A 55,043-nucleotide genomic window follows, 5' to 3' on the forward strand; every position below is an offset into this window, starting at 1 on the left:
ACGGTCGAACGGACGGCGCTCACCCCGGTCGTCACGGCGCTCGAAACCACGGCCACCACGGTCGTCCCGACGGTCGTCACGACGCTCGAAGCCACCACGGTCCTCGCGGCGCTCGAAGGAACGGCCACCCCGGTCGTTGCGGTCACGGTCGAACGGACGGCGCTCACCCCGGTCGTCACGGCGCTCGAAACCACGGCCACCACGGTCGTCCCGACGGTCGTCACGACGCTCGAAGCCACCCCGGTCCTCGCGGCGCTCGAACGGACGGCGGTCACCACGGTCGTCACGGCGCTCGAAGCCACGGCCGCCCCGGTCGTCACGGCGGTCGTCACGGCGCTCGGAACCACGCTCGCGGTCACGGTCGAAGCCGCGCCGCTCCCGGCGCTCGTACGGCGCGGAGGCGGCCGGACGCTCCTCGCGCTCGGTCTCGCGCTGCGCCGGCTCCTCGGCCACGGCGAGCTGCTCCGCCGCCGTCGCCTGGGCCTCGGCCACCGCGGCCTCCGGGTCCTCGCCGCGCTCGCGGGCGACCCGGGCGACCAGCCGGTCGGCCTCCTCGCGCAGCTCGGTCGCGCGGCGCTGGGCGCGCTCCAGCTGCTTGGTCAGCTGGGCGACCTCGCGCTCGGCCTGCTGGGCGGCGTTGGCGGCGGACTCGGCCTGGACCTCGGTCATGGAGCGGGCGCCGGTGATCTCGGCGACCTCCGGGTCGAAGGCGGCGCCGCCCTGGATGATGTGGCGGGCCGCGTCGACGCCGGCGTCCTCCATGAGGCGGAAGATCTGGCGCCGCTGGTGCGGCAGGGACAGCGAGACGACCGTGCCGGTACGGCCCGCACGGGCGGTGCGGCCGGCGCGGTGCAGGTAGTCCTTGTGGTCACCGGCCGGGTCCACGTTCAGGACCAGGTCGATGCCGTCGACGTGGATGCCGCGGGCGGCGACGTCGGTGGCGACCAGGACGTTGACGTAACCGTCCTTGAAGTCGGCCAGGGTGCGGGTGCGGGCGCCCTGGGTCATGCCGCCGTGCAGCGCGTCGGCCTTCACGCCGGCCTCGCGCAGCTGCTCGGCGACGCGGTCGGCGCCCAGCTGGGTGCGGACGAAGATGATCGTGCGGCCCTTGCGGGAGGCGATCGCGGCGGTGACCGGCGCCTTGTCCTTGGGCTTCACGATGAGGATGTGGTGCGACATGGTCGTCACCGCGCCCTGGGCCGCGTCCACCTCGTGCAGGACGGGCTCGTTCAGGTAGCGGTCGACCAGGGTCTTGATCTCGTTCTCCATCGTGGCGGAGAAGAGCATGCGCTGGCCGCCGGCCGGCACCTGGTCGAGCAGCTCGGTGACCTCGGGCAGGAAGCCCAGGTCGGACATCTGGTCGGCCTCGTCCAGGACGGCGATCTGCACGTCCTCCAGGGAGCAGGCGCCGCGGTTGATGATGTCGCGCAGACGGCCCGGGGTGGCGACGAGGATGTCGACGCCGCGCTCCAGGGCGTAGATCTGGTTGCCCATCGAGGTGCCGCCGCAGACGACCTTCATCTTCAGGCCGAGGACGTCGCCGTACGGCTGGAGGGCGTCGGCGACCTGCATGGCCAGCTCGCGGGTCGGGGTGAGGATGACCGCGCGGGGCTTGTGCTTCTGCGTCCGGCCGCCGGCCAGCTGGGCCAGGGTCGGCAGGCCGAAGGAGAGGGTCTTGCCGGAGCCGGTGCGGCCACGGCCGAGGATGTCCTTGCCGGCCAGGGCGTCCGGGATGGTCGCGGCCTGGATCGGGAAGGGGGTCGTCACGCCGTTCTGCGCGAGCTTGCGCACGATGCCCTCGGGGAGGCCGAGGTCGGCGAAGGTGGTCTGGGGGGTGGTGTCAGCGGCCTCGGGGGCCTCGGTGACCTCGGTCGTCACGTCGACGAGAGCGTTGTCGAGCTCGTTGTCGAACTCGTTCTCGGACACGACGATCTGGTCAGTACTGGACACGGACATGCGAATGCGAAACCTTCCGGAGTCTCTTCGGCACGCGCCCGTCAACTCCGTGATTCGCTCACGACCGCCTCAATGCGGTCCGCCACGGCAAAGGAGAGTACGCGCCACACGGCGCGCTCTGTGGTGGCGCCGGGCAAATGGGATCAAACGATCTACCACCATACGCACCCCTCACCCCTGAAGGCAAACCGGCCCATGGAGACGCTGGTCACGCCCTAGGCCGGGACCCCCGCCCGGGGCGCGGGCTCCCGCTGGACGAGCTGCGGCTGCGTCTCCTCGTGGGCCGAGGAGGACGGTTCCGCCGACGGCGGCTCCGAGGTCGCCGGGGGCGGGGTGGGCTCGGGGGGCTCGGGCGGGGCGGAGGTCACCGGCGGCGTCGGCGGGGCGTTGGTCGGCGCGGGGTCGTCGGGGCCCGGTGTCCTGCCGGGCTTGCCGGGCTTTCCGGGTTTCGCCGGCGGCGCCGACGTGCTGCCCTCGCCGGAGGGCGTGGCCGAGGCCGAGGCGGACTCGCCGGGCTTCGCCTTGCCGCCGTGCCCGTGCTTGCCGTCACCCGCCCGGCCGCCGGGCACGAGACCGCCCCCGCCGCCTCCCGGGCCGCCGTCGGGTTCCGCACCGCCGTGCCGCCCGTCCGTCGAGTGGGAGGGCCGGGCCGGGCCCGCGTCGTCGCCCACGTTCACGCAGCCGGCGGCGGTGGTGACGGCCAGGACCGTGACGGCGAGACGGACGGGTACGTACAAGGGGCGCACGGCGGCCACCTCCGGGGGCAAGGAAAGGGGTCCACCTCCCCAACTCCCGCCGCCCGCAAGAGGACACGCGCCCGGCGCGCATCGGCGCCCCGCCACCCGGTCACGCGCTCCCGCCCGTGGTCAGGCGCTCCACCCCGGGACCGCGCGCAGCCGTGGCCTCACACTCGCGTGCTCACCCGTACCCGAGGGCGTGCAGCCGGGCGTCGTCGATCCCGAAGTGGTGGGCGACCTCGTGCACCACGGTCACCTCGGTCTCCGCGACGACGTCCTCGCGGCTCTCGCACATCCTGAGCGTGGGCCCGCGGTAGATGGTGATCCGGTCCGGCAGGACACCGGCGTACCACTCGCCCCGGTCGGTGAGCGGCGTCCCCTCGTAGAGCCCGAGCAGCTCGGGATCGTCGGCGGGCGGCTCGTCCTCCACGAACACGGCCACGTTGTCCATGAGCCGCGTCAGCTCCGGCGGGATCCGGTCCAGCGCCTCGGCGACCAGTTCCTCGAACTCCTCGCGCGTCATCTCCAGCACACCGCCATTGTCGGGTAACGATGCCGCATATCCACCACGGCACTTGGGCATACGGGCCCAATGGCCCGCGTCCCCGTCGCAGCCCTGAACCACATGCCGAACAGGACCCCGAACCGCACCCGCCCGCTCCCCGCCCTCGAACTGGCCGCCCGTCCCCGCCCGTGGCTGCGCGCCCTCGGCCTCACCGCGGTCGTCCTGGTGGGCGCCTGGCTGGGCCTGCTGATCGTCGGCAACGTCCGGGCCCCGGTCGGCCCGATGGACACGACGATGGCGCTGCGCCCCTCCGTCACCGGTGGCACGAAGATCAACATCTCCCCGCTGGGCGCGCTCAGCCTGGACAGCCATGTGGCCCCGGTCCGCCTGGACGTGAACGTCGACCAACTGGACCCCGAGCGCTCCCAGGCCCTGGTCGACCACCCGGAGCGGCTCTCGGGGCTGCAGGACGAGGTCGCCCGGGACGTCGAGCACGGCACGCTGGACCTGGCCGTGCGCTCCTGTGTCGCCGTGGTCTCCGGCGCCACCGCCCTCGGCCTCGCCGTCTACCGCCGCCCGCGCCGGGCCCTGGCCGCCGGCGGACTGGCCCTGGTGCTGCTGGCCGCCTCGGGCGCGTCGGCGTACGCCACCTGGAACCCGAAGTCGGTCCTGGAGCCGAGGTTCTCCGGGCTGCTCAGCTCGGCGCCGTCGGTGGTGGGCAACGCACGCAGCATCGTCACGGAATTCGACGTCTATCAGAAGGAGTTGGCGCGCCTGGTGACGAATGTGACGAAGCTCTACGACGTCACCTCCACCCTGCCCGCCTACCGGCCGGACCCCTCCACCATCCGGGTCCTGCACGTGTCGGACATCCATCTCAACCCCGCGAGCTGGAAGATCATCGGCTCGCTGGTGGAGCAGTACAAGGCGGATGTGGTCGTCGACTCCGGCGACACGATGGACCACGGCACGGCGGCGGAGAACGGCTTCCTGGACCCGATCCGGGACCTGGGCGTGCCGTACGTCTGGGTGCGCGGCAACCACGACTCCCGGACCACCCAGCGCTACCTGGAGCGCATGAAGAACGTGCACGTCCTGGACGACGGCCGGGCGGAGACGGTGGCGGGCCTGCGGTTCGCGGGCATGGGTGATCCGCAGTTCACCCCCGACCGCTCGGTGGCGACCGGCGGCGACGCGGCCGAGCGGCTGGCGGGCGACCGGCTGGCCAGCGCCCTGCGCGACCAGCGGACGGCCCGCACGCCGGTGGACGTGGCGGTCGTGCACGAGCCGTCCGCCGCCCGGGAGACCGACGGGACCGTGCCGCTGGTGCTCTGCGGGCACCTGCACCACGAGGGCACGGAGCTGCTGCCGTACGGCACCCGGCTGCACATGGAGGGGTCGACCGGCGGCAGCGGGCTGCGTGCCGTGGAGCGCAAGTACCCGGCGCCGATCGAGGCCTCGATCCTCTACTTCGACCGGGACAGCCGCCGGCTGCAGGCCTGGGACGCGATCCGGCTGGGGGGCCTGGGGCTGACGACGGCCGAGGTCAGCCGCCATCTGGCGGACGAGAACCAGCCGGGCGGCACCGGGGCCTCGCACACCCCTTCGCCGACCCCTCCCGCCACCTCGCCGTAAACCGTTTTGGCGATACCCCTCGCCATCCCATATGCTTCTCACGTCCCCGACGCGCTGAGAAGCGCCCAGGCGGGCCGATAGCCCTCATCGTCTAGCGGCCTAGGACGCCGCCCTTTCAAGGCGGTAGCACGGGTTCGAATCCCGTTGGGGGCACGCAATACCGTGTGCGACACTGTTGCACACACGCTTGGTCCTGTGGAGCAGTTTGGAGTGCTCGCCACCCTGTCAAGGTGGAGGCCGCGGGTTCAAATCCCGTCAGGACCGCTGGTGTTTCACGTGAAACACCGTGGCTGGGTAGCTCAGTTGGTACGAGCGTCCGCCTGAAAAGCGGAAGGTCGCCGGTTCGACCCCGGCCCCAGCCACAGCCGCCCTGACCAGGGCAGAGGCCCTCTCCACGATCGTGGAGAGGGCCTCTTTCATACCCGCCCCGCCCCCGACACGTCCCCGGTACGCCGACGGAGCAGCCCCAGGTGAAGGCCTTACCGAGCATCGACCCGACACTGCCGCTCGACGGGCACCCCGAGCGCGTCTGGTACACCTCCTACGGCTCCAACATCCACCTGGACCGGCTCGCCGCCTACCTCCGGGGCGGACGCCCGCCCGGCGCGGCCATGGAGTACCCGGGCTGCCGCAACCCCGCCATGCCGGCCCGGTCGATCCCCGTGGAGCTGACCGGCGCGATGTACTTCGCCACCGAATCCCGCGTGTGGGGAGGAGGACGCGCCTTCTACGACCCCGAGGTGGACGGGCGCGTGCTGGCCAGGGCACACCTGGTGACCACCGACCAGTTCGCCGACATCGCCGCCCAGGAGATGTACCGGACGCCGGGCAGGGACCTGGACCTGGCGGACGTCCTCAGCCGGGGGCGTGCCGTCCTGGGCGAGGGCCGCTACGAGACCCTCGTCTGCGCGGGCCAGATCGACGGCCTGCCGGTGCTGACCTTCACGGCGCCGTGGGGCATCAACGACGTGCTGTGGGTCGCCCCCTCCGCCGCCTACGTCCGCTTCCTGGCCACGGGCTTACTCTCCGCCGGGGCGTGGGACAGGGAAGCGATCTCCTCCTACGTCGCGGCCTGCCCCGGTGCGACCGACCACTGGTCCCCGGAGGAGATCGCCGCTCTCCTCAACTAGGGACACCCAGCTCTGGTCCGGACCACTCGCGGCCAGTACGATCAGGCCACTTTGGCGAGAACCCCCACCCCCGCTCAAGCGGAGGAGGGGGTTCTCGTCGTCCTGCAAGACCCTGAGGGGGGTACTTGAGACAGATTTCCCGAGGGTTGGTGACGGCCGGCGCCGTCCTGGTCGCCTCGCTCGCCCTCCCCGGCACCGCCCATGCCGAGGGACCCACCGTCAAGAGCGCCTACAGCGACCAGGCCGACTGGTCGGTCCTCGACGTGCGCCTCAACTTCAGCGGCGAGGTCAGCAAGCTCGCCGCGACGCTCCGCCCGGTCGGCAGCAGCCAGACCGACACGCCGGTGGCCACGGTCACCGACTTCACGAAGCGGTACGAGTCCAGCTCGTGGGACGCCGTCTGGGCGTCCCGGCCGATCCACCTGGACACCCTCGGCGACTACACCGTCGACATCGAGGCCACGGACGGCTCCGGCGAGACCACCGTCCAGAAGGACGCGGGCACGCTGCACTACCAGAAGCAGCCCGTCTTCAGCGGCTTCGCCGTCACTCCGGCCGAGCCGGACATCGAGCACCAGACGGTCACGGCCGCCGGTGACATGGTCGTCCGCGACCCCAGCACCCGGGAGACCGAACCGCTGCCCGGTGCCTCCGTGGACCTCACGTTCGACGGGGGCAGCGGGGAGGCGACCGCCGTCACCGACGAGGCCGGCCACTTCGCCGTCCCCCACCAGCTGGCCCAGGCCGGCTGGGTCTTCGCCGACTACAACGGCGGCCTCGGCTTCGCCGCCAGCTCCTGGATCGACGTCCGGCCGAAGGCCGCGCCGACCCGGATGGTCCTGGACCAGAGCAGCTTCCACGTCACCACCGGCCAGAAGATCACCGTCACCGGCACGCTCCAGTACCAGTTCGGCGAGGAGTGGAAGCCGCTCGCCGGTATCCCGCTGGAGATGGACTACAAGGAGTGCAGCACCTGCAGCCCGGTCGGCACGACGACCGACGCGAACGGCCGCTTCTCCTTCGTGCGGACCCCGTACGGCAGCAAGAGCGTCTACGAGATCGCCTTCACGTCGTACACCCCCTTCGCCCGGCACAGCACGGCGGAGGTCACCGCGGCGGTCACGGCGACGACGAAGTTCTCCGGCTTCACCGCCTCGCTGGACAAGTACGCCCAAGTGAAGGTCACCGGCACGCTCGACCTGATCGGCCGTGACGTCAACGACCAGGCGAACGTCGACATCCAGTACTCGCCGGACGGCAAGACCGGCTGGACCACGAAGAAGACCGTGAAGGTCGGCTTCGGCTCCCAGTTCACCGCCGACAAGGTGCCCGGCTACACGGACGGCTACTGGCGGCTGCGGTACGCCGGTTCCAGCACCAAGGACATCAAGGGCACCACCAGCACCAGCCTGCGCCGCAACCGCGCCCTCACCCGGATCAAGGACGCCAACGCGTCCCCCGAGCCGGTGACCAAGGGCCGGACGATCACGGTCAGGGGTGTGCTCCAGGAGCGCCCGGTCGGCTCCGGCACCTGGAGGGCGTACGGCGGCAGGAAGGTCCAGATCCTCTTCCGTCCCAAGGGCGCCACGACCTGGTACCTGATGTCCACGGTCACCACGACGAGCAGCGGGTCCTTCAGCAAGGGCTTCACGGCCCGGCAGGACGGCACCTGGGTGCCCGTCTTCCTGTACCCCGACAGCAAGCACTTCGTGGGCAGTGGCAGGGAGGACTACGTCGACGTCCGGTGACGCCTTGGCACCACGCCCGGCCGGCGCTACGTTCAGGCTGGCCGCGCGTGGTGCGCGGGGGCGGGGGAGACATGAGCCGGGACGAGGCCAGAGCCATCCGGGACACCGAGCTGGAGAAGGACCGGGCGCGGTACGGGCTGCTCGCGGTCGTCATCAGCAATCTCGCGATCGCCTCGGTCGCGATCTTCGGGGTGTGGCAGCTCCACGGGGACAAGGCGGTGATCGTCGGCATCCTCACCGCCGCGTTCACCGCCGTCAGCAGCATGACCACGGCCTACCTGGGCATCAAGGCCGTCTCCAACACCGCGAGGTCGATCGCGCTCGGGGACGGCCCGGCCCGCAGACACACCGAACCCGCCACCCCGCCGGCCCCGCCCGCCCCGCGCACCCCCTAGCCGCGTGCGCCGCCGGCACTAGGCCGCGTGCGCCGCACCGGTCGGTCGGCCGCCCGGATGACGGTGGCGCCAGACCAGGAAGACCGCGCAGGAGACGACCGCCCAGCCGGCCAGCACCAGGAACGGGAACGCGTGCTGGTGGCCGCGGAAGTAGACAGCGGTGTGCTGGGCGTTCACCGAGGCGCCTGGCGGCAGCCAGCGGCCGATCGTGCCGAGCGGCGACGGCAGCAGGGCCCAGGAGACGGCACCGCCGGACGACGGGTTGCCCAGCAGCACCATCAGGCCCCAGGTCGGCAGCATGGCCCAGCGCCCGACCAGGGTGTTGAACATCGTGAACACCATGCCCGTGGTGAACATGGTGAAGGCGAGGATCGCCCACGACTCCAGGAACGGCAGCTTCAGCGCGCCCAGCAGCCAGTCCACCACCGCGGCGATCGTGAACCCGCCGAGCACGGCGTAGGCCGCGGTGAAGGCCATCCGCTCCAGGGGGTTCAGCTCCCGCGCGTGCACGCTGAGCTGGATGGCGCCGACGAAGCCGACGATCACGGCGGCGAGGGAGACGTAGAAGATCGCCAGGCCTCTGGGGTCACCCTTCTGCAGCGGCTTGAGGTCGCGGACCGCCACGGGGGTGCCGGTCGCCTCGCCCACCTTCACCGCCGCCTCACCGAGCAGCTGGGCGACCGACGCCCCGGACGCCCCGGACACCTCCAGGACGACCGTCCGGCCGCCGGCGGGCACGTCGACCACCGCGAACACCCGCTGCTCGTCCACCGCCCGCACCGCGTCCCGGTGGCTGCCGTACGGGTGCGGCTTCATGGAGGCGTGCAGTGCCTGTTCCATGCCGTCGACGAACCGCCGGGCCGCCGGCCGGTCGTGGGCGCCGGTCACCGCCACCGGGATGCTGTGCGGGGTGGGGTCGGCCATGGCGTAGGTGTAGGAACCGGCGAAGAGGCCGGCCGCGGCGGCGAGGATGACGAGGAGGACCGTGGCGGGCAGGAAGGGGGATTCCCGGAACGTCGTCCAGCGTTCCGCGCGGGTCGGGGGGCGGCCGTGCTCTCCGCGCGGGGAATCGGGCATAGCGACCACGCTAGGTCATCACATGACATCTCGCCCCAACTCAAATGGCTCGCGTGATTTTCCGCCGAGGTGAGATCCTGGATCGCGTATGTCTACGCACCCCGCCCCCGCCCTCGGCACCCTCGCCCCCCGTCTGACCGAGCTGTCGCTGCGCGACGCGCACCGGCTCGGACGGCGGCTGGAGGGCGCGCGCAAGATCCGTAAGCCGGAGGCCCGTGCCGCCGTCCTCGCCGAGATCGACGGCGAGATCGGCAAGGCCGAGGCCCGCATGGCCGAGCGGCGCTCCCGTGTGCCGGCCGTCACCTACCCCGAGCAGCTGCCGGTCAGCCAGAAGAAGGACGAGATCGCGGCCGCCATCCGCGATCACCAGGTCGTCATCGTGGCCGGTGAGACCGGGTCCGGCAAGACCACCCAGATCCCGAAGATCTGTCTGGAGCTGGGCCGGGGCGTGCGCGGCATGATCGGGCACACGCAGCCGCGCCGGATCGCCGCCCGGACCGTCGCCGAGCGGGTCGCGGAGGAGCTGCGGACGCCCCTCGGCGAGTCCGTCGGCTGGAAGGTCCGCTTCACCGACCAGGTGAACCCGGACGCCACCTTCATCAAGCTGATGACGGACGGCATCCTGCTCGCCGAGATCCAGACCGACCGCGAGCTGCGCGCCTACGACACGATCATCATCGACGAGGCCCACGAGCGGTCCCTCAACATCGACTTCCTGCTGGGCTACCTCGCCCAGCTGCTGCCCAAGCGCCCGGACCTGAAGGTCGTCATCACCTCGGCGACCATCGACCCGGAGCGCTTCTCCCGGCACTTCGGCGACGCCCCGATCGTCGAGGTCAGCGGGCGGACGTATCCGGTGGAGGTCCGTTACCGCCCCCTCCTGGAGGAGGACTCCGAGGACGCCGACCGGGACCAGATCACCGCGATCTGCGAGGCCGTCGAGGAGCTCCAGGCCGAGGGCCCGGGCGACATCCTCGTGTTTCTCTCCGGCGAGCGGGAGATCCGGGACACGGCGGACGCGCTGGAGAAGAGGAAGTACCGGTTCACCGAGGTCCTCCCCCTCTACGCCCGGCTGTCGCACGCCGAGCAGCACCGGGTGTTCCAGCCGCACGCCGGGCGCAGGATCGTTCTGGCGACCAACGTCGCCGAGACCTCGCTGACCGTCCCGGGCATCAAGTACGTCATCGACCCCGGCTTCGCCCGGATCAGCCGCTACAGCCACCGCACCAAGGTCCAGCGGCTGCCCATCGAGCCGGTCTCCCAGGCCAGCGCCAACCAGCGCAAGGGCCGCTGCGGCCGTACCTCCGACGGCATCTGCATCCGCTTGTACTCCGAAGAGGACTTCCTCGCCCGCCCGGAGTTCACGGACGCGGAGATCCTCCGCACGAACCTGGCCTCCGTCATCCTGCAGATGACCGCGGCCGGCCTCGGCGACATCGAGAAGTTCCCCTTCATCGACCCGCCGGACCACCGCAACATCCGCGACGGCGTGCAGCTGCTCCAGGAGCTGGGCGCGCTGGACCCCGCCCAGAAGGACCCGCGCAAGCGCCTCACGGACACCGGCCGCAAGCTCGCCCAGCTGCCCGTCGACCCCCGCCTGGCCCGGATGGTCCTGGAGGCCGACAGGAACGGCTGTGTCCGCGAGGTCATGGTCATCGCCGCCGCGCTGTCCATCCAGGACCCGCGCGAGCGCCCGGCCGAGAAGCAGGCCCAGGCCGACCAGCAGCACGCCCGGTTCAAGGACGAGAGCAGCGACTTCCTCGCCTACCTCAACCTGTGGCGTTACATCCGCGAACAGCAGAAGGAGCGGGGCTCGTCGTCCTTCCGCCGGATGTGCAAGCAGGAGTACCTGAACTTCCTGCGCATCCGCGAGTGGCAGGACATCTACACCCAGCTGCGCACGGTCGCCAAGCAGATGGGCATCCACCTCAACGAGGACGACGCCCCCGCCGACCGCGTCCATGTCTCCCTCCTCGCCGGCCTGCTCTCCCACATCGGGATGAAGGACGTCAAGGACGGCAACAAGAACGAGTACCTGGGCGCCCGCAACGCCAAGTTCGCGATCTTCCCGGGTTCGGCGCTGTTCAAGAAGCAGCCGAAGTTCGTGATGTCGGCGGAGCTGGTGGAGACGAGCCGCCTCTGGGCACGGGTCAACGCCAGGATCGAGCCCGAGTGGGTCGAACCGCTCGCCGGCCACCTCCTCAAGCGGACGTACAGCGAACCGCACTGGGAGAAGGACCAGGCGGCCGTGATGGCGTACGAGAAGGTCACGCTGTACGGCGTCCCGATCGTCGCCCAGCGGAAGGTGAACTACGGCCGGATCGACCCGGAGACGAGTCGGGAGCTGTTCATCCGCAACGCGCTGGTGGAGGGCGACTGGCGCACGCACCACAAGTTCTTCGCCGACAACCGGAAGCTGCTCAGCGAGGTCGAGGAGCTGGAGCACCGCGCCCGGCGCCGGGACATCGTCGTGGACGACGAGACCCTCTTCGACTTCTACGACCAGAGGGTGCCCGAACACGTCGTCTCCGGCGCCCACTTCGACTCCTGGTGGAAGCACAAGCGGCACGAGCAGCCCGACTTCCTGGACTTCGAGCGGGAGATGCTCATCCGGGAGTCGGCGGAGGCGGTCACCAAGGCCGACTATCCCGACACCTGGCGGCAGGGGCAGCTCACGTTCCGGGTGACGTACCAGTTCGAGCCCGGCGCGGACGCCGACGGCGTGACGGTCCACATCCCGCTCCAGGTCCTCAACCAGGTCACGGACGAGGGCTTCGACTGGCAGATCCCGGGCCTGCGCGAGGAGGTGGTGACGGAACTGATCCGCTCGCTGCCCAAGCCGATCCGCCGCCACTACGTACCGGCGCCGAACTACGCGAAGGCGTTCCTGGAGAAGGCGGTGCCCCTCCAGGAGCCGCTGACCGTGACGATGGCCCGCGAGCTGAAGCGGATGGTCGGCGTGCCGTTCGAGGCGGAGGACTTCGACTGGGCGAAGGTCCCCGACCACCTGAAGATCACGTTCCGGATCGTTGACGAGCGGCGCCGGAAGCTGGCCGAGGACAAGGACCTTCAGGCGCTGAAGCTGCGGCTGAAGCCGAAGGCGCGCAAGGCGCTGTCCCAGGCCGCGGCGGCGACCGCGTCCCGGGAGGGCGGGGAGTCCCTGGAGCGCAAGGGGCTGACGGACTGGACGATCGGCTCGCTCACCCGGGTCTTCGAGACCCGGCGGGCCGGGCAGCCGGTCAAGGCGTACCCGGCGCTGGTGGACGACGGCGACACGGTCTCGGTCCGCCTCTTCGACACCGAGGCGGAGCAGGCGGAGGCCATGTGGAAGGGCACCCGCCGCCTGATCCTCCGGAACATCCCGGTGAACCCGGCGAAGTTCGCGTCCGAAAAGCTGACGAACGCCCAGAAGCTCGCTCTCTCCGCCAACCCGCACGGCTCGATCCAGGCCCTGTTCGACGACTGCGCGATGGCCGCGGCGGACAAGCTGATCGCGGACTTCGGCGGGCCGGCGTGGGACGAGGAGTCGTACCGGAAGCTGTACGACAAGGTGCGCGCGGAGATCGTGGACACCACGGTCCGTACGGTCGCCCAGGTGCAGCAGGTCCTCGCGGCCTGGCAGGCCTGTGAACGCCGCCTGAAGGCCGTCGGCAGCCCCGCGCTGCTCGCGAACCTCACGGACGTCCGCAAGCAGCTGGACGCCCTCGTGAAGCCCGGTTTCGTGACGTGGGCGGGCATACGACGCCTGCCCGACCTCATGCGCTACCTGGTGGCCGCGGACCGCCGTCTGCAGCAGATGCCGACGAACGTCCAGCGGGACACGACCCGCATGGAGAAGGTCCACGAGATGCAGGACGAGTACGCCTGGCTCCTGGAACAGCTCCCGCAGGGCCGCCCGGTGCCGCAGCAGGTCCTGGACATCCGCTGGATGATCGAGGAACTGCGGGTGAGCTACTTCGCCCACGCGCTGGGCACGGCGTACCCCGTCTCGGACAAGCGCATCGTGAAGGCGATCGACGCGGCGGTCCCGTAACGGCCCCCGTACAGAGGGTGAGTTCGACCAGGACCCTCACCCTCCTGTACAGTCTCTTCTCGCAGCGCAACGCACGAACAAGCGCCGCGAAACCTGGTCCTGTGGAGCAGTTTGGAGTGCTCGCCACCCTGTCAAGGTGGAGGCCGCGGGTTCAAATCCCGTCAGGACCGCATCGAGAGGGCCCCCGAGAGGGGGCCCTCTTTGCTGTCCCTGTGAGGCGCTCACGCCCTTGACGGCGTCACATTCCCTCGGTACCCAGGGAACAGGGCTCGTTCCCCCTGCGGGGACCCTGGAGGTGGCGTATGACGGCGTCGGTCAGGCATGAGACGCGGGCGCTCCTGAGGGCGCATCTGTCGGCCGCCTCGTCCTACCGGCACCTCACCCGCCACTGTCCCATCTGCCACCGCCTGCTGCGGCTGGCGATGGACGCCGGCCCGCGGGGCCGTGAAGGCGAGCAGGAGGGCGTCGAGGACGACGGTTCCCGTGACGCGGCGCCGCGCGACTCCGCCGCCCCAACCGCCTAGCGCACACGGCCCGCAGCCAACAAGCGGCGGGGTGTGTGACGGGAGTCACCGCATGAGTTTTTGAAACAGCGGTACTTACCACCGTCATACAACGGGTCAATTTAATATGTGCAATTGCACCGCGCTCAAGGCCTGCTCACAGCCGTTCCGACAGGCATGCCCAGACTTCCACAAGCAGGCGCACAAAAAAGATCGCGCTGGACCCGGCGGAGTCCAGCGCGATCGACGACGCACCCTGTGTCGCTTGCCTCTGACGTTCTCTTCGGCCTGGGCGAGGGGCCTGTTGGGGCAGGTCCCGCGTCGCTTGGAGCTAGGGTTCCGAGCGCCTCGGCCGGTTGGGGGATCGACCGTCTTGCCCGGTTATGGAGTTGTTCAGGCCTCGCTGCGCTGCTGCGGGATGCCCGCGAGCAGAGCGCGAACCTCGGCCTCGCGGTAGCGGCGGTGCCCGCCGAGCGTGCGGATGGACGTGAGCTTGCCGGCCTTCGCCCACCGCGTGACCGTCTTCGGGTCGACGCGGAACATGGTGGCGACCTCAGCCGGGGTCAGCAGCGGCTCGGCATCAGGGGTGCGAGCGGTCATGAGCGGCCTCCTCGGGAGAACCGAACCTTCTCGGTTCTTTCCTCTAAATTCTGCACCTTGACCCGCGTTGCCCGAAATGGCGGACGCGAGTCGAGTCGGTTATAGGACGAACGGCTTGTCCTCGGCACTACAACTACACCATCTGTCCAGCCGCGTCGGCCAAACCGATGGAATTGCCCTCCCAGGTGTTCATCAGCGACGGAAGCCGATGGACCATGCCATAGCGGACAGTCACGCCACTGTGACGATCAGTCACAGGACGATCAGGAGTCACCAGACCCCCCAAAGCGTGCAATGCTGAGAATCCGCCCATGATGGAGCACAGTTGGACGGACGGAGCCCTCCCCGGACTCCTTGTCCTATTTTGGCACGAGGGATGGCAAGAGGCGCAAGGGCCGGGTAAGTGCCATCCATCACCCTTGGGACAAAAGTCCAGATCGGGACCAACATCCCGTCAGGTGGTCTAAGCGAGTAGAACGTACGCTGTTCGGGGCGTTTTTGACCGTGACGTGCGTCACTCAGTTCGCCGAACGCCTGTCCCGCACCGCGCGCCACCGCTCCACCAGCCGCCCGTACGCCTCCCCGGCGGCCGTCCCGTCCCCCCGCCGCAGCGCCTCGATGCCGGCCGCCACGTCCGCCGCCGAGTGGTCGTCCTCCAGCTCGCCCGCCGGCAGGACGTGCACCAGACCGCCGTAGTCCAGCTCCACCAGCGAGCGCGGATGGAACTCCTCCAGCCAGCGTCCGACGTCCACCAGGCCGTCGATCAGCGGGCCCTCCTCGACGGTGTCCCGCAGCGTGCGCAGCGCCCGCGCCACCCGGCGCCGGGCCTGCACCATCGGCGTGCGGTAGCGCAGCACCGGGGGCACCTCGGCGGTCCCCTTGTCGTACCGCCGCTCCTCGTCCGAGACCAGCACGAACCAGTTCAGCGGCACCTGCCAGGTCGCCGTACGGATCCACGGGCGGGCGTCGGGGTTGCGGGCGAGCCAGCGCTCGTAGTCCTGGGCGGCCTGGCGGCGCACCACCGGCGGCAGCACCGCGTCCAGCACCGGCGGGGGCAGCTCCTCGGCCAGCTCGCCCAGGGCCTGCCAGCCGCGCAGCCGGGTCCGCCAGGGGCACACGCAGACCACCCCGTCGATCTCCAGCACGAAGGCGTCGCTGCTCTCGTGCACCGGCACTACGACCGGCGGGATGGGCAGCAAGTCGGCCAGGGAGCGGCGGAGTTCGTCCTGGTAGGAGGGACGGTCGGGGCGGCGGGCGTAGCGCGCCCAGTGGCTGCGCTCCGGCTCCGGGAAGGCGCCCAGCGGCTCGTACACACGCAGATAGGCCGCATAGGGGACGACCACGGAGGACACCTTCGGCACGCCTGCTCCCCTCCCCATCGGGCCTGGCACGAAACCACTGCAAATCGTGCCACGGTCATGCGTGCGGAGCGGGCCCGGGAGAGTGATCCTGAACACTGCGCGGATGGTGAGTGGGCCGAGGCTCTACGCTCATGCCACGGCTCCCCGCCACCCGTACGGGGACCGACCCCACTCGCCGCTATGTACACAGGAGTCACCACAGTGACCGACGTAACCGGCGCACCTGCTGATGTCCTGCACACCCTGTTCCACTCGGACCAGGGCGGCCATGAGCAGGTAGTGCTCTGCCAGGACCGCGCCAGCGGCCTCAAGGCCGTGATCGCCATCCATTCCACCGCCCTGGGCCCCGCCCTCGGCGGCACGCGCTTCTACCCGTACGCCACCGAGGCCGAGGCCGTCGCCGACGCCCTCAACCTCGCGCGCGGGATGTCGTACAAGAACGCCATGGCCGGACTCGAACACGGCGGTGGCAAGGCCGTGATCATCGGCGACCCGGAGCGCGACAAGAGCGAGGAGCTGCTCCTCGCCTACGGCCGCATGGTCGCCTCGCTCGGCGGTCGCTACGTGACCGCCTGCGACGTCGGCACCTACGTCGCCGACATGGACGTCGTGGCCCGCGAGTGCCGCTGGACCACCGGCCGCTCCCCCGAGAACGGCGGCGCCGGCGACTCCTCCGTGCTCACCGCCTTCGGCGTCTACCAGGGCATGCGCGCCTCCGCCCAGCACCTGTGGGGCGACCCCTCGCTGCGCGGCCGGAAGGTCGGCATCGCCGGCGTCGGCAAGGTCGGCCACCACCTGGTGCGCCACCTGCGCGAGGAGGGCGCCGAGGTCGTGATCACGGACGTGCGCGCGGACGCCGTCCAGCGGATCCTCGACCAGTACCCCGAGGGCGTCACCGCGGTCGCCGACACCGGGGCCCTGATCCGGGTCGAGGGGCTCGACATCTACGCCCCGTGCGCCCTCGGCGGCGCCCTGAACGACGACACCGTGCCGGTGCTCACCGCGAAGGTGGTGTGCGGTGCGGCCAACAACCAGCTGGCCCACCCCGGGGTGGAGAAGGACCTCGCCGACCGCGGGATCCTCTACGCGCCGGACTACGTGGTGAACGCGGGCGGGGTCATCCAGGTGGCCGACGAGCTGCACGGGTTCGACTTCGACCGGTGCAAGGCGAAGGCGGCGCGGATCTTCGACACCACGCTGGCCATATTCGCACGTGCGAAGGAGGACGGGATTCCGCCGGCCGCCGCGGCCGACCGGATCGCCGAGCAGCGGATGGCCGACGCCCGCGCGAGCCGCGCCGGTCGCTGAGCCGATCGCACAGGTGAGCGGTACCCGTCGGCGGGAACTTAGAGAGAACTCTCACTTCCACCGGCGGGTCGTTCCCCGATAAGTGGTTAAAATCGCCACTGACCAGCGAGGACAGGGCGCCTCGAAGGTCCTGGGCAGACGCGCGTGCTGCGGGCGACGTACCGTATGGGCGCGGGCTCAGGTACCGTGGAAGCCCTACGGACCGGCCTCTCCATGGAGAGTCCGTTCCAGATCATGAACGCGTGTCAGACTCTGGGGCCGTCGAGCCCCGTCGTTGAGGGGGTCGAGCCATGGGGCGCGGCCGGGCCAAGGCCAAGCAGACGAAGGTCGCCCGCCAGCTGAAGTACAACAGCGGTGGGACGGACCTCTCACGCCTGGCCGAGGAGCTGGGCGCATCGACGTCGAACCAGTCACCGAACGGTGACCGCTTCGAGGACGATGAGCAGGACGACGACGATCTGTACTCTCGTTACGCCGACCTCTATGGCGACGACGACGAGGACGAGGACGACGGTCCTCAGCAGCACCGTCGCGGCGCTTGACCTTGTATTGACCAGTTCCGGTCGGTGGCACTGCCACCGACCGGCTTCTGTGCTGTCCGCACGGTCCGCGGAGCCTCAGCTCGCGTAGTCGCCCACCAGCTCGGCACCGGTCGTCTTCTCGCCACGCTCGGTGATCTCACCGGCGACCCACGCGTCGACCCCACGGTCGGCCAGGGTCGCGAGCGCCACCTCGGTCGACTCCTCCGGGACGATCGCGATCATGCCGACGCCCATGTTGAGGGTCTTCTCCAGCTCCAGGCGCTCGACGCTGCCGGTCTTCCCGACCAGGTCGAAGATCGCGCCCGGGGCCCAGGTGGAACGGTCGACCACGGCGTGCAGACCGTCCGGGATCACCCGGGCCAGGTTCGCGGCGAGACCGCCACCGGTGATGTGGCTGAAGGCGTGCACCTCGGCCGTGCGGGTGAGCGCGAGGCAGTCCAGCGAGTAGATCTTGGTGGGCTCCAGCAGTTCCTCGCCGAGGGTGCGGCCCAGGTCCTCGACCTGGGTCTCCAGGGCCATGCCGGCGCGGTCCAGCAGGACGTGGCGGACCAGGGAGTACCCGTTCGAGTGAAGCCCGGAGGACGCCATGGCGATCACGGTGTCACCCGTGCGGATGCGATCCGCGCCCAGCAGCCGGTCGGCCTCCACGACGCCCGTACCGGCGCCCGCGACGTCGAAGTCGTCCTCGCCCAGCAGGCCCGGGTGCTCGGCCGTCTCACCGCCCACCAGGGCGCATCCGGCCAGCACACAGCCCTCCGCGATGCCCTTGACGATGGCGGCGACGCGCTCGGGGTGCACCTTGCCGACGCAGATGTAGTCGGTCATGAACAGCGGCTCGGCACCGCACACCACGATGTCGTCCATGACCATGGCGACCAGGTCGTGGCCGATGGTGTCGTAGACGCCCATCCGGCGCGCGATGTCGACCTTCGTGCCGACACCGTCGGTGGCGGAGGCCAGCAGGGGGCGCTCGTAGCGCTTGAGGGCGGAGGCGTCGAAGAGCCCGGCGAAGCCGCCGAGGCCGCCCAGCACCTCGGGGCGCTGGGTCTTCTTCACCCACTCCTTCATCAGTTCAACGGCGCGGTCTCCCGCTTCGATGTCGACGCCCGCGGCTGCGTAGCTGGCACCAGTCGTCTCAGACATGGGGTGAGAACTTTCGTGTCGTACGGCAGAACTTACGGGCGGCGGATCGCGTCGGTCGCCGCGGTCGCGGCCGGACCGGCCGCCAGCTCGGTCTCCAGGAGCTGCTTGCCGAGCAGCTCGGGGTCCGGCAGCTCCATCGGGTACTCGCCGTCGAAGCAGGCGCGGCACAGGTTCGGCTTGGCGATCGTGGTCGCCTCGATCATGCCGTCGAGGGAGATGTAGGCGAGCGAGTCGGCGCCGAGGCTGGTGCCGATCTCCTCGATGGTCATGCCGTTGGCGATCAGCTCCGCGCGGGTGGCGAAGTCGATGCCGAAGAAACAGGGCCACTTCACGGGCGGCGAGGAGATCCGGATGTGGACCTCGGCGGCGCCGGCCTCGCGGAGCATGCGGACCAGGGCCCGCTGGGTGTTGCCGCGCACGATCGAGTCGTCCACGACGACCAGGCGCTTGCCCTTGATGACTTCCTTCAGCGGGTTCAGCTTCAGGCGGATGCCCAGCTGGCGGATGGTCTGCGAGGGCTGGATGAACGTACGGCCGACGTAGGCGTTCTTCACCAGGCCGGCGCCGAACGGGATGCCGGAGGCCTCCGCGTAGCCGATGGCGGCCGGGGTGCCGGACTCCGGGGTCGCTATGACCAGGTCGGCCTCTACGGGGGCTTCCTTGGCCAGTCGGCGGCCCATCTCCACGCGGGAGAGGTACACGTTCCGGCCGGCGATGTCGGTGTCCGGGCGGGCCAGGTACACGTACTCGAAGACACAGCCCTTGGGCTTCGCTTCCGCGAATCGCGAGCTGCGCAGACCGTTCTCGTCGACGGCGATGAACTCGCCCGGCTCGATCTCCCGGACGAAGCTGGCGCCGACGATGTCGAGGGCGGCGCTCTCGGAGGCGACCACCCAGCCGCGCTCCAGGCGGCCGAGCACCAGCGGGCGGATGCCCTGCGGGTCACGGCCGGCGTAGAGGGTGTGCTCGTCCATGAAGACGAGGGAGAAGGCGCCCCGGACCTTCGGGAGGACCTGGTGGGCCGCCTGCTCGATGGTGAGCGGCTTGCCGTCCTCGTCGACCTGGGCGGCCAGCAGGGCCGTCAGCAGGTCGGTGTCGTTGGTGGCCGCGACCCGGGTGGAGCGGCTGTTGTTGTCGTTCGGGAGTTCGGCGACCATCTCGGCGAGCTGCGCCGTGTTGACCAGGTTGCCGTTGTGGCCGAGCGCGATGGAGCCGTGCGCGGTGGCACGGAACGTCGGCTGGGCGTTCTCCCACACGGAGGCACCGGTGGTCGAGTAGCGGGCGTGTCCGACCGCGATGTGACCCTGGAGCGAACCGAGCGAGGTCTCGTCGAAGACCTGGGAGACCAGGCCCATGTCCTTGAAGACGAGGATCTGGGAGCCGTTGCTGACCGCGATTCCCGCGGATTCCTGACCCCGGTGCTGGAGGGCGTAGAGCCCGAAGTACGTGAGCTTTGCGACCTCTTCACCCGGAGCCCAGACGCCGAAGACGCCGCAAGCGTCCTGGGGGCCCTTCTCGCCGGGAAGCAGATCGTGATTGAGTCGACCGTCACCACGTGGCACGCCACCGAGTGTAGGCGAGATCGACCACTGGTCCGAATTGGGGATACGTGCCCGCGGCGGCCCGACCCGTGTGGATCACCTTGGTGGATTCCACGTTTGCGCAGGTCACGGCCGCACGTCAGCGCACGGCGAGGACTCTGGCCACCCCGTACGGGCCGGTCACGGACATCTTCGCCGTTTCCATGAGTGAGGTGTCGCACATCATCCGGGGGCGCTGCGGCTGAGGTGGACGCGGTCGCCGTCGCCGTCGGTGAGGGTCAGTTTCGCGGCCTCGGTCCGGGCGACGAGGGTGCCGGTCGTGAGGATGCGGGCGAGGGCGCGCTCGAAGTCCATGCGCTCCTGGCTGCAGGCCATCCTGGTCGTCCGCAGGTCACCGACGGTGATCCGGTCTCCGCGCACGGTGGCGCGGGCGCTGAACTGGTTGCAGCCCAGGTTGCCGGCCACCCTGCCGTCCTCGATGCGCAGGCGGGCGGTGGCGGGCGCGTCCCGGGTCGCACCGCCGACGGTGATGCTGTCGACCCGCCAGTCGATCCCGGTCACCGGCTGCTGGACGGTCACCGCCCCACTGTCCCCCTTCTCGCTGCCACAGGCCACCGCGAGGGGGAGGATCACGGCGGCCACCGCAAGGGTCGCGCGCTGCTTGTACCGGTTCATGGAGATTCGACGCACCCCGGCGGGCCCGGGTTCCGCGACGGCATGACCGGCGACGGTCTACGACATGACGGGCAGCAGTCCCCCGATGTCCGCCCGCTCCCCGCTCGCGCTGACCTTCGCCTCGGCCAGCGCGTCCTGCCAGGCCAGCCGGCCGGTGGCCAGCCGGATCCAGGTCAGCGGGTCGGTCTCCACGACGTTGGGCGGGGTGCCGCGGGTGTGCCGGGGCCCCTCCACGCACTGCACGACGGCGTACGGCGGCACCCGCACCTCCGTGGAGCCGCCGGGCGCCTTCACGGCGAGGGCGTCGGCGAGCAGCCGGCTGGTGGCGGCCAGGGCCTGCCGGTCGTACGGCACGTCGAGGCCCGGGACGGCGGCGTTCAGGTCGTCGGTGTGGACGACGAGTTCGAGGGCGCGGGTGACGAGATAGTCGGCCAGCGGCAGGGCGCCCGCGCTGGTGTCCAGCAGCCGGCTGCCGGGGTGCTCGTCCAGCAGGGCGCGCAGGCTGTGGTCGACGTCGGCGAGGTAGGCGTCGAGGTCCGGGTGGGCGGCGGTGAGGCCCCGGGTGAAGGCGTCGATGTCGGTGGCGCGCCGCCCGGTGGAGAACGGCCACTCGACCACGGTGACGGTCGGTTCGGGCGGGGCCGGCAGCTCCAGGGCCCGGTGGACGGCGGTGACCGCCATGCCGATGTGCGCGATCAGGTCCCGTACGGTCCAGTCGCCGAGCCGGGTGGGCAGGGCGAGCTGCTCGGGGCCGAGGCCGCGGGCGGCGTCCCGTACGTGGGCGAGCTGGGCGAGGACGGCGGCTCGGGTCTTGGCGGGGTCGTAGCTGCGGGCGCGTTTTCTGGCCGGTGGCATGCCAACGACTCTATGCCCGGCGGCGGTTGCGCTTCACCCGTGTGTGTGACTCGGACACCGACCGGCGGGACCGGCACGAGAAGCCGACCGCGTACGGCCAGTCCGGGATCCCCCTGTGCCTCCTGGTCGACCGGGAACTGCGTCCGCTGAACGTCCGACGAGCCGGGAAGGCCCCGCCCTGGCGACGCCGGGCGGGACCTTCTCAGGTGTACGACGGTTACGCCAGCAGCGCCGGGATCGTCTCCTCGTGGGCCTTGCGCAGCTCCTCCAGGGAGAGGGTGAACTCGCCCTGGACCTCCACCGTGTCGCCGTCCACGACGCCGATGCGGGTGGCCGGGAGGCCGCGTGCGCCGCACATGTCGTTGAAGCGGACCTCCTCCGAGCGCGGTACGGCGACGATGGCGCGGCCGGCCGACTCGGAGAACAGGAAGGTGAAGGCGTCCAGGCCGTCCGGGACGACCAGACGGGCGCCCTTGCCGCCGAGCAGCGCCGACTCCACGACCGCCTGGACCAGACCGCCGTCGGACAGGTCGTGCGCGGAGTCGATCATGCCGTCGCGGGAGGCGGAGATCAGGATCTCGGCCAGCAGGCGCTCCCGCTCCAGGTCCACCGCCGGGGGCATGCCGCCCAGGTGGTCGTGGATCACCTGGGACCAGGCCGAGCCGCCGAACTCCTCCCGGGTGTCGCCGAGGAGGTAGATCAGCTGGCCCTCCTCCTGGAAGGCGACCGGGGTGCGCCGGGCGACGTCGTCGATCACGCCGAGGACGGCCACCACCGGGGTCGGGTGGATGGCGGCCTCGCCGGTCTGGTTGTAGAGCGAGACGTTGCCGCCGGTCACCGGGGTGCCGAGCTGCTGACAGCCGTCGGCCAGACCGCGCACGGCCTCCGCGAACTGCCACATCACCGCCGGGTCCTCGGGGGAGCCGAAGTTCAGGCAGTCCGACACCGCGAGCGGCTTCGCGCCCGTCGCCGCGACGTTCCGGTAGGCCTCGGCCAGGGCCAGCTGGGCACCGGTGTACGGGTCCAGCTTGGCGTAGCGGCCGTTGCCGTCCGTCGCGATCGCGACGCCGAGGCCGGTCTTCTCGTCCACGCGGATCATGCCGGAGTCCTCCGGCTGGGCGAGGACGGTGTTGCCCTGCACGAGGTGGTCGTACTGGGAGGTGATCCAGCTCTTGGACGCCTGGTTCGGCGAGCCCACCAGCTTCAGGACCTGGTTCTTCAGCTCCTCGCCCGTCTCCGGGCGGGGCAGCTTGCCGGCGTCGTCGGCCTGGAGGGCGTCCTGCCAGTCGGGGCGGGCGTACGGGCGCTCGTAGGTCGGGCCCTCGTGGGCGACCGTGCGCGGGTCGACGTCCACGATCTTCTCGCCGTGCCAGAAGATCTCCAGCCGGTCGCCGTCGGTGACCTCACCGATGACGGTGGCGATGACGTCCCACTTCGCGCAGATCTCCAGGAAGCGGTCGACCTTGTCCGGCTCCACGACCGCGCACATGCGTTCCTGCGACTCGCTCATGAGGATCTCCTCAGGAGACAGCGTCGAGTCACGCAGGGGAACGTCGTCCAGCGTCACGCGCATGCCGCCGGAGCCGTTGGAGGCCAGCTCGGACGTGGCGCAGGACAGGCCCGCCGCGCCCAGGTCCTGGATGCCGACGACCAGCTTCTCCTTGAAGGCCTCCAGGGTGCACTCGATGAGGAGCTTCTCCTGGAAGGGGTCGCCGACCTGGACGGCGGGACGCTTCGACGGCTTGGCGTCGTCGAAGGTCTCCGAGGCCAGGATCGACGCGCCGCCGATGCCGTCGCCGCCGGTCCGGGCGCCGTAGAGGATGACCTTGTTGCCCGCGCCGGAGGCCTTCGCGAGGTGGATGTCCTCGTGCTTCATCACGCCGATGGCACCGGCGTTGACCAGCGGGTTGCCCTGGTAGCAGGCGTCGAAGACGACCTCGCCGCCGATGTTGGGCAGGCCCAGGCAGTTGCCGTAGCCGCCGATGCCGGCGACGACGCCGGGCAGGACGCGCTTGGTGTCGGGGTGGTCGGCGGCGCCGAAGCGCAGCGGGTCCACGACCGCGACCGGCCGCGCGCCCATCGCGATGATGTCGCGGACGATGCCGCCGACACCCGTGGCCGCGCCCTGGTAGGGCTCGACGTACGACGGGTGGTTGTGCGACTCGACCTTGAAGGTGACCGCGTAGCCCTGGCCGACGTCCACGACACCGGCGTTCTCGCCGATGCCGACGAGCAGGGCGTCGCTCTGCGGCGCCTTCTCGCCGAACTGGCGCAGGTGGACCTTGGAGGACTTGTACGAGCAGTGCTCGGACCACATGACCGAGTACATGGCGAGTTCGGCACCGGTGGGCCGGCGGCCGAGGATCTCGACCACGCGCTCGTACTCGTCCTTCTTCAGGCCGAGTTCGGCCCAGGGCAGCTCGACGTCGGGGGTCGCGGTCGCGTGCTCGACCGTGTCCAGAGGCGTCCGGCTCATGCGTTGACCAGCTTCTTGAGGATCGAGGTGAAGAAGGGGAGGCCGTCGGTGCGGCCGGTGCCGACGAGCGGCTCCACGGCGTGCTCCGGGTGGGGCATGAGGCCTACGACGTTCCCGGCCTCGTTGGTGATGCCGGCGATGTCCCGCAGCGAGCCGTTGGGGTTGAAGTCCAGGTAGCGGAAGACGACGCGGCCCTCCGCCTCCAGCTTGTCGAGCGTGTACTCGTCGGCGACGTACCGGCCGTCCATGTTCTTCAGCGGGATGTGGATCTCCTGCCCGGCGCGGTAGTCGCCGGTCCAGGAGGTCTCCGCGTTCTCCACCCGCAGCTTCTGGTCGCGGCAGATGAAGTGGAGGTGGTCGTTGCCGAGCATCGCGCCCGGGAGGAGGTGGGCCTCGGTGAGGACCTGGAAGCCGTTGCAGATACCGAGGACCGGCAGGCCGGCCTTCGCCTGCTCGATCACGGTCTCCATCACCGGCGAGAACCGGGAGATGGCACCGGCCCGCAGATAGTCGCCGTAGGAGAAACCGCCGGGCAGCACCACGGCGTCGACCTGCTTGAGGTCCTTGTCCTTGTGCCACAGGGCGACCGGCTCGGCGCCGGCGAGACGGATCGCCCGCTGGCTGTCCCGGTCGTCCAGGCTGCCCGGGAAAGTGACGACGCCAATACGAGCGGTCACTTGGCCGCCTCCGCGACTTCCTCGACGCGGACGGTGAAGTCCTCGATCACGGTGTTGGCGAGGAAGGATTCCGCAAGATCGCGGATCCGGGCGAGCGCGGCATCGTCGACCGGCCCGTCAACTTCCAGTTCGAAACGCTTTCCCTGACGTACGTCCGAGATCCCTTCGAATCCCAGGCGCGGCAGCGCACGCTGGACCGCCTGGCCCTGGGGGTCGAGGATCTCCGGCTTGAGCATGACGTCGACTACGACGCGTGCCACTGGCACTCCCGGTGTGTGGTGCTGAGCAGGTCCCTTCAGACTACCCGCACAAAATTTCTACGCGAGTAGAGTTGGAGGAAAGTACGTGAGGCGCATCACGATCGGGTGTCGAAGCCGCACGCCCGCGAAAAGTTCTGGGAAAGTTCCACAGTCCGTCCGTCGCCACCTATTGCGCCCGGACACGCGGACGGATTTAGTCGGGCTTCACTTTGCATTGCCGGGCACTGTACAAATGAATTGGCAATAGCCGATACTCGGCATGTCGTCGGCGTTGAGCTGTAACGACGTGCCGCACGAAGGGACCGATATTCGTGGCGCAAAAGGTCGTGGTCACTCTCTTTGACGACATCGACGGCTCGGAAGCGGCGGAGACGATCGCCTTCGGACTCGACGGCAAGTCGTACGAGATCGACCTGAATGAAACCAACGCCGAGAAACTGCGCAAGGCGCTCGCGCCCTACGTCGAGGCCGGCCGCAAGCGGTCGCGGTCCGGCAAGGCGTACAAGCAGACGGAGGTCGCCCCCGACCCGGCGGCCGTCCGCGCCTGGGCCCAGGCCAACAAGATGGACGTCCCGGCCCGGGGGCGCATCCCGAAGAAGGTCTACGAGGCGTTCAGCGCCGCGCAGTGAGCCCGCGAAGGGGCGAGTCCTCAGGGTCCCGGCATCCCTCAGGGGGCCCTGGGGACCGTGCACTTGGGGCAAACCGGGCCCGTGCGGGAGCCGTCCCGCACCTGAAGGGGAGCCGACTTGCGCTACCCCCCTGCTGATCAGCTAATGTCTGGCACACGCCGAGGGGCGAGGCCGACAGGCCGGATCCCGAGGACCGTGCGGGTGTAGTTCAGTAGTAGAACATCCCCCTTCCAGGGGGAAGGCGCAGTGTGCGATTCCTGTCACCCGCTCTGCACCGCCGACACGACCACTGCTGTGGATCAGGTAGGCTGGTGTTCGCACCGATCGGTGGGAGCCGATCGGGAGCAGTGCGGACGTAGCTCAGTTGGTAGAGCGCAACCTTGCCAAGGTTGAGGTCGCGAGTTCGAGCCTCGTCGTCCGCTCGGGAAGAAGACCCCGGTCCACTGGACCGGGGTCTTCTCGTTGTCCGGCAGTCTGTCCGGCACCGGCCCTGACATTTGTCATGCCGGGCGATGACACCGCGCACTGCCGACCCGGCCCGGCCGCCGGGACGCTGAGGTCATGCACACCCACGGACACGAGAACGTGATCGAGGTCACCGACCTCAGGCGGGTCTACGGGGGCGGGTTCGAGGCCGTACGCGGAATCACCTTCTCCGTGGCGCGCGGGGAGATCTTCGCCCTGCTCGGCACCAACGGCGCCGGAAAGACCTCGACGGTCGAACTGCTGGAGGGGCTCGCGGCACCGGCCGGCGGCCGGGTCCGGGTGCTCGGCCACGACCCGCACCGCGAGCGGGCCGCCGTACGGCCCCGCACCGGCGTGATGCTCCAGGAGGGCGGCTTCCCCGCCGAGCTGACCGTCGCGGAGACCGCCCGGATGTGGGCCGGCTGCACCAGCGGTGCCCGGCCGGAGGCAGAGGTGCTGGAACTGGTGGGGCTCGCGGAGAAGCACGGGGTGCGGGTCAAGCAGCTGTCCGGCGGAGAGCGCCGACGGCTCGACCTGGCGCTCGCGCTGCTCGGCGACCCCGAGGTGCTGTTCCTCGACGAGCCGACGACCGGGCTCGACGCGGAGGGCCGCCGGGACACCTGGGCGCTGGTGCGCCGGCTGCGCGACGCGGGCACCACCGTGCTGCTCACCACGCACTACCTGGAAGAGGCCGAGCACCTCGCCGACCGGCTCGCCATCCTGCACGAGGGCCGGATCGCCGCCTCGGGAACACCGGCCGAGGTCACCGCCGGCCGCCCCTCCCGGATCTCCTTCGAACTGCCCGACGGCTACTTCCTCGGCGACCTGCCGCCCCTCGCCGGCCTCGGCGTCTGCGGACACGAGAGCGACGGCAGGGTCGTACGGCTGCGCACCCGCGAACTGCAGCGCACCGCCACCGCGCTCCTCGTCTGGGCCGAGCGGGCCGGTGTCGAACTGCGCGGCCTGGACGTGCGCTCGGCCTCGCTGGAGGAGGCCTTCCTCCAGATCGCCCGCGAGCAGCAGGAGGTGGCGGCATGAGCAGCCCGGCCCTCGGACTCGCGCCCTCCGTACGGCGGCTGCGCGCGCTGGCGCGGGCCGAGCTGACCCTCCTCGGCCGCAACCGCGGGGTGGTGTTCACCGCGCTCGTCGTACCGCTCGCGCTGCCGTTCAGCGTGCGGCCCGCCCTCGACCGGCTGGACCTGCACAAGCAGGGCATCAGCGTCGGCGCGGCCATGCTCACGGCCGCGATCGGCTTCTCGCTCCTCTTCGCCGTCTACACCTCGCTCGTCAACGCCTACGTCGCCCGCCGCGAGGAACTCGTCCTCAAGCGGCTGCGCACCGGCGAACCGACCGACCCGGAGATCCTCGCCGGCACCGCCCTGCCCGCCATGACCGTGGGCCTCGCACAGGCGCTGCTGCTGTGCGTGGGTTGCGCGGTGCTGCTGCACGCCGGTGCGCCCAGGGCGCCGTACCTGACCGCGCTGGGGCTGCTGGCCGGGCTGGTGCTGAGCGCCGCGCTCGCCGCGCTCACCGCGTCCTTCACCCGGACCGTGGAGAGCGGCCAGGTCACCGCGCTGCCACTGGTGTTCGTGTCGATGACCGGCTCGGGGATCATGTTCCCCACCGAGGTCATGCCGGAGAAGCTCGCCTCCGTCTGCGAGCTGCTCCCGCTGTCCCCCGCGATCCGGCTCGTCCGGGCGGGCTGGACCGGCCAGTTGAGCGCGTACGAGGCTCTCGGCACGCTCGCGACCGCGCTGGCCTGGACCCTGGTGGCGGTGTTGGCTGTACGGCGGTGGTTCCGGTGGGAGCCGCGGCGCTGAGGAACGGGGGGCGCGTGGTGGGGCGGATACGGCGGTGGCACAAGCGGCACTGGCGGGAGCGCAGCAAGACCGAGCGGGTCGAGCTGTACACGGTCGTCACCTGGTACGGCACGGTCTGGTTCTTCTCGCTCGGCTGGCTGCTGCTGCCCCTGGTCGGCGGGCTCGCCCACCGGCCCGTGGCCCTCGTCCTCGGCATCCTGCTCGCCGTGGTCGCGGCCCTGCAGTGCGCGGCCTCCAACCGGCTCACCCGCCCCGCGCTCGACCACTACCTGGGCCGTGCCCGGCTCGCGCCCGGCGCACACCGCGTCCCGGCCGTCCTGCTGGGGCTGGCGCTGGCGCTGATCGTGGCCCTCGCCGCGCTGGACGCGGCCGACCGGGCGACGGTCCGGCTGGCGATCGGCGCCGTCCTGCTGCCGTTCGGGCTGCTCTACGGACTCACCGTCCCGGTGCGGGTGTTCCTGCGCGGCGCGGCGGTCCTCACGGTGCTGCTCATGGCCGCCGTCGGGCTCGCCGACCGGAATGGCTTCGGAATCCTCGCGACCGGCCTGCTGGCCGCCTTCCAGACGGTGTTCTCACTGCTCGCCTGCCGCTGCGGCGCCTGGACCCTGTCCGTGATGTGGGAGGCGGAACGGGCCCGTGAGGTGGAGGCCCGGCTCGCCGTCGCCGAGGAGCGGCTGCGGTTCGGGCGGGACCTGCACGACGTGCTGGGCCGGAACCTGTCGGTGATCTCCCTCAAGAGCGAGCTGGCCGTCCAACTGGCGCGGCGGGGACGGCCGGAGGCCGTGGAGCAGATGATCGAGGTGCAGCGGATCGCACAGGAGTCCCAGCGGGAGGTACGGGCCGTCGTCCGCGGCTACCGGGAGGCCGACCTCGGCGCCGAACTCGCCGGTGCGCGGGGGCTGCTGACGGCCGCCGGGATCGATTGCGAGGTGACCGTGGAGACCGACGGACTGCCGGCGGACGTGCAGTCGGCGCTCGGCTGGGTGGTGCGGGAGGCCACCACGAACGTACTGCGGCACGGGGATGCCGGGCGGTGTGCCGTGGGACTGCGGGTGCTGGAGGGGCGTGTGGTGCTGACGGTGGAGAACGACGGGGTGTCGGGAACCCCCAACGGGGGCGGCGGTTCCGGACTCGCCGGTCTGCGGGAGCGGCTTGCGAGGGTCGACGGGACGCTGGAGGCGGGGGCCTTCGGGAGGAACGGGTTCAGGCTGGTCGCTGAGGTGCCCTTGACCAGAGCGAGTGGAGTGACGCGATGAGTTCACCGGTACGGCTGTTGCTCGCCGACGACGAGCATCTGATCCGGGGTGCGCTGGCCGCGCTGCTGTCGCTGGAGGACGATCTGCGGGTCGTCGCGGAGGCGGCGAGCGGGCCCGAGGCGCTGGCGATGGCCCGGGCGCACGAGCCGGACGTCGCCGTCCTGGACCTGCAGATGCCGGGCGCCGACGGTGTGAAGGTCGCCACATCCCTGCGCACCGAACTGCCCGGCTGCCAGGTGCTGATCGTCACCGGACACGGGCGGCCCGGGCATCTGAAACGGGCGCTCGCGGCCGGTGTGCGGGGGTTCGTCCCGAAGACCGTCAGCGCCCAGCGGCTCGCCGAGATCATCCGGACCGTGCACGCCGGAAACCGTTACGTCGACCCGGAGTTGGCGGCCGACGCGATCTCCGCCGGGGACTCGCCGCTGACCGCGCGGGAGGCCCAGGTGCTGGAGCTGGCCGCCGACGGAGCACCGGTCGCGGAGATCGCCGAGCGGGCCGCGCTGTCGCCGGGGACCGTGCGGAACTACCTCTCCTCGGCCGTCACGAAGCTCGGCGCCGAGAACCGTCATGCGGCAGTACGTCTCGCACGCGAGCGAGGTTGGGTATAGTTGCTCTCGCGCAACGGCGCAATGCGGACGTAGCTCAGTTGGTAGAGCGCAACCTTGCCAAGGTTGAGGTCGCGAGTTCGAGCCTCGTCGTCCGCTCGGGAAAAAGACCCCGGTCCATCGGACCGGGGTCTTTTCGCATCCCTAGCTCCAGCTCATGCCCGTCAGCCGCTCGTACGCCTCCACGTACTTCTGCCGGGTGGCCGCCACGACCTTCTCCGGCAGCGGCGGCGGGGGCTGCTCGCTCTTGCGGTCCCAGCCGGACTCGGCGGACGTCAGCCAGTCGCGCACGAACTGCTTGTCGTACGACGGCTGGGCGCGGCCCGGCTGCCACTGGTCGGCCGGCCAGAAACGGGAGGAGTCCGGGGTGAGGACCTCGTCGGCGAGGACCAGGGTGTCGCCGTCGTAGCCGAACTCGAACTTGGTGTCGGCCAGGATGATCCCCCGGTCGCGGGCGATGTCCCGGGCGCGCGAGTACACCGCCAGGGTGGCCTGGCGCAGCTGGGCGGCGGTCTCGGCGCCGACCTGGCGGGCCACCTCCTCGTAGGAGACGTTCTCGTCGTGCTCGCCGACCTCGGCCTTGGTGGCCGGGGTGAAGATCGGGGCGGGGAGTTCCGAGCCGTCGACGAGGCCTTCGGGGAGGGCGAGGCCGCAGACCGTACGGGACTCGTTGTACTCGACTAGGCCTGAGCCGGTGAGGTAGCCGCGGGCCACGCACTCCACCGGGACCATCTTCAGGGACTTGCAGACCAGGGTGCGGCCCGCCCAGTCGGCGGGGGCGCCCTCCGGCAGCTCGGTGCTGATCACATGGTTGACGGCCAGGTCGCGCAGCTGGTCGAACCACCACAGGGAGAGCTGGGTGAGGACGCGGCCCTTGTCGGGGATCTCCGTGGGCAGCACCCAGTCGTAGGCGGACATGCGGTCACTGGCGACCATCACGAGGTCGCCCGCCTCGTTCTGGTACAGCTCGCGCACCTTTCCGGTGTGCAGGTGCACCAGGCCCGGAACCTCGATCGGCTCGGGCTTTTCTACGAATCCGGACACGGTTCCTCCCCGTGGCTCTGTCCAAGTGCCTCGATTCTCCCGTATGCGGGCGATAGGCCGCGCCCGGGGGTCAGTCGCGTTTGCAGATGCGGTCCAGCAGGTTCGCCGTGGCCCGCTGGACACGGGCGTCCACGTGCTCCGGGCGGTCCAGGGCCGGGGACCAGGCGAACGTTCCGGAGGCGAACACCCAGGCGCCGGAGGGGGCGCGGTAGAGGGACGTCTCCTGGTGGCGCAGGACGCCGTCGTTGTCGGTGTACGGGGAGTGGGCGAGCAGGATGCGCTCGTCGTGCTCGGGCAGCGGGGTGCGCGGGAAGTAGCGGTCGGCCTCGCCGGCGACCAGGCCCTCGATCTCGTCGCCCTCGTGCGCGCCGGTCGCCTCCCACAGCCAGTGGCCGCCGTTGCGGACGATCAGCGGGTGCGGCTCGGGCACCCGGCCCGCGTACTGAATGCCGACCAGCTGCTGCTCGGGCCGGTCGATCTCCCGCCACAGCACCGGTCGGCCCGGGCCCTTGCGCTTGCGGCAGGTCAGCAGCCGGTCCGGGACGCCGGACGGGGACGGGCCCAGCTCCACCTGCCAGTACATGGTGTTGGCGGAGAGGAAGACCAGCGAGGTGCCCCGGTCCCGGGCGTCCTCGACGGCCCGGCGCATCGGCACCGACCAGTACTCGTCGTGGCCGGGGAAGACCAGGCCCCGGTAGCGGGTGGGGTCGATCCGGCCGGCGTGCAGGTCGCGGGCGTCGGCGTAGGCGAGGTCGTAGCCGTACCGCTCGGCCCAGCGGATGAAGTCGTAGGCGTGGCCGACGTGCAGGGGCAGGCCCGCGCCGGCGTACGGGCGGTCGAAGGAGACCGTGGTGGCCGCGTCGGCCTCGCCGAGGAGACGGCCCTTCTCGTCCCAAGCGTGGTAGAGGCTCGCGCCGGTACGGCCGTCCTCCGGGTACAGGTTGTACGCCTGCCAGGTGATGTCCGGCAGCAGCAGGAGCAGGTCGGCGGGGTGGTCGTCGCGGACCGTGAAGGGCACGTGGGAGCGGTAGCCGTCGGCGGTGGTGAGGACGGCCACGTAGGCGCCGACACTCCAGTAGGAGGGCACCTGGAGGCGCCATGACAGCCACCAGTGGTGGCAGGAGACCGTGCGGTCGGCGGTCAGCGGCGGGGGCTGGACGATGCCGGAGAGCCGGGGGCTGGTGGTGATCTTGGCGGCGCCGTCGCCGCCGTAGTGGCCGATGCGGTAGATGTCGACGCTGAACTCCTGCGGCGGGTCGACCGTGACGTGGAAGTCGATCGCCTCGCCGGGCGCGACCGCGCCGGTGGAGGTGAAGCCCTTGATCTGGCGGTGCACGTCGTCGGCCGCGCGGGGGCCGGCACCGGCGGCGCGCGGCGCCGGGACGCGTGCACCGGCACCGCCGGCGAGCTGCTGCGGGCCGGGGTCGACGTACCACGGCACGACATGGCCGGTGTCGTCGAAGTACGTCTCACTGCCGCGCAGCCAGGGCACCGGGCCCTGACCGAAGGGGTCCGTGACGGCGTGCGCGAGTGCTCCGGACTCCCAGCGGCGGATGTGGTCCGAGGCCATGGTCGCTCCCCTCCCTCATGCCCCCGTGCCTGTCTGGTGGTCTCACTGTGCTCGGCGTGCTCGGCGTGCTCGGCGTGCTCGATGTGCTCGATGTGCTCAGCCGCGCTGTCTTATGTCGCGTGCCTTTGCCAAAGGCGTGGTCGGTCCCAGCACATCACATAACGCACGGGCCCGGTCACTAGTCGTTGCGAATTGACCTGAAGTGGAAGTCGCGTTTCCGTTACGGCGGTGACGCCGGGGCGGGGCGGGGGCGGTCAGACGAGTCTCACCGGCTTCTCGGGGCGTATCCCCGACGCGGCCAGCCAGTGCCGCAGCGGGCCCGGGTCCCCCTCCTCGATCAGACTGCGGACCTTGGGCGCGAGATCGGCGGCCCGCTCGCCGCCCAGCAGCAGGGAGGGGCCGTCCAGCCAGTCCAGGGCGGGGACCGCGCCGGCGGTGTCGACGGCCGCGCAGCACACCATCGCCGTGACGTGGTCGGCGAGCAGTTCGCGGGCCGTGCGCTGGGGTTGCAGCGGGAAGGGGGGCAGCACGCAGTCGCAGTGCTCCCACGCCGTGCGCTCGGGGTCCTGGCCGGCGGCGGTCGCGCCCTGCTGTGCGCGGGCCTCCTCGCGGGCCAGCTCGGCGGTGATGCCGGCGGCCAGCGCCGCGCTGCGCTCGGTACCGGGTTCCGTGCCGGAGGCTTCGGCGGGGGACGCCTCGGCTTCGCCTTCGGCGTCCGGGTTCCCGGCCGCACCACCCGGGCGGTTTTCGTGGTTGTCGGGTGGCCTCTGTGGGGGGTGCTCGCCGTCGGTGGCCTGCGGGTTGTCCTGCGGGGGCTTCAGGATTCCCGGTTCCGCCAGGTGGTCCAGGACCCTGGCCAGGGTGGGCCCGCCGGGGTCCGGGGTGGTGGGGTTCAGGGACGGGCGGACGCCCAGGGAGTCCAGGACCCGGTGCAGGCGGGCGGCGTCGGTGCGCCAGGTGCGGTCCACGACCTCCTCCGGGTACGCCTGCCAGTCCACCGGGGCCCAGTCGGAGCCGGGCTCGGCGGGGCCGCCGTGGAAGAGGCGGGCGGCGAGGAGGGAGGCGGCCTCGTCGACCGCACCGGGCTCCTCCAGCAGGTCGCAGGCGGGACGCTCGCCGAGCCGGGAGGCGAAGCCCTCGGCGAGCCGGTCGCGGCGGGACAGCTCGGTGAGCGCCGCCACCACACCCGCGTCCAGCCGGGACGGCCAGCGGCCCATGCGCCAGGCGGGCAGCGCCACCCGGGTCAGCAGCCGGTCCCAGCCGGCGTAGGCGAGCCCGACCTGCTCCTGGGCGACGATCCGCAGGCCGTAGTCCACCGCCTGGGCGCGCTCGGCCGCCGCCGCCGCGACCCCGCGCTCCATCTGCGTCGCGTGCTCCCGGCAGCCTCGCAGCAGCAGCCGGGCCACCCAGCCGAGGGCGGCGCACACACCGCGGGTCAGCGGACAGCGGCCACCGGTCGAGGCGACCGCCACGGCCGCGTCCAGCCCGCGCACGAAACGGCGGGCGGCGGCTATGTCCGGGTGCGCTGAGGGGCCCGTACCCGCGATGACCGGGGCGAGGACCGCGCGCAGCTCGCCGACGCGCATCCACCACAGGAACGGGGAGCCGATGACGAGGACCGGCGCGACGGGGGTCCGGCGGCGGCCGGGGCCCGCTATCTCGTCGGGCGCCGGACGCGGGGGCGGGCCGTGGGCCGAATGGGCCCGGTCCTCCAGCCAGCTGTCGCAGTCCGGGGTGAGCGCTATGGCCGACGGGGCCGGGACGTCCAGGCGGTCGGCGAGGTCCCGCACCATCCGGTACAGGTCCGGGGCGGACTCCTCCGGGATCGGCACCGTGGGGCTCATCGCGGGGCGGGCCCGGGCCACGACCACGGCGATACCGGCCGCGGCCAGCAGCACCAGCACCGCGAGCACGCCGACGACCCACCGGGCCGCGTCCCAGCCCGGGCCGACGAGATGGCCGGTGGAGGCGCCGGTCAGCAGGATCACCGCGGCGCCCGCGGGCAGCACGGCCACGGCCAGCGCCCGGCCCCGGACCCTCAGCACGGCGAGGGCCCGGGAGCGCGCGGCCTGCGCGCCCGCCTCCACACCGATTCCGGTCACGTGCCGACCTCGCCCCCTCCCTGCCGATCGCGTGCTGCCCTGGTCTTGCTCACTCCCCCACTGTGGCACCCGCCACTGACATCGCAATGCCGGTGGGCCAAGTGCCGGAACGCTTGCGCGGCACCCTAGTTGGGGCCCCGGCCCCCGTCAGCCATATGGGCGATTGCTCACTCGATGGAATGGCTTTGGTCAGAGCTGGGTGACAGAAAGCAAAGATCAGGCCCCGGATTGCGGGTCCGGGGCCTGGGATGGGGACGGGCAGGTCAGAGGGGGCGGGCGGGTCAGAAGGACGGGGCTCAGGCGCCCGCGCTCTGCGCCGCCTTCGCCGCGATGTCGGTGCGGTGCTGCGCACCGTCGAGCCGGATCCGGCCCACCGCCCGGTACGCCCGCTCGCGGGCCTCGGCCAGGTCCTTGCCGGTGGCCGTGACGGACAGCACACGACCGCCCGCGCTGACGACCGCGTCGCCGTCCCGCTTCGTACCGGCGTGCAGTACGTACGCGTGCGGGGCGTCCTCGGCGGCCACCTCGTCCAGCCCGGTGATCGGGTCGCCGGTGCGCGGGGTGCCCGGGTAGTTGTGCGAGGCGACGACGACGGTGACGGCCGCCTCCTCGCTCCAGCGCAGCGGCGGCAGGTCACCGAGGTTGCCGGTGGCGGCGGCCATCAGCACGCCGGCCAGCGGGGTCCTCAGGCGGGCCAGCACGACCTGGGTCTCCGGGTCGCCGAAGCGGGCGTTGAACTCGATGACCCGGACCCCGCGCGAGGTGATCGCGAGACCGGCGTAGAGCAGCCCGGAGAAGGGCGTGCCCCGGCGGCGCATCTCGTCCACGGTGGGCTGCAGCACGGTCTGCAGCACCTCGTCGACCAGCTTCGGGTCGGCCCACGGCAGCGGCGAGTACGCGCCCATGCCGCCGGTGTTCGGGCCCTCGTCGCCGTCCAGGGCGCGCTTGAAGTCCTGGGCGGGCTGGAGCGGTACGACGGTCTCGCCGTCGGTGATCGCGAAGAGGGAGACCTCGGGACCGTCGAGGAACTCCTCGATGACCACGCGGTCGCAGGCGGCCGCGTGGGCCTTGGCGGTGTCCAGGTCGTCGGTGACGACGACGCCCTTGCCGGCGGCCAGACCGTCGTCCTTGACCACGTAGGGGGCACCAAAGGCGTCCAGGGCCTCGGCGACCTCCTCGGCGGTGGCGCAGACGTAGGAGCGGGCGGTCGGCACGCCGGCCGCCGCCATGACGTCCTTGGCGAAAGCCTTGGACCCCTCGATCTGCGCGGCCTCCCCGGAGGGGCCGAACACCGGGATGCCGGCCGCGCGGACGGCGTCGGCGACACCCGCGACCAGCGGGGCCTCCGGGCCGACGACGACCAGGTCGGCACCGAGCCTGGTGGCCAGGCCGGCCACCGCGGCGCCGTCGAGCGCGTCGACCTGGTGCAGCTCGGCGACCTCGGCGATACCGGCGTTGCCGGGGGCGCAGTACAGCGCGGTGACGTCGGGGTCGAGGGACAGGGAGCGGCACAGGGCGTGTTCGCGGGCGCCGCTGCCGATGACGAGGACCTTCACGGGGGTCAGCCTACTGGCAAGGTCGCCGAAGGCCGGGGGCCGGGTTTGTTGGAGTTTCCTCCGAAGGCGCTCCCCGGGCCGTTCCCGGACCGCCTCACCGGCCGCCCAACCCGGCCGCCCCACCCGGCCGCCGCAGTCGGCCGCCTCACTCGTTGGAGAACTCCTCCACCACCGTCGCCCCCAGCTCCCGCACGATCAGCTCGTGACCGGAGAGCGCCGACTCGTCCAGATCCGGGTCGTCGTCCTCGGGGATGTCGTCCTCGAGGGCGACGGGCGGCGGCTCGGGCGCGGCGGCCGGCCGGGGGGCCGGGCTGGGCGCGGCGGACCCGGCGCGCCCGGCGGAAGCGGCCGGAGCACCGCCCTGCGGGGCCGTGGGCGCCTGGGAGGAGGGCTGGGAGGCCGCGGGGCGGGCGGCGGGGGCTCCGTAGCCACCGCCCGCGGAGCCGCCGTAGCCGGCGCCCGGAGCGCTGCCGTAGCCGCCCGCGGCCGGCGCGGCGGAGCCGCCGCCGGACGGGTCGACGACCGCCTCGATCTTCCACTGCACGTTGAACTGCTCGGCCAGCGCCTGCCGCAGCACGTCCTCGCTGCCGCTGCCCGCGAAGTTGTCCCGGGCGCCGGCGTTGACGAACCCGAGCTGGAGGGTGGTGCCGTCGAAGCCGGTCACCTGGGCGTTCTGGCTGAGCAGGATCCAGGTGAAGCGGCGGCGGTTCTTGACGGCCTCCAGGATGTTCGGCCAGAGCGCGCGGGGGTCGAGACCGCCGGTGGGCGCGACCGGGGCGGGGGCCGGAGGCTGTGCCGCGGGAGTGGCGGGAGCAGCGGAGGCCGTGGAAGCCGTGGAAGCCGTAGAGGGGGGCTGCGGGGCCGCGCGGCCAGGGCCCTGACCGGCACCCTGCCGACCCCCCGCCGGAGCGGCGGCCGTGGGCCAGCCACCGGGGCGCCGGCCGCTGCCTGCGGGGGCGGCGGTGGGCCAGGCGCCCGGGGCCGGGGCGGCCGGGGCCTGCGCGGCCGGGGCGGGAGCGGGAGCAGGGGTGGGCTCTGTGGGCGCCGGAGCTGGCGGGGCGGCGGGAGCGACAGGGGCGGCGGGAGCCGGCGGAGCCGACTCGGCAGCGGCGCCTGGGCCGGCCGGAACAGCGGCGACAACGGGAGCGGCCGGAGCGCTGGGCGCACCGGGCGCACCCGGTCCGCCCGTCGCCCGCACGGCCGCACGGGCCGCCGCAGGGCCGCCGCCGGGCGGGACGGGCACCGCACCGGCACCCCCGCCGGCCCCGGCGCCCACGCTCGCGGCGAGGGCGCCGCCATGCGCCTCCGGACCGGGGACGTACCCCATGGCGGGCGCACCGGCACCGCCGGAGAAGCTGACGCCGCGCTCCAGGCGGTCGAGGCGGGCCATCAGGGAGCGCTGGTCGCCGTAGGCGGCGGGGAGGAGGACGCGGGCGCAGATCAGTTCCAGCTGGAGGCGCGGGGAGGTGGCGCCGCGCATCTCGGTCAGGCCCTCGTTGACCAGGTCGGCGGCGCGGCTCAGCTCGGCTGCGCCGAAGGTCTCGGCCTGGGCCTGCATCCGCTCCAGGACGTCGGCCGGGGCGTCGAGGAGCCCCTTCTCCATGGCGTCCGGGACGGCGGCGAGGATGACGAGGTCCCGCAGCCGCTCCAGCAGGTCGGCGACGAAGCGGCGCGGGTCGTTCCCGCCCTCGATGACGCGGTCGACGACCTCGAAGGCGGCGGCCCCGTCGCCGGTGGCGAAGGCCTCCACGACGGAGTCGAGCAGGGAGCCGTCGGTGTAGCCGAGGAGGGACGTCGCCATGGCGTACGTCACACCTTCCTCGCCCGCACCGGCGAGGAGCTGGTCCATGACGGACATGGAGTCACGCACGGACCCCGCGCCGGCGCGGACGACGAGCGGCAGCACGCCCTCCTCGACCGGGATGTTCTCCTTCTGGCACACCGCGGCGAGGTAGTCCCGGAGGGTGCCGGGGGGCACCAGCCGGAACGGGTAGTGATGGGTCCGCGACCGGATGGTCCCGATGACCTTCTCGGGCTCGGTGGTCGCGAAGATGAACTTCAGATGCTCCGGCGGCTCCTCGACCACCTTGAGCAGCGCGTTGAAGCCCGCCGACGTGACCATGTGGGCCTCGTCGATGATGTAGATCTTGTAGCGGCTGCCGGCCGGGCCGAAGAACGCCTTCTCGCGCAGCTCACGGGCGTCGTCCACACCACCGTGAGAGGCCGCGTCGATCTCGATGACGTCGATCGAACCCGGTCCGTTCCGGGCCAGGTCACGGCAGGACTGGCACGCGCCGCAGGGGGTGGGGGTGGGACCTTGCTCACAGTTCAGACAGCGGGCGAGGATGCGCGCGCTGGTCGTCTTGCCACAGCCACGCGGCCCACTGAACAGGTACGCGTGATTGACCCGGTTGTTCCGCAGCGCCTGCTGCAGCGGGTCGGTGACATGCTCCTGCCCGATGACCTCCGCGAAGGTCTCCGGGCGGTAGCGGCGGTACAGAGCGAGAGACGACACGCATACGAGGTTATAGGCGCCCACTGACAACCGGCCCCGGCCGAAGATCCCGCAAGCGCGATCCCGGAAACGCAAGCGCCCCCCACGCACCCGCCAGAGCCGACCTACCCTTGCTGCCTTCCGGCCCTGGGGGAGTTCAGTCAGATAGCGCCGCGTGAGGGGCTGTGCCCCACAGTACCCGATGGCGGCCCGCCATCTGTACTCGACCGGGACCACGCCCCCACCCGGGGACGGCCTGCGGGAACGAGTTCGCGAGCACTCCCCTCGGTCATGTAATGTTTCCGGCGGAGGATTCGCCTAGAGGCCTAGGGCGCACGCTTGGAAAGCGTGTTGGGGGCAACCCCTCACGAGTTCGAATCTCGTATCCTCCGCCAGCCCAGAGGGCCGGACCGCATCAGTGGTCCGGCCCTCTGGCGTATGTCCCGTCCGAGCAGGCCCCTTACGGGCCCCCGGCAGGTGTGGGCCGGCCGGTCAGCGGGGCCGTGGGGAAGCGGCCGAGGTTGTCGGGAGGGGGCTGATGCCCGGCTCGTAGTGGTCGCGGAGGTAGATGCGGGTGCGGTCCGGGGCGTAGTCGTGGGCGTAGAAGCTGACGCAGCCGGTGTCCGAGGTGCCGTGGGGGTCGGCGAGCGGGTCCGGGCTGACGGTGGGCTCGGGGTCGGTGCCGGGGCAGACGGAGCCGTAGCGCATGCCCTCCTTGAACGACTCCGGTTCCGGTACGCCCAGGTGTCTGAAGTCGTGGGTCCGCACGTCGGTCACGGCGGCCGTGGGCTCCAGCAGCTCACCGGCCGGCGGGTAGGCGGCCAGGAAGGTCCGCGCCTGGGACCTGGTGAGTGTGAAGGTGAGCACACCGGTGTCGAAGCGGGAGGTCACCTGGTAGCCGGCCCGCGCGTCCTGGGCTCCCGCCGGGATGTCGACGCCCATGTGCCCGCTCATCCACCCCGGCGTGACGCCCTCGACCCATCTGTCGTCCGCGGTCCGCCCGGCGGCCCGGTCACCGGCCGGGCCGGTACCGGTGTCGGAGGCGGAGCAGCCGGTCGCGGCCAGGGCACCCAGGAGGGCCAGCGCGCCGAGGGCCGCCCCGGCGGCGCGGGGCCGGCGGGGGCCGCCTGCGTTGTCGTGGGCGTCGTTCATCGGACGGCCGTCCTCCCGGGTGACCTGTGCGTCGTACGGCCCTGCTGTTGTTCCCGGCCCGGGTCCGTGCGTCCGTCCCTGCTCTCGTCGGGGCCCGGGAGCGGGGCCTGGTTGGGCTGCGAGGAGCCGAGATCGTAGTGGGGGCAGGAGACCTGCGAATGTATCAACTCCCTTTGCCCGAAACGGGTGCTGACTTGACCCGCCTACCGCGTCACCCGCACCGGTGCCGACACCGTCACCTGGTCCAGGTCCGAGATGCGGATCGTGGCCTTCATCGTCCAGGTGCCGGGGAGGGGGAGGGTGAAGGAGGGGGTGGACCAGTAGCCGCCGCGGTCGGTGAGCCGGGTGTCCAGGGGGCCTACGCGCTGGGCGGGGAGGGTGAGGGTGACGCGGAGTTCGGGGACCGTGGAGAGGCCGCCGTCGGGGCCGTAGATCACCGCCTCGACGGAGTTGGTGCCGACCCTGCCGGGGTCCAGGGTGATCTGGACCTTGCCGTGGCCGCCGGAGGCGCCGGTGTCGAAGGGGATCGTGGTGACGGAGGCCGTGGGGATGCCCGTCGCCGGGGAGGCCGCGGGCTGGGCGGACTCCGTCGCCGCGCGGCCGGGCACGGTGCTGGTCAGGAGCGTGGTCAGGGCCAGGACCAGTACGGCGGCGGTCGCCTCCAGGAGGACCGAGCGGCGCAGGAGGCGCAGGGGCACGGCGGGGGACGGGGGCGGTTCCGGGGGGAGGTCGGGGAGCGGGGGGCCGGTGGCCGGTTCGGGGGCGCGGGCACGGGCGGGGGCGGGGGCGGTGGCCCGGGTCAGGCGGGCGGTCCAGGTGCGGGAGCAGGCCGCCGCCAGGAGGAGCGCGGCGACCACCGCCAGCTTGGCCAGGAGGGTACGGCCGTACGTCGTGTCCGTCAGGGCCCGCCAGGAGCCCAGGCCGCGCCAGGACTGGTAGACGCCGGTCACCACCAGGACCGTCACCGCGACCAACGCCAGGCGGGAGAAGCGGGCCGGGACCGAGGCCGGCAGGCCCACCGGTTCCGGGGTGCGCCGCAGGGTCCACAGGAGCGCGGCCAGGCCGCCCAGCCAGGCCGCCGTGGCCAGCAGGTGCAGGGTGGAGGAGACGATCGCCACCGGGACCTGGATGCCCGCCGAGGCGTGGTCGGACGCCGACCAGGTCAGGGACAGGGCCACGGCGAGGACCGCGGCGGCCGCGAGGGTGGTGCGGCGCGGCAGCCTGGCGCGGCGCCCGCGCAGGGCGGTCGCGGCGGCCACGGCCAGGAGCAGCAGCGCCAGGCGGAGCAGCAGGAGCCGGCCGGGGCGGGTGGTCGCCGTGTGGGTGAGGGCGGAGAGGGAGAAGGCGGTGGTCGGGGCGGTGGCCTCCTCGTAGGGCGCGCGCAGGACGTACAGGGCGGTGGTGGAGGCGAGGAGCGTGGCCGCGGCGGCCAGGACGGGGGTGCGCAGGTGGGCCGTGGCCGGCGGGCGGCAGTACGCCACGAACGCGGCGGTGCCCAGGAGCAGCGCCAGGGAGAGGTAGGCGAGGTAGCGCGCGATGGTGTGCAGGGCCGTGGTGGCGCGGTTCTCCGTGCGGTCCGCGGGCGGGGCCGCCGGGGCGGCCGTGCGCTCGCCGACCGAGAAGGTGAGGGCGCCGGACACCGGGTGGCTGTCGGCCGACACCACCCGCCAGGCGACCGTGTACGTGCCGGTGGCGAGCCGGGCCGGGAGGGTGACGCGGGCCGTGTCGGAGCGGCCGGGGGCGTGGTCGGCGGGGCCGGTGCGCAGGCGGCGGTTGCCGGGGTCGTAGATCCGCAACGAGTCGGTGAGCAGGCCGACGGACTCGGTGAAGGTGAGGGTGACCTGGTGTGGCGCGGTGCGCAGGACGGTGCCGTCGGCGGGGTCCGACGTGCGCAGGACGGCGTGGGCCGAGGCGGGGGCCGCCGTGCCGAGGAGGAGGCCGAGCAGGAGGGCGGGGAGCAGGAGCAGGGGTCCGGCGAGCCTTCCCCCGCGCGGTCGAGCGAGCCTTCCCCCGCGCGGTCGGGCGAGCCTTCCCCCGCGCGGCCGTAGGGGTCGTCGGTGTTCCGCGTGCAGCACCGTCGTCAGCCTCCGTCTCCACCCGCACTCGTCCTCCGTACAGGTACGGGGAGAAACGCCGGTGTGCTCACCAGGTCGGACGGGCCGTCACTCCGCCGTCCACCACCAGGTCGTGGCCGGTGACCCAGGAGGCCAGCGGGGAGGCCAGGAAGACGCAGGCGTCGGCGACGTCCTCGGGGCGGCCCAGGCGGCCGGTGGGGGCGGCGGCGAGCCAGCGGTGTACGCCGTCCGGCCAGGCCTCCGCCAGACCGGGCCGGTCGATGAGGCCGGGCGAGACCGTGTTGACGCGGATGCCGTCGCGGCCGTACTCCAGGGCGGCCGCGCGGGCGTGCATGACCACGGCCGCCTTGGCCGCGCTGTAGTGGGCGTGGCCGGGCGCCGGGTGGCCGGCCTCGATGGAGGCGATGTGGGTGATGGTGCCGCCGCCGTGGGCGCGCATGTGGGCGGCGGCCGCCTGGGTGCAGGCGAAGACGCTGGTGAGGTCGGTGTCGACGACCGTGCGCCAGTCACCCGCCGTCATCTCCGCCAGGGGCTGGACGGGTTGGACGGCCGCGTTGTTGACGAGCGCGGTGAGGCGGCCGGCCGACCAGGCCGTCGTCTCCTCGATCAGACGGTGGCAGGCGGCCTCGTCCGTCAGGTCCGCCTGGAGTACGACCGCCCTGCCGCCCGCCGCCCGGATGCGCTCGGCCACTTCGGTGGCCGCGGCGAGCGCCGTACGGCAGTGCACGGCCACCGCCGCGCCCTGCTCCGCGAACCGCAGGGCGATGGCGCGGCCGATGCCGCCGCCCGCGCCGGTCACCAGGGCGGTCTGTCCGTCGAGCAGGGGAGGCGTGGGCGGCGGTGTCATGGGCGGCAGAGTTCCGTGATCCGGGCGGCCTCGGACGGGTAACGCGCCGTGAGGTCGGCCGCGTTGCCGTGTTCGTAGTCCGCGTAGGTGAATCCGGGGGCCATGGTGCAGCCGAAGAACGTCCACGCGCCGCCCTCGGCCACCCGCGCGCCCATCCAGGTGCGGGCCGGCACGGTCAGCTGGGGCTGCTGTCCGGAGCGCAGGTCCGGGCCGAGGACGGGGGTGCGGGTGGTGCCGTCGGGGGCGAGGAGCAGGAGGCGGAGCGGGTCGCCGAGGTAGAAGTGCCAGGTCTCGGCGGAGGGCAGGCGGTGCAGGGCGGAGAAGTCGCCCGCGGTGAGCAGCGCCACGATGGCGGTGCCCTCGGGGCGGCCGTCGGGCCGCTCGGGCCCGGCCCAGGTACGCCGGAACAGGCCGCCTTCGCGGGGGATGGGTTCGAGGCCGTAGTGCGCGATCAGCTCGTCGGGCGTCGTCACTCGGGGAAGGCTACCGCCCGCTCCAGGAAGGCGAGTTGAGCGTGCTTCTCCGGGAGGTACACGTCGGGCAGGTCGACCTCGGGGAGGACTACGGCGGGGCCGCGCCGGAAACCCTGGCGTTCGAAGCGGGCGATCGCCTTGGCGTTGCGCACGTCCGGGTCGACGACGATCCGCCGGCGGTCCAGGACCAGCAGCGCGTACGCCGTGACCGCCTCCAGCAGCGCGGAGGTCCAGCCGGGGTGCGCGCCGCCGGGGCCGGCGGGGGCGAGGAGGAGGTGCACGCCGAGGTCGCCGGGGCGGACGTCGTAGCACTCGCCGACCCGGTCGGCGGCGGGCTCGTACGTCTGGAACAGGGCGGCCGGTTCGCCGTCCTTGGTGACCAGGTGGGCGTGGTGGGTGTCGAGGGTGGCCATGTGGGCGTAGATCTCGGTGACCTGGGCCTTGGTGAGACCGTTCATGCCCCAGAAGGAGGCGCGTTCGTCGCTCACCCAGGCGTGGACCAGGTCCGCGTCGCCCTCCGGGTCCAGGGCGCGGATCCGGACGGTGCCGTAGCCGTCGATGTGCTGGACGTGCAGGTCAGTCATCGGATTCCTCGGATTCCTGGGTGGGTTCGGTGGGTTCGGTGGGTTCGGTGGGTTCGGTGGTGGTCGGCTCGGGTCGCTCGGGGGTGAGGCGGTTCCAGTCGGTGATCACCGGAGCCAGCTCTCCCTCGAGCCACAGGGGGAGTTGGTCGCGGTGGTGGGCGGCGCCGGGTACGCCGTCGGCGCCGAAGGGGACCACCCAGCGGCTGTTGTCCCGGTCGGCCAGGTCCCAGACGTAGCGGGCGGCCGGACCGCGGGCGGCGCGGTCGGTGAGGCCGGGGACGGCCGAGGCGCAGAGCACGCAGTCGTGGTCGCCGCCGAGACCGGGTCCGTCCGTCCCCTGGTCCGCCGGGTCCGCCGGGTCCGCCGGGAGCGCCTTCCAGGGGGCCAGGCGGTGGGTGGCGGACCAGGGGCCGGTCGGTGGCGCGGCAGCGACCTCCTCCAGGGCGGCGCGGACGGCTGCGGCGCGGTCGATGCCGTACAGGTCCTCGGCACGCAGGAGGTGTTCGAGGGCGTAGCCGATGCGCGGTACGAGGGCCAGCCAGGGGAGCAGGACGTCCGGGTAGGCCGGGGGCTCGGCGAGCGGGGCGAAGACCGGGTGTGCGGCGAGGTGGCGTACGACCGCTCCGCGCACCGCCGCGTACGCCGCCGCGTCGGTGCTGTCCGCCTCCATGCGGCGGTCCCAGGCCAGCAGGCGGTCGCGGAGGGCCGCGGCGGCGGGGGTGAGGGCGGTGAGGGCGGCCAGGTGGTCCAGGAGGGGTGCTGCGGAGCCGAGGTGGGTGTCGGTGTGGATCGCGGGCATGCCGTCGGCGGTCCAGGTGCGGCGCGCGTCGAGCAGGGCGCGGATGCGGGCGGCGCGGTGGGGTGGGGCGAACTCGACGCCGAGGGGGGTGGCCAGGCCGCGGGCGTTGGCCATCACCGCGATGCCGTCGTCGTCGGCGGGGTGGGCGTACGGCGTCTGGTGCGCGCCGTGCCACTCGTGGCCGGGTTCCCAGGCGGGGACCGGGGCGAGGCGGTTGGCCTCGGCACGGGCGGGGACGTGGCCGGCGACCCGGTGCAGGGTGCCTCCGGCGGTGTCGGCGGCCTGTACGACGTTGACCGGCTCGGTCCAGGCGTCCAGGGCGCGGTCGATGTCGGCGACGGTGTGGGAGCGGAGGAGGGGGAGGAGGGCGCTGAAGCCGAGGTCTTCCGTGACGCGGGGTGGGTAGCGGAGGGCGAGCGCCTCGGCTCCGCCTTCGGCCAGGAGTGTGTTCCCACCGGCACCACCCGTGCGGCTTTCGTCGCCGGGTGCGGGTGGCCCCAGCGGGGCGTCCCCACCGTCGGCGGCCTCGGGCCCGTGAGGAGAAACGGCAGCCTCCGGCCCGGAAGCGGATCCGACCGCCTCGGGCCCGGAAGCGGAATCGGCTGTCTCGGGTCCGGAAGCGGAATTGGCCATCTCGGGTCCGGAAGCGAAGCCGACCGCCTGGGCACCGCACGCTGAACCGACCGCCCCGAGCCCGGAATCGGAACCCGCCGCCTCGACACCACACGCGGAACCGACCGCCCCAAGCCCAGAAACGGAATCCGCCGTCTCGGCACCGCACGCGGAATCGGCCGGCATCGGACCGTGTGTGTGGGTCGGCTCCGTCGGGGGGTGGTCGGGGGTGCCGGCGTGCAGGCCCTGTAGGCCGCGCGTGGCGAGTGTGTCCGGGAGTTGTGGGCGGGCAGGGGGGCCGGCGGTGGTGGCCTCGAGGCCCTCCGGGCCTCCGGCTATCACCGGGCCGCGGGCCGTTTCGATGACCTCGATCTCGATGGGGGGCTCGCCCGCTATCTCCACGGTCTCCGTGTGGCGGGCGGCCCGGTGCCAGGTGCCGTCCGGGCCGAGGGCCTCGATGCCCGCGCCGGTGCGGCGCAGGCGCTCGCGGTAGAGGTCCTGGTAGTCGGCCATGGCGTTGGTGATGGCCCAGGCCACCGTGCCGGTGTGGCCGAAGTGGGCGATGCCGGGGACACCGGGCACGGCCAGGCCGACGACGTCGAACTCGGGGCAGGAGAGGTGGATCTGCTGGTAGACGCCGGGGTCTTCGATGAAGCGGTGCGGGTCGCCGGCGATGAGGGCGTGGCCGGTGGCGGTGCGGGCGCCGGTCAGCAGCCAGCCGTTGCTGCCCGCCGTACCGGGCCCGTCGGTGGCGAACAGGCCGACGGCCCCGGGAGCGAGGTGCCGTATCGCCTGCTCGCGCCAGAGCTTGGCCGGGAAACCGGCGAACAGGATGTGCGTGGCGAGCCAGACGCCGAGCGGTGTCCAGGGCTGCCAGCGTCCGGGGGCCAGGCCGGTGCGGGCGAACTCGGGGGCGCGGCGGGCCCCGGCGGGCAGGCCCTCGTTGACCCCGTCGACGTACGCCCGTACCCAGTCCGCCGTCTCCGGATCCCGGCGTTCCAGCGCGGCGAAGCAGCGGCGGGCGGTGTCGTCGAGCCGTGCGCGGCGGGCGAAGACGTCCCAGGAGAGGGCGTCGGCGCCGAGGAAGGAAGCGGAGGTGCCCTGCGCGCGGTGGCGCTCGACCTCCAGTTGCCAGGCCCGGTCGTGGGCGGTGACGCGGCCCTGGGCACGGGCGAGTTCGCGGGCGCTGGACGCCCGGAGGTGGGGGATGCCCCAGGCGTCGCGGTAGGTCTCGGTGTTCACCCGGGAATCTCCCTGTGCTCTGATGCTCTCTACTGTGCTTTAGGTTAGCCTTGCCTAAGTTTTCTGTGGCGGAATCGTACGCGAGCGGTGGAGGGGTCATGGGGCAGGGGCGGGGTTGGGAAGGAGCGGTCCTCAGACTGCTGCGCGCCAAGGACTTCGTACTGACGGTGCTCGACGCGGAGGACGTGACCCCGCACTACCGGCGGCTCCGGGTCGGCGACGGCGGACTGCTCGCGGCGACCGGCGTCCACCCCACCATGTGGGTACGGCTGTGGTTCTCCGCCGACGGCCGCCCGCACCAGCGCGCCTACACCCTGGTCGACCCCGACCCGGCCGCCGGCACCTTCGGGCTGGAGTTCGCCCTGCACGAGGGCGTGGCCTCCGACTGGGCGCGGGCCGCGCGGCCCGGCGACACCATCGAGGCCACCGTCCAGGGCACCGGCTTCCAGCACCCCGACCCCGCGCCCTCCCACCTCGTCGCGATCGGCGACCCGGCCTCGCTGCCCGCGATGAACTCCCTGCTCGGCGCGCTGGGTTCGGCTCCGGCGACCGTCTGGTTCGAGGGCGAGCCGACGGGGCTGCCCAGCCGCGCCGAGCCCGACCGGCACGAGATCCGGGCGGTGCCGCGCCGGGACGCGGGCGCCCACCTGCTGGAACGCGTCCGCACCGAGCTGCCCGCCGTACTCGCCGGCACCCCGGACCCGTACGTCTGGATCGCCTGCGACACGGCGACCACCCGCGCCCTCGCCTCCTACGTCCGCAAGGACCTGGGCGTGCCGAAGCAGCGGGTGCACGCGCTGGGGTACTGGCGCGCGGACTGAACGAGGCACCCCGGGCCCACAGGCAGGCAGGACCGAACAAAGGCCCAGCGGCAGCCGCGCGCCCCGAGCCGGACCGGGCGAAGCGCACCACTGCGCGCGCAACGAGCAGCCCGCCCCCGGTGACTGGGCGGGCGGAGCCGCCTCACGCGCGGGATCATCGACGCATGGACGTCACCCTGCACCTCGCCCAGGACCCCGCGGCCGACGCACTGCTCGGGCGCTCCCCGCTCGCCGCGCTGACCGGGATGCTGCTGGACCAGCAGATCCCGATGGAGTGGGCGTTCAAGGGGCCCCGGACCATCGCCGACCGGCTCGGCACCGCAGACCTGGACGCGCACGACATCGCGGCGATGGACCCGGAGGCTTTCGCCGCGCTGCTCTCCGAGAAGCCCGCGGTGCACCGCTACCCCGGCTCGATGGCGAAGCGGATCCAGCAGCTGTGCCAGTACCTCGTCGAGCACTACGACGGTGACGCGGAGGCGGTCTGGCGGGGCGTCGGCAGCGGGTCCGAGCTGCTGCGGCGGCTGGAGGAGCTGCCGGGGTTCGGCAAGCAGAAGGCGCAGATCTTCCTGGCCCTGCTCGGCAAGCAGCTCGGGGTCGCCCCCACGGGCTGGCGGGAGGCCGCCGGCGCCTACGGCGAGCCCAAGTCCTTCCGCTCGGTCGCCGACATCACCGGCCCCGAGTCCCTGGCCAAGGTGCGCGCCCACAAGCAGGAGCTGAAGGCGGCGGCCAAAGCGGCCAAGTCCGCCACGTCCGCCTCCGCGAAGACCGCGAAGACCGCGAAGTCCGCGAAGTCCGCGAAGTCCGCGAAGAAGTAGGGACGCCGGGGCGCTGCCCCACCACCCGTCCGGCCCACCCCGCTGGCCCACGCCTCCCGGCCGGTCCAAGCATGGGGCATGACCGACATACCGAGCAGCGGTCCGGAGCGGGACCGTGCGTACGACGACCGGCGGGTCCACGCGGCGGAGACACCCCGCGGCCATCCCACGGCGGAGCCCCACGGCCGGCACGAGCCGGAGCCGCCGTTCGAGGGCCCCCTGCACGCCCTGTCCCGGGCCGCCTGGCAGGTCGTACTGGTCACCGGGATCGGCTCGCTGGTGCTCGGCGTCCTGGTGCTGGTGTGGCCGGGCGCCTCCCTGTTCGCCGCCGGGGTGCTGTTCGGTCTCTACCTGGTGTACTCCGGGATCCTCCAGCTGGTCTCCGCGTTCGGCACGCACCGGGCGACCTCGCTGCGGGTGCTGGCGTTCATCAGCGGCGCGCTGTCGATCCTGCTCGGCCTGTTCTGCTTCCGCGGGCCCATGCAGTCGATCCTGCTGCTCGCCCTGTGGATCGGCATCGGCTGGCTGATCCGCGGGATCACGCAGACGCTGGCCGCCCTGCACGACTCCCGGATGCCCGCCCGGGGCTGGCAGATCCTCCTCGGGATCCTGGCCTTCGTCGCCGGGATCGTCCTCATCGACTCGCCGTTCGAGTCGGTCGCGGTGCTGACCCTCGTCGGGGGCATCTGGCTGGTCGTGGTGGGCCTCGTGGAGATCGTCACCGCGTTCGGCATCCGCGGCCGGGCCCGCCATGTGCCGCAGGCCCTGTGACCGCCGTCAAACCCACGCCCCGCGGGTACGCCGAGCGGGCGGATCTCGCGCCCGGCGTGCTGCCCCGCCCGTCCGCCCGGGGGAAACAGCAGCCGTGAGCAGGATCAGGAGCACGCCCCGGAGCCGTACCTGGCTCCGCGTGCTCGTGCTGCTCCTCGCCCTGTGGGTGCCCGGCGCCCACGTACCGGCCCAGGCCGCCCCGGACCTCGTCGTGGCCGCCGAGACCGCCGAGCAGGACCTCCTCGACACGGCGCTACGGCCGCCCGCCCGGGCCCTGCACCGGGCCGACGTACCCGAGCGCCCCGCGCCCCTGCACGGTCCGGCGCCCGCCCGCCCGGCGGCCCGCCCGTGCCCCGCCGCGCCGCGGACGCCGTACACCACGCCCCTGCTGCGCACGGTGGTCCTGCGCTGCTGACGGACCCGCGTCCCCGCGAGGTCAGTCGGCTCGACGCAAGGAGCACCACAGCCATGCCCAAGGATCCCTACGCCGTCCTGCGCGCCCTGCTGCGCGCGGAGGCCCGGCGCGGTACGTCCCCCAGGCCGGAGCAGCGGACACCGGAAACCCAGCGATCACCCGAGCGACGGGACCGCTGACCGGCAGCCGGCCGGCACCGGCGGAGGCGGCTGCCGCCTCCGCCGGGCGGTGCCGAGCCCGCGGGCGGGCGGCACCCGACCGCGCGTGCGCCGGCTCTCGGTCCACAGCCTGTGCACAACGGTCGCGGAGCGCGAAGGCGCGGACCGCCTGACACCTCGCCGGACCGCTTCCGCACCCGGTCGTTCTCCTGTCCCGGCCCCGCGATGCCGGACAGGTCGCCTCTTCTCGTTCCCGTAGTAGCCCGTATGCCGGAATTGCTCCATCTTTTCCGGCGTCGCACTGCCCCGCCATGGCTGCGCCCGGAACGTCTTGACCGGTAGGCTTTCCGTGTGATCTTCAAGCGCATCGGAAACGGCCGGCCGTACCCCGACCACGGCCGGGAGAGCACCCGGCAGTGGGCGGACGTCGCGCCGCGCCCGGTCCGCCTCGATCAGCTCGTGACCACCAAGCAGCAGCTCGATCTGGAGACCCTGCTGGCGGAGGACTCGACGTTCTACGGCGACCTCTTCGCGCACGTCGTGAAGTGGCAGGGCGACCTGTACCTGGAGGACGGCCTGCACCGCGCGGTCCGCGCCGCCCTCCAGCAGCGCCAGGTGCTGCACGCGCGCGTGCTCGAACTCGACTGACCCGGCGCGGCACGGCCGTTGGCCCTTTCGGGTTCCGCTGAGCGGCATCGACTGATCATCTGATAGGCATCGCCGCTCGGGCGCACTACGCTGCGCCCATGAGCATGCTGACTCCCCCCGGCATGGGCGGCCAGTACCGGATCACGGGGAGCAAATACCCTCGGATGCGTCCGCCCCGGCGACACGGCAGGCTCATGGCCGCCGTGGTGGCATCCGTCGCCGTGCTCGGTCTGATCGGCTGGGGCACCCTGCAGCTCATCGACGTCTTCACCGGCGGCGCCGGCGACTCCACGGCGACCGGCCCGGCGGCCCGCTGCCGCACCAAGGCCGCGGCGGCCGCCGCGACCCAGGCCGAGCCGCTCCCCGAGCCCGGCCGGATCACCGTCAACGTCTACAACGCCACCAAGCGCACCGGGCTCGCCAAGAGCACCGCGGACGAACTGAAGAAGCGCGGCTTCAGGATCGGCGCCGTGGGCAACGCGTCGAAGCAGTACGACAAGAAGGTCAAGGGCACCGGGATACTCCTCGGCTCCCCCGCGGCCCAGGACACGACACTCCGCGTCCTCGCCACCCAGCTCACCGGCGCGGACCAGCGCGCCGACACCCGCAAGGGCACCGACCTGGACCTCATCATCGGCGACGCCTTCAAGGGCCTGACGAAGCCGGCGGCCGCGGAACAGGCACTGACGACCCTGACCGAACCGCAGCCGACGGCCACGACGAAGAAGAGCTGCTGAGGAGAGCCCGGGGGCGCGGGGAACTACTCGGCGGCGCCGTAGAGCCGGTCCCCCGCATCGCCCAGCCCCGGCACGATGTACCCCAGCTCGTTGAGGTGGTCGTCCACCGCGGCCGTGACCACGGTGACCGGCGTCCCCGCCAGCTCCCGCTCCATGACCTCGACCCCCTCGGGCGCGGCCAGCAGCACCACGGCCGTCACGTCGTCCGCACCGCGCTTGATCAGCTCCTGGATCGCCGCGACCAGCGTCCCGCCCGTGGCCAGCATCGGGTCGAGGACGTACACCTGACGGCCGGAGAGGTCCTCCGGCATGCGCGAGGCGTACGTGGACGCCTGCAGCGTCTCCTCGTTGCGGATCATGCCAAGGAAACCCACCTCGGCGGTCGGCAGCAGCCGGACCATGCCGTCCAGCATGCCGAGACCGGCCCGCAGGATCGGCACCACCAGCGGCCGCGGACGGGCCAGCTTGACGCCCGTGGTCCGCGCGACCGGCGTCTGGATGTCGACGGCCTCGGTGCGCACGTCCCGCGTCGCCTCGTAGGCGAGCAGGGTGACCAGTTCGTCGGCGAGCCGCCGGAAGGTCGCGGAGTCGGTGCGCTGGTCGCGCAGCGTGGTGAGCTTGTGAGCGACCAGGGGGTGGTCGACGACATGGAGACGCATGCCCCTAACGGTACCTGCGCCGGACCTCACCCTCGCGCTGGCGTCAAACCGGCCATCCGGGGGAAAGTGGGAGGGGACGTGAGTGGGGTGGTGTGACGTGTCCGACCTGCCTGACCCGCCCGCGGACGCCTCCGGGACCACCGGCGACACGGCCGGCCCCGCCGCGCGGTCCGCGCGGTCCGATCCCGACAAGCCCGAGACCGAGACGGAACGCCGGCGGCGCCGCGCCCAGTTCCTACGCGATCTCGCCGAGGCCCGGGAGCTGCGCGCCCGGGTCCAGCCCCGGCGTGCCAAGGCCGCCCGGCTGCGCCACGCGATGCGTATGCGGACGTTCCGCTGGTAGCTCCGGTTGGCCCAGCGGGCCGCCGCCGCGCCGCGGAAGTTCCCCGGCCGCACCGGTGTTGGTGAGGTGGGGCGTGCGTGAGCGTGCGGAAAAGCCGCGTACGATCCGCAGGTGGCGGCAATGAGCGCGCTGGTGAGCCGATCACGGATCCACGATCGAAACAGCCAGACACAGGGAGCCGAAGACGTCCCCTGGACGCCTTGTTTCTGTCACGATTCCGAGTGGGTGGGGCTCGGAGCCCAGCTCTCTCCGCCCAAGTACCTCCGCCGGGGGGACCCCCAACCGGCACGCCTATGACCAGTGGGAGAGTCACGGTGTACTTCGCCGCACTGCTCGCGCGCACCGAAGACGGGTGGGAAGCGAGCGACACAGAGCTCGACGATGTGGAGACCCTGTCGGATCTGGCCGACCTGGCCCGGGAAGCCTCTCCCGACGAGGACACGGTGCTCGTCCTGATCGAGCAGGAGGACGCCTGGTTCGGCGTCGTCCGCGTGGACGGCGAGGACGACCCTCGCATCTACGTCTCGGACGCCGCCGCCGCCCAGCGCAGCTCCTACGGGGAGCTGCTGCTCACCGACGAGCTGCTCGGACGGGAGCCCGGCGCGGACGACGGCCCGGACCTGGACGCCCTGGACCTCGACGGCACCGAGGACGGGGACTCCGAGGACGACGAGGAGGAGGAGGGCGCCGACACCGACGCGGTGCCGCACAGCCCGGTGGGCGACAGCGAGATCCTCGACGACCTGGGCATCAGCGAGAAGGAGCTGCGCGCCCTGGACGCCGATGACGCGCTGAACACGATCGCCGAGGCCCTGGGTGCCTCGGAGGTGCTGGAGACCGTCCGCTGACCACGCCACAGGACCCGCTGCTCCCGGAACAGCTCCCGGAGCAGCTCCCGCAGCAGGGCGCGCCGGACCCGGTGAGGGACCCCTGGCGGGCCGCGATGCGGCTCGCCCTCACGGAGGCCGAGCTGGCCGTCCGGGGCGGGGACGTCCCCGTCGGCGCCGTCGTGCTGTCCCCGGACGGTACGACGGTGCTCGGTGCCGGGCACAACGAGCGCGAGGCCACCGGCGATCCCACGGCCCACGCGGAGGTCCTCGCGATCCGGCGGGCGGCGGCCCGGCTCGGGGAGTGGCGGCTGACCGGCTGCACGCTCGTCGTCACCCTGGAGCCCTGCACGATGTGCGCGGGCGCGCTCGTCCAGTCCCGGGTGGACCGGGTGGTCTACGGCGCTCGGGACGAGAAGGCGGGCGCGGCCGGCTCCCTGTGGGACGTGGTGCGCGACCGGCGGCTCAACCACCGCCCGGAGGTCATCGAGGGCGTGCTCGCGGCGGACTGCGCCCGCCTCCTCACGGAGTTCTTCCGGGACCGCTGAATACCGATTTCAAACCTCGGGCCCCTGTGCTGTAAGGTCTCCCTCGGTAGCGTGTCCGAGCGGCCGAAGGAGCTCGCCTCGAAAGCGAGTGTGGCGCAAGTCACCGAGGGTTCAAATCCCTCCGCTACCGCTGTAGAAGGGCCCCGTCCATCGGACGGGGCCCTTCGTGCGATCATCTACAGCCCGGGACAGTCAGCGACAGGACAGTCAGCGTCAGGGGGAGGCCGCGATGGCGGTGAACGCCAAGAAGATCGCCGTGTACGTGCTCGTGGTCTTCGCGCTGTACGTGATCATCACGGACCCGGCCAAGGCGGCCGACTACGTCCAGATAGGCTTCGAGGGCATATCGGACGCGGCCAAGGCCATCGGCGACTTCATGACCTGGGTCGCCAACGGAGGAAAGAGCTGAGGTACACCCCATGATCCGCCACCTGGTCCTCTTCAAGCTCAACGAGGGCGTCGAGCGCGACGACCCCCGGGTCGTGGCGGGCGTGGAGGCCTTCCGGGCCCTCGGCGGGCAGATCGAGGAGCTGCGTTTCTGGGAGTGCGCCTGGAACATCAGCGACCGGCCGATCGCCTACGACTTCGCGATCAACTCGGCCGTCGAGGATGCCGACGCCCTCAAGCGCTACCTGGAGCACCCGGCCCACCAGGCGGGCGTCGCGCTCTGGCGCGAGTTCTCCACCTGGGTGATCGCCGACTACGAGATCGACGGCCAGTAGCCCCTGGCCCCGCACTCGCAGCAGCCCCCCGCCGTAACCGGCGGGGGGCTTTTTACGGCACTGCTTACCCCAATTCATCACCGTTTGAACCACAACACGGGGTTATCGGGTGCTTGCACACAGTGCACATGTCTTGTGATGCTATGACCGCTTTTGACGGATGATTGACCGATGAAGAGGTGGCGTTGACCGTGTCGGCCAGTACTGCGCCGCCCCAGGAAGAGGCGCCCACTCCGACCCCACCGGCCCCCGAGAAGCGCCGCGGTGCCGACACCCGGGCCCTGACCCAGGTGCTGTTCGCCGAGCTGAAGGAGCTCACCCCCGGCACGCCGGAGCACAACCGGGTGCGGGGGGCGCTGATCGAGGCGAACCTCCCGCTCGTGCGCTACGCCGCCGCCCGCTTCCGCTCCCGCAACGAGCCGATGGAGGACGTCGTCCAGGTCGGCACCATCGGCCTCATCAACGCCATCGACCGATTCGACCCGGACCGGGGGGTGCAGTTCCCGACCTTCGCGATGCCCACCGTGGTCGGCGAGATCAAGCGGTACTTCCGGGACAACGTCCGCACGGTCCACGTCCCGCGCCGGCTGCACGAGCTGTGGGTGCAGGTCAACAGCGCGACCGAGGACCTGACCACGCTCTACGGCCGCTCGCCGACCACCGCCGAGATCGCCGACCGGCTCCGGATCAGCGAGGACGAGGTGCTCAGCTGCATCGAGGCGGGACGGTCGTACCACGCCACCTCGCTGGAGGCCGCCCAGGAGGGCGACGGGCTGCCCGGCCTGCTGGACCGGATCGGTTACGAGGACCCGGCCCTGGACGGCGTGGAACACCGCGACCTGGTCCGCCATCTCCTCGTCCAACTCCCGGAGAGAGAACAGCGAATCCTCCTTCTGCGCTACTACAGCAATCTCACCCAGTCACAGATCAGCGCGGAACTCGGCGTCTCCCAGATGCACGTCTCACGCCTGCTCGCCCGTAGCTTCCAACGGCTGCGTTCGGCAAATCGGATCGACGCGTAGCGGCAGCAGACCCTCTGCCTCCTGATGCATAGCGGGCGCACGGAAGCACGGCCCGAACGCCACTGCATC

At 72.1% G+C, this 55,043-nt stretch carries 51 protein-coding genes, 9 tRNA genes, 1 other RNA gene and 1 pseudogene; 36 read left to right on the forward strand and 26 right to left on the reverse strand.

Annotated features, from left to right (window positions below; genetic code table 11):
• From ACZ4U1_RS19925 to ACZ4U1_RS19935, 3 genes are all read right to left on the reverse strand, one after another.
• A partial coding sequence (locus ACZ4U1_RS19925; RefSeq protein ID WP_467904785.1) for a DEAD/DEAH box helicase occupies positions 1-1,956 on the reverse strand: 1,956 nt, incomplete at its 3' end.
• Between the two features lie 215 nt (positions 1,957-2,171).
• Complete coding sequence (locus ACZ4U1_RS19930; RefSeq protein WP_467904787.1) at positions 2,172-2,702, reverse strand: hypothetical protein; 531 nt, start codon at positions 2,700-2,702, stop codon at positions 2,172-2,174.
• Positions 2,703-2,874: 172 nt separating this feature from the next.
• The gene (locus tag ACZ4U1_RS19935) at positions 2,875-3,225 is read right to left on the reverse strand and encodes a metallopeptidase family protein (RefSeq protein ID WP_388320420.1); all 351 of its coding nucleotides are present in this window, start codon (positions 3,223-3,225) and stop codon (positions 2,875-2,877) included.
• Between the two features lie 60 nt (positions 3,226-3,285).
• Here ACZ4U1_RS19935 and ACZ4U1_RS19940 point away from each other — a divergent pair, with 60 nt between their 5' ends.
• From ACZ4U1_RS19940 to ACZ4U1_RS19970, 7 genes are all read left to right on the forward strand, one after another.
• Complete coding sequence (locus tag ACZ4U1_RS19940; RefSeq protein ID WP_467904789.1) at positions 3,286-4,833, forward strand: metallophosphoesterase family protein; 1,548 nt, start codon at positions 3,286-3,288, stop codon at positions 4,831-4,833.
• 80 nt (positions 4,834-4,913) lie between these two features.
• Positions 4,914-4,986: transfer RNA gene (locus ACZ4U1_RS19945), tRNA-Glu, on the forward strand.
• Positions 4,987-5,022: 36 nt separating this feature from the next.
• Positions 5,023-5,097: transfer RNA gene (locus ACZ4U1_RS19950), tRNA-Asp, on the forward strand.
• 24 nt (positions 5,098-5,121) lie between these two features.
• Positions 5,122-5,195: transfer RNA gene (locus ACZ4U1_RS19955), tRNA-Phe, on the forward strand.
• 108 nt (positions 5,196-5,303) lie between these two features.
• A complete protein-coding gene (locus ACZ4U1_RS19960) occupies positions 5,304-5,963 on the forward strand; it encodes a histone deacetylase (RefSeq protein WP_467904791.1) in 660 nt (219 codons plus the stop codon).
• Between the two features lie 125 nt (positions 5,964-6,088).
• Positions 6,089-7,711 carry a hypothetical protein gene (locus ACZ4U1_RS19965; RefSeq protein ID WP_467904793.1) on the forward strand — a complete coding sequence of 541 codons (1,623 nt, stop codon included), beginning with the start codon at positions 6,089-6,091 and terminating at the stop codon, positions 7,709-7,711.
• 71 nt (positions 7,712-7,782) lie between these two features.
• Positions 7,783-8,106: a hypothetical protein gene (locus ACZ4U1_RS19970; protein ID WP_467904794.1), complete on the forward strand. Its 324-nt coding sequence runs from the start codon at positions 7,783-7,785 to the stop codon at positions 8,104-8,106.
• Positions 8,107-8,124: 18 nt separating this feature from the next.
• On the opposite strand, the gene ACZ4U1_RS19975 is transcribed toward ACZ4U1_RS19970, so the two are convergent.
• On the reverse strand, positions 8,125-9,183 hold the full coding sequence (locus tag ACZ4U1_RS19975; RefSeq protein ID WP_467904796.1) for an ABC-2 transporter permease: 1,059 nt from the start codon (positions 9,181-9,183) through the stop codon (positions 8,125-8,127).
• Between the two features lie 88 nt (positions 9,184-9,271).
• Between ACZ4U1_RS19975 and hrpA the strand changes: the two genes are divergently transcribed.
• The 3 genes from hrpA to ACZ4U1_RS19990 all read left to right on the forward strand — a co-directional run bounded on the left by hrpA (position 9,272) and on the right by ACZ4U1_RS19990 (position 13,740).
• Positions 9,272-13,216: an ATP-dependent RNA helicase HrpA gene (gene hrpA / locus ACZ4U1_RS19980; protein WP_467904797.1), complete on the forward strand. Its 3,945-nt coding sequence runs from the start codon at positions 9,272-9,274 to the stop codon at positions 13,214-13,216.
• 95 nt (positions 13,217-13,311) lie between these two features.
• Positions 13,312-13,386, forward strand: a tRNA-Asp gene (locus ACZ4U1_RS19985).
• 132 nt (positions 13,387-13,518) lie between these two features.
• The gene (locus ACZ4U1_RS19990) at positions 13,519-13,740 is read left to right on the forward strand and encodes a DUF6274 family protein (RefSeq protein ID WP_467904799.1); all 222 of its coding nucleotides are present in this window, start codon (positions 13,519-13,521) and stop codon (positions 13,738-13,740) included.
• Between the two features lie 372 nt (positions 13,741-14,112).
• On the opposite strand, the gene bldC is transcribed toward ACZ4U1_RS19990, so the two are convergent.
• Entirely contained in the window at positions 14,113-14,319 is a 207-nt protein-coding gene (gene bldC / locus ACZ4U1_RS19995; RefSeq protein WP_003949541.1) for a developmental transcriptional regulator BldC, read from the reverse strand.
• Between the two features lie 518 nt (positions 14,320-14,837).
• Positions 14,838-15,680, reverse strand: a complete 843-nt coding sequence (locus tag ACZ4U1_RS20000) for a DUF8083 family protein (protein WP_467904800.1) — start codon at positions 15,678-15,680, stop codon at positions 14,838-14,840.
• Between the two features lie 201 nt (positions 15,681-15,881).
• On the opposite strand from ACZ4U1_RS20000, the gene ACZ4U1_RS20005 reads away from it, so the two are divergent.
• Both ACZ4U1_RS20005 and ACZ4U1_RS20010 read left to right on the forward strand, forming a co-directional pair.
• On the forward strand, positions 15,882-16,988 hold the full coding sequence (locus ACZ4U1_RS20005) for a Leu/Phe/Val dehydrogenase (RefSeq protein WP_467904801.1): 1,107 nt from the start codon (positions 15,882-15,884) through the stop codon (positions 16,986-16,988).
• A gap of 290 nt (positions 16,989-17,278) precedes the next feature.
• A complete protein-coding gene (locus tag ACZ4U1_RS20010; RefSeq protein WP_467904803.1) occupies positions 17,279-17,530 on the forward strand; it encodes a DUF3073 domain-containing protein in 252 nt (83 codons plus the stop codon).
• Between the two features lie 75 nt (positions 17,531-17,605).
• Here ACZ4U1_RS20010 and purM read toward each other — a convergent pair whose 3' ends face one another.
• From purM to ACZ4U1_RS20030, 4 genes are all read right to left on the reverse strand, one after another.
• Entirely contained in the window at positions 17,606-18,673 is a 1,068-nt protein-coding gene (gene purM, locus ACZ4U1_RS20015) for a phosphoribosylformylglycinamidine cyclo-ligase (protein ID WP_467904804.1), read from the reverse strand.
• 32 nt (positions 18,674-18,705) lie between these two features.
• Positions 18,706-20,235 (reverse strand): amidophosphoribosyltransferase, encoded by a 1,530-nt coding sequence (gene purF / locus ACZ4U1_RS20020; RefSeq protein ID WP_467904806.1) that lies wholly within the window; start codon positions 20,233-20,235, stop codon positions 18,706-18,708.
• A gap of 201 nt (positions 20,236-20,436) precedes the next feature.
• Positions 20,437-20,889, reverse strand: coding sequence for an META domain-containing protein (locus tag ACZ4U1_RS20025; RefSeq protein ID WP_467904808.1), 453 nt, complete (start codon positions 20,887-20,889; stop codon positions 20,437-20,439).
• A 57-nt stretch (positions 20,890-20,946) separates the two neighbouring features.
• Positions 20,947-21,744, reverse strand: a complete 798-nt coding sequence (locus ACZ4U1_RS20030; protein WP_467904809.1) for a maleylpyruvate isomerase family mycothiol-dependent enzyme — start codon at positions 21,742-21,744, stop codon at positions 20,947-20,949.
• A gap of 47 nt (positions 21,745-21,791) precedes the next feature.
• Between ACZ4U1_RS20030 and ACZ4U1_RS20035 the strand changes: the two are divergent.
• Positions 21,792-21,881, forward strand: a pseudogene (locus tag ACZ4U1_RS20035) (Uma2 family endonuclease); the annotation flags it as partial.
• Between the two features lie 80 nt (positions 21,882-21,961).
• Here ACZ4U1_RS20035 and purL read toward each other — a convergent pair.
• The 3 genes from purL to purS are packed head-to-tail and all read right to left on the reverse strand — an operon-like array spanning position 21,962 to position 25,157.
• On the reverse strand, positions 21,962-24,220 hold the full coding sequence (purL, locus tag ACZ4U1_RS20040; RefSeq protein WP_467904811.1) for a phosphoribosylformylglycinamidine synthase subunit PurL: 2,259 nt from the start codon (positions 24,218-24,220) through the stop codon (positions 21,962-21,964).
• A complete protein-coding gene (purQ, locus tag ACZ4U1_RS20045) occupies positions 24,217-24,897 on the reverse strand; it encodes a phosphoribosylformylglycinamidine synthase subunit PurQ (protein WP_467904812.1) in 681 nt (226 codons plus the stop codon). The genes purL and purQ overlap by 4 nt, the downstream gene beginning before the upstream one ends.
• On the reverse strand, positions 24,894-25,157 hold the full coding sequence (gene purS, locus ACZ4U1_RS20050; protein WP_030422802.1) for a phosphoribosylformylglycinamidine synthase subunit PurS: 264 nt from the start codon (positions 25,155-25,157) through the stop codon (positions 24,894-24,896). The genes purQ and purS overlap by 4 nt, the downstream gene beginning before the upstream one ends.
• A 311-nt stretch (positions 25,158-25,468) precedes the next feature.
• Here purS and ACZ4U1_RS20055 point away from each other — a divergent pair, with 311 nt between their 5' ends.
• The 8 genes from ACZ4U1_RS20055 to ACZ4U1_RS20090 all read left to right on the forward strand — a co-directional run bounded on the left by ACZ4U1_RS20055 (position 25,469) and on the right by ACZ4U1_RS20090 (position 30,034).
• Complete coding sequence (locus ACZ4U1_RS20055; RefSeq protein WP_059249902.1) at positions 25,469-25,786, forward strand: histone-like nucleoid-structuring protein Lsr2; 318 nt, start codon at positions 25,469-25,471, stop codon at positions 25,784-25,786.
• A 197-nt stretch (positions 25,787-25,983) separates the two neighbouring features.
• A tRNA-Gly gene (locus tag ACZ4U1_RS20060) sits at positions 25,984-26,055 on the forward strand.
• Between the two features lie 80 nt (positions 26,056-26,135).
• A tRNA-Gly gene (locus tag ACZ4U1_RS20065) sits at positions 26,136-26,208 on the forward strand.
• 139 nt (positions 26,209-26,347) lie between these two features.
• Positions 26,348-27,289, forward strand: a complete 942-nt coding sequence (locus ACZ4U1_RS20070) for an ABC transporter ATP-binding protein (RefSeq protein ID WP_467904815.1) — start codon at positions 26,348-26,350, stop codon at positions 27,287-27,289.
• The gene (locus tag ACZ4U1_RS20075; RefSeq protein ID WP_467904816.1) at positions 27,286-28,071 is read left to right on the forward strand and encodes an ABC transporter permease; all 786 of its coding nucleotides are present in this window, start codon (positions 27,286-27,288) and stop codon (positions 28,069-28,071) included. The genes ACZ4U1_RS20070 and ACZ4U1_RS20075 overlap by 4 nt, the downstream gene beginning before the upstream one ends.
• 14 nt (positions 28,072-28,085) lie before the next feature.
• Complete coding sequence (locus ACZ4U1_RS20080; protein WP_467904817.1) at positions 28,086-29,327, forward strand: sensor histidine kinase; 1,242 nt, start codon at positions 28,086-28,088, stop codon at positions 29,325-29,327.
• A complete protein-coding gene (locus ACZ4U1_RS20085; protein ID WP_467904819.1) occupies positions 29,324-29,938 on the forward strand; it encodes a response regulator in 615 nt (204 codons plus the stop codon). Before ACZ4U1_RS20080 ends, ACZ4U1_RS20085 begins: the two co-directional genes overlap by 4 nt.
• 23 nt (positions 29,939-29,961) lie before the next feature.
• Positions 29,962-30,034, forward strand: a tRNA-Gly gene (locus tag ACZ4U1_RS20090).
• Positions 30,035-30,079: 45 nt separating this feature from the next.
• Here ACZ4U1_RS20090 and ACZ4U1_RS20095 read toward each other — a convergent pair.
• The 6 genes from ACZ4U1_RS20095 to ffs all read right to left on the reverse strand — a co-directional run bounded on the left by ACZ4U1_RS20095 (position 30,080) and on the right by ffs (position 38,889).
• Complete coding sequence (locus ACZ4U1_RS20095) at positions 30,080-30,979, reverse strand: phosphoribosylaminoimidazolesuccinocarboxamide synthase (RefSeq protein ID WP_467904820.1); 900 nt, start codon at positions 30,977-30,979, stop codon at positions 30,080-30,082.
• Positions 30,980-31,049: 70 nt separating this feature from the next.
• On the reverse strand, positions 31,050-32,549 hold the full coding sequence (locus ACZ4U1_RS20100) for a N,N-dimethylformamidase beta subunit family domain-containing protein (protein WP_467904822.1): 1,500 nt from the start codon (positions 32,547-32,549) through the stop codon (positions 31,050-31,052).
• A gap of 254 nt (positions 32,550-32,803) precedes the next feature.
• On the reverse strand, positions 32,804-34,651 hold the full coding sequence (locus ACZ4U1_RS20105; protein WP_467904824.1) for a M48 family metalloprotease: 1,848 nt from the start codon (positions 34,649-34,651) through the stop codon (positions 32,804-32,806).
• A 296-nt stretch (positions 34,652-34,947) separates the two neighbouring features.
• Positions 34,948-36,207: a phosphoribosylamine--glycine ligase gene (gene purD, locus ACZ4U1_RS20110; protein ID WP_467904826.1), complete on the reverse strand. Its 1,260-nt coding sequence runs from the start codon at positions 36,205-36,207 to the stop codon at positions 34,948-34,950.
• Positions 36,208-36,352: 145 nt separating this feature from the next.
• A complete protein-coding gene (locus tag ACZ4U1_RS20115) occupies positions 36,353-38,722 on the reverse strand; it encodes a DNA polymerase III subunit gamma and tau (protein WP_467904828.1) in 2,370 nt (789 codons plus the stop codon).
• A 68-nt stretch (positions 38,723-38,790) separates the two neighbouring features.
• Positions 38,791-38,889, reverse strand: an RNA gene (gene ffs, locus ACZ4U1_RS20120) — signal recognition particle sRNA small type.
• Positions 38,890-39,008: 119 nt separating this feature from the next.
• Here ffs and ACZ4U1_RS20125 point away from each other — a divergent pair.
• A tRNA-Ser gene (locus ACZ4U1_RS20125) sits at positions 39,009-39,096 on the forward strand.
• Positions 39,097-39,193: 97 nt separating this feature from the next.
• On the opposite strand, the gene ACZ4U1_RS20130 is transcribed toward ACZ4U1_RS20125, so the two are convergent.
• The 6 genes from ACZ4U1_RS20130 to ACZ4U1_RS20155 all read right to left on the reverse strand — a co-directional run bounded on the left by ACZ4U1_RS20130 (position 39,194) and on the right by ACZ4U1_RS20155 (position 46,485).
• Positions 39,194-39,853, reverse strand: a complete 660-nt coding sequence (locus ACZ4U1_RS20130) for a hypothetical protein (RefSeq protein WP_467904830.1) — start codon at positions 39,851-39,853, stop codon at positions 39,194-39,196.
• 203 nt (positions 39,854-40,056) lie between these two features.
• Positions 40,057-41,820 (reverse strand): copper resistance CopC family protein, encoded by a 1,764-nt coding sequence (locus ACZ4U1_RS20135; RefSeq protein ID WP_467905279.1) that lies wholly within the window; start codon positions 41,818-41,820, stop codon positions 40,057-40,059.
• Between the two features lie 175 nt (positions 41,821-41,995).
• Positions 41,996-42,775 (reverse strand): SDR family NAD(P)-dependent oxidoreductase, encoded by a 780-nt coding sequence (locus ACZ4U1_RS20140; protein WP_467904831.1) that lies wholly within the window; start codon positions 42,773-42,775, stop codon positions 41,996-41,998.
• Entirely contained in the window at positions 42,772-43,248 is a 477-nt protein-coding gene (locus tag ACZ4U1_RS20145; protein WP_467904833.1) for a cupin domain-containing protein, read from the reverse strand. The genes ACZ4U1_RS20140 and ACZ4U1_RS20145 overlap by 4 nt, the downstream gene beginning before the upstream one ends.
• Positions 43,245-43,832: a GNAT family N-acetyltransferase gene (locus tag ACZ4U1_RS20150; protein ID WP_467904834.1), complete on the reverse strand. Its 588-nt coding sequence runs from the start codon at positions 43,830-43,832 to the stop codon at positions 43,245-43,247. The genes ACZ4U1_RS20145 and ACZ4U1_RS20150 overlap by 4 nt, the downstream gene beginning before the upstream one ends.
• Positions 43,825-46,485, reverse strand: a complete 2,661-nt coding sequence (locus ACZ4U1_RS20155) for a penicillin acylase family protein (protein WP_467904836.1) — start codon at positions 46,483-46,485, stop codon at positions 43,825-43,827. The genes ACZ4U1_RS20150 and ACZ4U1_RS20155 overlap by 8 nt, the downstream gene beginning before the upstream one ends.
• Positions 46,486-46,583: 98 nt before the next feature.
• Between ACZ4U1_RS20155 and ACZ4U1_RS20160 the strand changes: the two genes are divergently transcribed.
• From ACZ4U1_RS20160 to ACZ4U1_RS20190, 7 genes are all read left to right on the forward strand, one after another.
• Entirely contained in the window at positions 46,584-47,306 is a 723-nt protein-coding gene (locus ACZ4U1_RS20160; RefSeq protein ID WP_467904837.1) for a siderophore-interacting protein, read from the forward strand.
• Positions 47,307-47,470: 164 nt separating this feature from the next.
• Entirely contained in the window at positions 47,471-48,124 is a 654-nt protein-coding gene (locus tag ACZ4U1_RS20165; protein WP_467904839.1) for an HhH-GPD-type base excision DNA repair protein, read from the forward strand.
• 78 nt (positions 48,125-48,202) lie between these two features.
• Positions 48,203-48,895 (forward strand): HdeD family acid-resistance protein, encoded by a 693-nt coding sequence (locus ACZ4U1_RS20170; protein ID WP_467904841.1) that lies wholly within the window; start codon positions 48,203-48,205, stop codon positions 48,893-48,895.
• Between the two features lie 94 nt (positions 48,896-48,989).
• The gene (locus tag ACZ4U1_RS20175) at positions 48,990-49,310 is read left to right on the forward strand and encodes a hypothetical protein (protein ID WP_467904842.1); all 321 of its coding nucleotides are present in this window, start codon (positions 48,990-48,992) and stop codon (positions 49,308-49,310) included.
• A 53-nt stretch (positions 49,311-49,363) separates the two neighbouring features.
• Positions 49,364-49,489, forward strand: a complete 126-nt coding sequence (locus ACZ4U1_RS20180; protein ID WP_467904843.1) for a hypothetical protein — start codon at positions 49,364-49,366, stop codon at positions 49,487-49,489.
• Between the two features lie 330 nt (positions 49,490-49,819).
• Positions 49,820-50,116: a type II toxin-antitoxin system VapB family antitoxin gene (locus ACZ4U1_RS20185; protein ID WP_004943146.1), complete on the forward strand. Its 297-nt coding sequence runs from the start codon at positions 49,820-49,822 to the stop codon at positions 50,114-50,116.
• Between the two features lie 98 nt (positions 50,117-50,214).
• Positions 50,215-50,853, forward strand: coding sequence for a LytR C-terminal domain-containing protein (locus tag ACZ4U1_RS20190; RefSeq protein ID WP_467904844.1), 639 nt, complete (start codon positions 50,215-50,217; stop codon positions 50,851-50,853).
• 23 nt (positions 50,854-50,876) lie between these two features.
• Here ACZ4U1_RS20190 and upp read toward each other — a convergent pair whose 3' ends face one another.
• Positions 50,877-51,512, reverse strand: coding sequence for a uracil phosphoribosyltransferase (gene upp / locus ACZ4U1_RS20195; RefSeq protein WP_103817752.1), 636 nt, complete (start codon positions 51,510-51,512; stop codon positions 50,877-50,879).
• A gap of 97 nt (positions 51,513-51,609) precedes the next feature.
• Between upp and ACZ4U1_RS20200 the strand changes: the two genes are divergently transcribed.
• The 7 genes from ACZ4U1_RS20200 to ACZ4U1_RS20230 all read left to right on the forward strand — a co-directional run bounded on the left by ACZ4U1_RS20200 (position 51,610) and on the right by ACZ4U1_RS20230 (position 54,974).
• A complete protein-coding gene (locus tag ACZ4U1_RS20200) occupies positions 51,610-51,855 on the forward strand; it encodes a hypothetical protein (RefSeq protein WP_467904846.1) in 246 nt (81 codons plus the stop codon).
• Between the two features lie 314 nt (positions 51,856-52,169).
• Complete coding sequence (locus tag ACZ4U1_RS20205) at positions 52,170-52,703, forward strand: tRNA adenosine deaminase-associated protein (RefSeq protein WP_467905281.1); 534 nt, start codon at positions 52,170-52,172, stop codon at positions 52,701-52,703.
• 95 nt (positions 52,704-52,798) lie between these two features.
• On the forward strand, positions 52,799-53,230 hold the full coding sequence (gene tadA / locus ACZ4U1_RS20210) for a tRNA adenosine(34) deaminase TadA (protein WP_467905282.1): 432 nt from the start codon (positions 52,799-52,801) through the stop codon (positions 53,228-53,230).
• A gap of 45 nt (positions 53,231-53,275) precedes the next feature.
• Positions 53,276-53,360, forward strand: a tRNA-Ser gene (locus ACZ4U1_RS20215).
• Between the two features lie 99 nt (positions 53,361-53,459).
• On the forward strand, positions 53,460-53,639 hold the full coding sequence (locus ACZ4U1_RS20220) for a hypothetical protein (protein WP_031164587.1): 180 nt from the start codon (positions 53,460-53,462) through the stop codon (positions 53,637-53,639).
• A gap of 10 nt (positions 53,640-53,649) precedes the next feature.
• On the forward strand, positions 53,650-53,952 hold the full coding sequence (locus ACZ4U1_RS20225) for a Dabb family protein (RefSeq protein WP_388320519.1): 303 nt from the start codon (positions 53,650-53,652) through the stop codon (positions 53,950-53,952).
• A 185-nt stretch (positions 53,953-54,137) separates the two neighbouring features.
• Entirely contained in the window at positions 54,138-54,974 is an 837-nt protein-coding gene (locus ACZ4U1_RS20230) for an RNA polymerase sigma factor SigF (protein ID WP_467905284.1), read from the forward strand.
• The last annotated feature ends 69 nt before the right edge of the window (positions 54,975-55,043 follow it).

This window comes from Streptomyces sp. NPDC028928 (assembly GCF_055564915.1).

What these genes read in the sequence shown, in the direction of transcription:
- ACZ4U1_RS19940 (WP_467904789.1), top strand. Translation starts at nt 3,286, where the DNA reads ATGGCCCGCGTCCCCGTCGCAGCCCTGAACCACATGCCGAACAGGACC.
- ACZ4U1_RS19970 (WP_467904794.1), top strand. Translation starts at nt 7,783, where the DNA reads ATGAGCCGGGACGAGGCCAGAGCCATCCGGGACACCGAGCTGGAGAAG.
- ACZ4U1_RS19975 (WP_467904796.1), bottom strand. Translation starts at nt 9,183, where the DNA reads ATGCCCGATTCCCCGCGCGGAGAGCACGGCCGCCCCCCGACCCGCGCG.
- hrpA (WP_467904797.1), top strand. Translation starts at nt 9,272, where the DNA reads ATGTCTACGCACCCCGCCCCCGCCCTCGGCACCCTCGCCCCCCGTCTG.
- ACZ4U1_RS19990 (WP_467904799.1), top strand. Translation starts at nt 13,519, where the DNA reads ATGACGGCGTCGGTCAGGCATGAGACGCGGGCGCTCCTGAGGGCGCAT.
- bldC (WP_003949541.1), bottom strand. Translation starts at nt 14,319, where the DNA reads ATGACCGCTCGCACCCCTGATGCCGAGCCGCTGCTGACCCCGGCTGAG.
- ACZ4U1_RS20010 (WP_467904803.1), top strand. Translation starts at nt 17,279, where the DNA reads ATGGGGCGCGGCCGGGCCAAGGCCAAGCAGACGAAGGTCGCCCGCCAG.
- purM (WP_467904804.1), bottom strand. Translation starts at nt 18,673, where the DNA reads ATGTCTGAGACGACTGGTGCCAGCTACGCAGCCGCGGGCGTCGACATC.
- ACZ4U1_RS20025 (WP_467904808.1), bottom strand. Translation starts at nt 20,889, where the DNA reads ATGAACCGGTACAAGCAGCGCGCGACCCTTGCGGTGGCCGCCGTGATC.
- ACZ4U1_RS20030 (WP_467904809.1), bottom strand. Translation starts at nt 21,744, where the DNA reads ATGCCACCGGCCAGAAAACGCGCCCGCAGCTACGACCCCGCCAAGACC.
- purL (WP_467904811.1), bottom strand. Translation starts at nt 24,220, where the DNA reads ATGAGCCGGACGCCTCTGGACACGGTCGAGCACGCGACCGCGACCCCC.
- ACZ4U1_RS20070 (WP_467904815.1), top strand. Translation starts at nt 26,348, where the DNA reads ATGCACACCCACGGACACGAGAACGTGATCGAGGTCACCGACCTCAGG.
- ACZ4U1_RS20075 (WP_467904816.1), top strand. Translation starts at nt 27,286, where the DNA reads ATGAGCAGCCCGGCCCTCGGACTCGCGCCCTCCGTACGGCGGCTGCGC.
- ACZ4U1_RS20085 (WP_467904819.1), top strand. Translation starts at nt 29,324, where the DNA reads ATGAGTTCACCGGTACGGCTGTTGCTCGCCGACGACGAGCATCTGATC.
- ACZ4U1_RS20100 (WP_467904822.1), bottom strand. Translation starts at nt 32,549, where the DNA reads ATGGCCTCGGACCACATCCGCCGCTGGGAGTCCGGAGCACTCGCGCAC.
- ACZ4U1_RS20130 (WP_467904830.1), bottom strand. Translation starts at nt 39,853, where the DNA reads ATGAACGACGCCCACGACAACGCAGGCGGCCCCCGCCGGCCCCGCGCC.
- ACZ4U1_RS20140 (WP_467904831.1), bottom strand. Translation starts at nt 42,775, where the DNA reads ATGACACCGCCGCCCACGCCTCCCCTGCTCGACGGACAGACCGCCCTG.
- ACZ4U1_RS20150 (WP_467904834.1), bottom strand. Translation starts at nt 43,832, where the DNA reads ATGACTGACCTGCACGTCCAGCACATCGACGGCTACGGCACCGTCCGG.
- ACZ4U1_RS20160 (WP_467904837.1), top strand. Translation starts at nt 46,584, where the DNA reads ATGGGGCAGGGGCGGGGTTGGGAAGGAGCGGTCCTCAGACTGCTGCGC.
- ACZ4U1_RS20165 (WP_467904839.1), top strand. Translation starts at nt 47,471, where the DNA reads ATGGACGTCACCCTGCACCTCGCCCAGGACCCCGCGGCCGACGCACTG.
- ACZ4U1_RS20170 (WP_467904841.1), top strand. Translation starts at nt 48,203, where the DNA reads ATGACCGACATACCGAGCAGCGGTCCGGAGCGGGACCGTGCGTACGAC.
- ACZ4U1_RS20180 (WP_467904843.1), top strand. Translation starts at nt 49,364, where the DNA reads ATGCCCAAGGATCCCTACGCCGTCCTGCGCGCCCTGCTGCGCGCGGAG.
- ACZ4U1_RS20190 (WP_467904844.1), top strand. Translation starts at nt 50,215, where the DNA reads ATGAGCATGCTGACTCCCCCCGGCATGGGCGGCCAGTACCGGATCACG.
- upp (WP_103817752.1), bottom strand. Translation starts at nt 51,512, where the DNA reads ATGCGTCTCCATGTCGTCGACCACCCCCTGGTCGCTCACAAGCTCACC.
- tadA (WP_467905282.1), top strand. Translation starts at nt 52,799, where the DNA reads ATGCGGCTCGCCCTCACGGAGGCCGAGCTGGCCGTCCGGGGCGGGGAC.
- ACZ4U1_RS20220 (WP_031164587.1), top strand. Translation starts at nt 53,460, where the DNA reads ATGGCGGTGAACGCCAAGAAGATCGCCGTGTACGTGCTCGTGGTCTTC.
- ACZ4U1_RS20225 (WP_388320519.1), top strand. Translation starts at nt 53,650, where the DNA reads ATGATCCGCCACCTGGTCCTCTTCAAGCTCAACGAGGGCGTCGAGCGC.